The sequence below is a fragment of the Pseudomonas sp. CFII68 genome (genome assembly GCF_000416195.1).
Lineage (GTDB): Bacteria > Pseudomonadota > Gammaproteobacteria > Pseudomonadales > Pseudomonadaceae > Aquipseudomonas > Aquipseudomonas kilonensis.
On record NZ_ATLN01000123.1, the window covers coordinates 230,358 to 274,581 of the forward strand.

Sequence of the window (44,224 nt, forward strand, 5' to 3'; positions counted from 1 at the left end):
CACCACCGAAGGCCTGTCGATGATTTACGGCGGCGCCCATGTCGCGGCCGACCAGGAAATCCTCACCACCGTCCACGAACACTACGCCACCCACACCATTCTCGACCTGCGCACCCAACGGACGGAAACACGGGTGCGCAAGATCAAGCTGTTCGACAACGCCCACGACGCCAGCCATGAACAGATCCTCACGGCCATCGACCGCAACATCCGCCCCGAAACCCGGGTGCTGGGCATGACCTGGGTGCACTCGGGCAGCGGCGTGAAGCTGCCGATCGACAAGATCGGCGCCCTGGTGGACAAGCACAACCAGGGACGCAGCGATGAGCAGCGGATCATTTATGTGGTGGACGGCGTGCACGGTTTCGGCGTCGAAGACCTCAGCTTCCCCGCCATGAATTGCGACTTTTTCATCGCCGGCACCCACAAGTGGATGTTCGGCCCACGCGGCACGGGCCTGGTGTGCAGCCGCAGCGAAGAGCTCAAGTACGTCACGCCAATCATCCCGACCTTCTCCGAAGCCACGGCGTTTTCCACCACCATGACCCCAGGCGGTTATCACGCTTTCGAGCATCGCTGGGCGGCGGACGAGGCGTTCAAGTTGCACCTGCAATTGGGCAAGGCCGAGGTGCAGGCGCGCATCCATGCCCTCAATAGCTATTTGAAAAAACAGCTGCTGGCACAGCCGCAGATCGAACTGGTCACCCCGCTGAGCCCAGACCTGTCCGCCGGTTTCACCTTCTTCCGGGTCAAGGACCGCGACAGCGACGAGGTCGCCGCTTACCTGATGAAGAACCGCGTGATCGCCGATGCCGTGCATCGCGATGCGGGGCCGGTGGTCCGCACCGCGCCGGGGCTGCTCAACACCGAAGCCGAGATCGATCGCTTCATGGGCTTGCTGGGCAAGACACTCTGAACCTGACTTATCGAGAGAGATGGATGAACAGTTTTTTGTTGAAGCTATTCCCGGCACTGGCCGTCGCCGCCCTGCTGCCCTCCGGCGCCCAGGCGTCTCAAGCGGGCCAGGTCTTTCGCGACTGCAAGGACTGCCCGGAAATGGTCGTGCTACCCACCGGTACCTTCCAGATGGGCACCCCGGAAGACGAAGTAGGCCGCGAGCCCGACGAAGGCCCGATGCACCCGGTGACGTTCGCCAAACCGCTGGCGATCAGTCGCTTCCAGGTGCTCAAGGGCGAATGGTTCGCCTACCTGCGCGACACCGGCTACACAATGCCCGACGGCGATGAGCGCCCCGGCCGGGCCTGCAAGGCCGGCATCCCCGACTACCAGGGCAGCGACCCACGCAAGCAATACACCGACCGGCACCCGGCGGTGTGCATGGACTTCGCCGAGGCCAATGCCTACGTGGCGTGGTTGTCGAAAAAGACCGGCAAGCAATACCGATTGGTCAGCGAATCCCTGCGCGAGTACGCAGCACGCGGCGGCAGCACCGGGCCGTTCCCCTTCCCGTTCGACGAGGGCAAGGAATACAGCATCGCCCAGCACGCCAACACCTACGGCGCGGCCGACGGCTACAACTTCACCGCCCCGGCCGGCAGCTTCGCACCCAACGCCTTCGGCGTGTATGACATGCACGGCAACATCTACGAATGGACCGCCGATTGCTACAACGAAAACTACGTGGGCGCCCCGAGCGACGGCAGCGCCTGGCTGACCGGCAAGTGCGAATTCAAACGCATCCGCGGCAACGACTGGGGCGAGGCGCCAGTGTTCTCCCGCTCCGGCAACCGCAACGCACTGGTGCCAGGCGACCGCGGCGACTGGATCGGTTTTCGGGTGGCGCGGGATATGTAGGCGCCCCCTGTGAGAGCAAAGCTTGCTCGCGAAGAGGCCGGCACATCCACCCTCTTCATCGACTGTAACCCCGCCTTCGCGAGCAAGCCCGCTCCCACATTGGATCTTCAGCAGCCACAAACTCCGTGTACACCCGGAGTCCTTCTGTGCGAGCTTGCTCGCGATGAGGCCGGCACATCCAACATCTTCATCGACTGTAACCGCGCCTTCGCGAGCAGGCTCGCTCCCACATTGGATCTCCAGCAGCCACAATATCCGTGTGCACCCGGAGTCCTTCTCTGGGAGCGAGCTTGCTCGCGATGAGGCCAGCACATCCAACATCGTCGTTGACTGTAACCGCGCCTTCGCGAGCAGGCTCGCTCCCACATTGGATCTCCAGCAGCCACAATATCCGTGTGCACCCGGAGTCCTTCTGTGGTGGAGCTTGCTCGCGAAGAGGCAGGCACATCCACCCTCTTCATTGACTGTAACGCCGCCTTCGCGAGCAAGCCCGCTCCCACAGAAAAAACGCGATACCACTAAGAACCAGGTCGGCTATCAGGCCGCCTCGTTTCGGACGTTGATCTCGGGCGCCCCGTTAACCACGCTGGCCGAACGCAGGCATTGCGCAGTGGGCACCTCGGCATGGATGCCGAGGTAGCCGCGCTGGGCCATGGATGGCCCTTCGCGGCGGCCCACGGAGCAATGCCGGAGTGAGGGCATGCCGAGCCTAAGCGAGGCACCAAGTGGTGGGGCAGAAGCGCTTTGGTTACTTTCGCGCTTTTCGAAAGTGACTCGCCGTAAGGGCGAAACCATAAGCCGCCGTTACCGCAGCAACGGATATACACCCCCCCCCCATCCCAAAAAAACCCAAAAAAAACGGCGCGTCCCATTTCTGAAGAAGCACCGTTTTTGAGTGACCAACACTACCCACAAGGCGGGTCTCTTTCATTCCCGCAAGAATCAGAACTCCGGGGTGTACTTCACCGAGAACATCAAGTTCCGCGGATCACCGAAGTTATTGTTGCCATCGAGCTGGTTGTAAGCGGACGTTATGTACGTCTTGTCAAACAGGTTGTTGGCATTGAGCGCCAAAGCAATTTCCGGCGTCAGCTGGTAGCCAATACGAGCATTCCACACGGTATAACCCGGTATGTCGGTCTTTTCTTGGTAAACCAGTGTGTGGCTTTGGGTGGTAAAGCCCAGGCCAGCGCTGACGCGGCTCCAATCGCCGGTCAGTTGGTAGTTACCCCACACCCGCAGCATGTGTTTCGGCGTCCAGCTACTGAAGACAACACCTTCCTTCCCCGGCTCCTCCAGGTACTTGGTGGTGTTGTAGGTGTAGCCCGCGAACAACTGCAGATTGTCTACCACTTCACCACTGATTTCGGCATCGAAACCTTGACTGCGCACTTTCCCCGAGGCTGCCGAGCAGTACCCGCCCTCACATACCATCCCTCCGGCGGTGTCTTCGATAGCACGGTTCTCGTGATCGTAACGGAAGATGGCCAGGGAGGTATTGACCCGACCGTCCATCAGCTCACCCTTGAGGCCGACTTCGTAGTTGGTGCCAACGATGGGCTTGAGCACCGAACCGCTGGTATCGACCTCGGTCTGGGGCTGGAACACATCAGTGTAGCTGGCGTACACCGCCCACTCACGGCTCAGGTCATAGATGATACCGCCGTAGGGCGTGACCACTCCGGTTTCAGTTCCGGTGCTTGCCGTGTATGGGGTAATACCGGCTGAGTCTTCGGTTCTCGATTTGTAGCTGAAGTCATACCAGCTGACCCGGGAACCCAGCACCAGCGTCAGATCATCGATAGGCTTCACGCGCCAGGTGCCATACACACCCTTCTGGCGGATATCGTATTTGCTGAGGGTGCCCCGCCCGCCCGCAGCGATCAGACTCTCGTAGCTGATGTCCGGCCGGTCATTGTTCAGGTCGAAGATGGAGTCGCTGGTGGCGTTGAATGTACGGGCGAATTTATCATCCGTCTCCAACTGCGAGAAGTTGCCGCCGAGCATGACTTCCTGCTCCATCGACAAGGCTTCGAACTTGCCGGTCAGGTTCATGTCCAGACCAGACTTCGTGGACTGGAAATCAGTCACGAAGTCGGCATATTGCACGCCACTGCCATCAGGCAAGAGACCACCCCCCCTTTGCACTCGCTGGTTTTTCGCCTGGTTGTCTTCGGTCATGTACACGGCACCCACCTTGAACGCCCAGTCCTCGTTGAACCGATGCTCCAGGTCGGTGTAGTAGGTGGTGACATCGATTTCCGAACGGTTCCAGCGCGCACCCGTGTAGGTCGAACGCGACACGTCCGGCATCGAACCGTTGGCGTAGCGTGGCAGGCCACGGATGTTGCCGCGCGATTCGCCATTCGATTGGCTGACCGCGAAACCCAGGGTGGTGTCTTCGCTCAGGTCGACGTCCAACGCACCGTACAGCGAGTGGGTCTTGTTCCACGCATAGTCGACAAACGAGTTGCTCTGGTCTTCATCGATGACGACGCGGCCGCGGATGTTGCCGGCCTGGTTCAGTGGGCCGCCAGCGTCCAATTGCAGACCGTAGTGATCCCAGGAACCGGCCTTGCCGGTCAGGGTAACGGTCGGTGCATGCTGGCCACGCTTGCGCACCAGGTTGACGGCGCCACCGGGGCTGCCAGTGCCTTGCAGCAGGCCGGCCGCGCCGCGCATGATTTCCAGGCGGTCGAAGAAGATCAGGTCCTGGGTCGCCCAGTTGCCCAGCGAATAGTTGTTACGCAGGATCGGCACACCATCGTATTGCCAATCGTCGATCTGGAAACCGCGTGACGACAGGATCATGCCTTGGCCGACGCCCTGCAGGCCGACGATGCCGGTGGTCTGGTTGACGGCGTCCTTGAGGCTGACCAGGTTCTGGTCATCCATCTGCTTGCGCGTCATCACGGTGATCGACTGGGGAATTTCCTTGAGGGTGTGAGTCCCCTTGCCAATGGTCACGGCGTTACTGGTGTATGAGTTGCTGCCTTCGGTGGTCGCGTCCACCGACGCTGCACTGATGGTGGTCGCACCCAGCTCAAGGCCTCCCGTGGCAGGGCCGCGCATCAGCATCAGGGTATTGCCCTCGAGGCTGTAGCCCACGCCTGTGCCCTTGAGCAATTCGGCGATGGCCGCCTGCGGGCTCATTGTGCCGCTGACGCGGGTGCTTTTCAGCCCGGCCATGTCGCCAGCGTTGTAGATCACTTGCTGGTTGGTCTGCTGACCGAACGCTTGCAGTGCCTGCGGCAGCGGTTGCGCAGGAATGTTGATGCTGACGTCTTCTGCCATCACCTGAGCGCTGAGGGGCAGTACGCAGACCAACCCCAGACCGGCCAACCCCCGCCGCGAACGCAGGCCGCGGGACATGACGAGTGCCTTGAAGAGAGGTTTCAACTCATGAATGGATGACATCGTGCTCTCTATTATTGGTCGAAGTAAAAGTCCATGGGGCCTAAGGGCCCGCCGCTCGCCAGCACCTGTGAACCCGAACGGTCGATTGCCTCAGGGCAATGTGTCAGTGCGTGGCCGACCCGATTTGCCCACATACCTAAGTAAGACGCAGCGTCTGCCAAAACCGGAATGACTTTACTTATCATTCGCGAAAAAGATAAAAAAAGGCCGGCTCTGTTAGGCGCCGGCCTTTTTAATCCTGGATTCCATGAACACAGCCAATACCAGGGTTGCGAACACAACGGTGGCGAGGGAGCTTGCTCCCGCTGGGCCGGTCCGACGCTTCGGGCGAAGCGGCCCCAAGATTTTGCGGTCGCTGCGCAACCGAGCGGGAGCAAGCTCCCTCGCCACAATAATGTGTGTCAGGCAGCTCCTCGCTAAATCCTCTTCCCATCCAATCGTTCTACAGGTGGGCGCGCTCCAACCCGGCGTGCCGCCGTCCTCCAGCCCATGCGGTGAATGCCCCGCGATGGCGTTCGCCCTTTTCATCTAGCAGGAAACCTCCATGAGCCAACCAAAACGCGGGGTGATCAATGAATTGTTCACCCTGCTCAAACCCTTCCGGCTGATTGTCATCGGCGCCATCCTGCTGGGCATGGTCGGTGGCCTCAGCGTGACCGTGCTGCTGGCGACCATCAACAAGGTGCTGCATGCCGAAAGCGGGCTGAGCCACACCGTGGTGGGGGTGTTCGCCGGGTTGTGCCTGCTGGCCCTGGTCAGTTCCATCTGTTCCGACATCGGCACCAACTACGTCGGCCAGAAGATCATCGCCAAGCTGCGCAAGGAGCTGGGGGAAAAAGTCCTGTCGGCGCCCATCCAGCAGATCGAACGCTACCGCAGCCATCGCCTGATCCCGGTGCTGACCCACGACGTCGACACCATCAGCGACTTCGCCTTCGCCTTCGCCCCGCTCGCCATTTCCCTGACCGTCACCCTCGGTTGCATGGGTTACCTGGCGATGCTGTCGTGGCCGATGTTCCTGATGATGGTCGTGGCAATCATCATCGGCACCGTGGTGCAGTACATCGCCCGCGGTCGTGGGATCAAGGGCTTCATGGAGGCTCGCGATTCCGAGGACGAATTGCAGAAGCACTACAACGCCATCGCCGAAGGCGCCAAGGAGCTGCGCATCCATCGCCCCCGTCGGCACCGCATGTTCGTCTCGGGCATCGAGCACACCGCCAACAAGATCTGCGACACGCAGATCCGCTCGGTGAACATTTTCGTGATCGCCAAGACCTTCGGCTCGATGCTGTTCTTCGTGGTGATCGGCCTGGCCCTGGCCCTGCAGTCGCTGTGGCCGAGCGCCGACAAAGCGGTGATGAGCGGTTTCGTGCTGGTGTTGCTGTACATGAAAGGCCCGCTGGAACACCTGATCGGCACCCTGCCCATCGTCAGTCGTGCGCAGATCGCCTTCCGCCGCATCGCCGAATTGTCGGAACAGTTTTCATCCCCGGAACCGCACTTGCTACTCAACGACCAGGGCCAGCCGAAAACGCCGGTGCAGACGCTGGAACTGAGCAATGTGGCCTACAGCTTCCCGGCGGTGGAAGGCGCCACGCCGTTCCGCCTGGGGCCGGTGAACCTGAAGATCAACCAGGGCGACATCGTGTTCATCGTCGGTGAAAACGGCTGTGGCAAGACCACGCTGATCAAGCTGCTGTTGGGCCTCTACGCGCCGCAGCAAGGGGAAATCCGTCTCAACGACCACGCCGTGACGGCCGTGACCCGCGATGACTATCGCCAGTTGTTCACGACGATTTTTGCCGACTACTACCTGTTCGACGACATCGTCCAGGGCGACACCCATATCCCGGACGACGCCAACCAATACCTGCAACGCCTGGAGATCGCCCACAAGGTCAGCGTGCGCGACGGCGCCTTCACCACCACCGACCTGTCCACCGGCCAGCGCAAGCGCCTGGCGCTGGTCAATGCATGGCTGGAAGAGCGTCCGGTGCTGGTCTTCGACGAATGGGCCGCCGACCAGGACCCGACCTTCCGGCGGATTTTCTACACGGAGTTGCTGCCGGATCTCAAGCGCCTGGGCAAGACCATCATCGTGATTTCCCACGACGACCGTTACTTCGACGTGGCCGACCAATTGGTGCGCATGGAAGCCGGCCGCGTCATCACCGAACTGCAACCCGCGTAAATAATCACGATTCTCATTCTGGTTTTTCTGGGGTGGTGCGTCCTAATTAAGAATTGATCACAACTACACCCTATTAAAACTAAAACCTGCAAGAGTGAAACACATGCCAGCAACTCCGGGGATTCCACGTTTTACCAAGGCACTGATCATGCGCCGCCTGTTGCAACCAGGCTTCAGCGCCACCGCGTTCAGCCTGGCACTGGCCATGCCGTTCAGCGCGCAGGTCCAGGCACAGGAAGTCGATCTGAACATTGCGGCGCAGTCGCTGGCGAGTGCCCTGCAGGCGTTGAGCAATCAAACGAACATGCAAGTGCTCTACAGCGCCGATGATGTCCAGGGCCTGCGCAGCCAGCCGGTCAGTGGCCGGTTGTCGCCGGCGCAAGCGTTGTCGCAGATGCTGGTGGGGACCGGCGTCATGTTCACTATCCAGGGCAACACGGCCAGCGTGCGCGCCAGGACGGCGGGCGATTCGCTGGAACTGGGCGCCACCACCATCACCGGTAAATCTGCGGAATCGGCCTACGGCCCGGTGGACGGCTACGTCGCCACCCGCAGCGCCACCGGCACCAAGACCGACACACCGATCCTGGAGATCCCGCAGACCATCAACGTGGTCACCGCCGACCAGATCGCCGTCCAGGGCGCACGCAACCTGACCCAGGCCTTGCGCTACACGCCGGGCCTGGACACCAGCGGCTTCACCGACCGCAACACCATCGCCGATGAAATCACCAGCCGCGGGTTCGCGCCGACACAGCTGTACCTCGACGGTGCCTACCTGCCCTATGCCGGCAGCCTGGGCGGCGCGCCGCAAATCGATCCGTATACCCTGGAGCGCATCGAAGTGCTCAAAGGCCCCTCATCGGTGCTGTACGGACAGAACCAGCCCGGCGGCTTGATCAACATGGTCTCCAAGCGACCGACCACTGAACAGCGCAGCCAGATCAAACTGGGCGCGGGCAGCTACGACCGGGTCAACGGCGCGTTCGACACCAGCGGCCCAATCGACGATCAAAAGGAATTCAGCTACCGCGTCATCGGCGTGGCGAAAAAAGGCAACCAACAAGTCGATCACACCCACAGCGAACGCATGCTGCTGGCGCCAAGCCTGACCTGGGCACCCAACGAAGACACTTCGTTGACGGTGCTGGCGCAGATCCAGCGCGATGACGGCCTGGAGGACTATCAAGCCCTGCCGATGATCGGCTCCCTGAAGCGCGGCCCCAACGGCCAGCGGATCGACCGGGACTTTTTTTCCGGCGACACGCGGTGGAACGACTACAAGCGTGACCAGTTCGTTCTCGGCTACGACTTCAGCCACAACCTCACCGATGACCTGACGTTCCGCTCCACGGCTCGTTACACCGATGTGCGTGACCAGTATCGGGGCTTCTACCTGCGTGGTTTCGTTGGGAATGACCAGACCCAGGCCACTCGCAACAAACTCGACTGGCAGCAGCACAACACCGCCTACACCGTCGATAACAACCTGGAATACAAATTCAACACCGGCGCCCTCGAGCACACCACCCTGGCGGGCGTGGACTATCGCCATTTCAACCGTAAATACAAGGGTTACAACATCACAGGTGCGCCAATCGACCTGTACGGCAATAACAACAACTACGACACCAGCGACGTGACCCCGACGCTGGACACCCAATGGGACAACACCGTTCGCCAGACCGGCGTCTACCTGCAAGACCAGATCAAGCTGGACAAGTGGATCCTGACCGTGGGTGGCCGCCAGGACTGGGCCGAAGTGGATAACAAGGATTTGCTGGCAGACAATGTCGCTTCGCTGCGCGATAACAAGTTCACCGGCCGCATCGGCCTGACCTATGTCACCGATTTCGGCCTGGCGCCCTACATCAGCTACTCGGAATCCTTCCTGCCGACCACGGGCACGGACGCTAACAGCAATGTCTTCAAGCCGACCGAGGGTGAGCAATACGAAGTGGGCGTGAAGTACCAGCCGTTCGACAAAACCCTGATCACTGCCTCGGTGTTTCAGATCGAACAGAAGAACGTGAAGACTCAGGATTTGGACAACCCTGGGTACGAGTCTCAGACAGGTGAGATCCGCTCCCGCGGCGTTGAGCTGGAGGTCAAATCCGCGATCAACAATATTGATGTGATGGCTGCCGCGACCTACCTCGATTCGTTCTATACCAAGGATCAGTGGGGCTACCAGGACAACCGCAGCGAACAACAGGCTCCTGTCTCCGCCACCTTATGGGTTGACTACCACTTCATCCAAGCATCGCTCAATGGTCTGACCTTTGGCGCGGGGGTCCGCTATACCGGGCGTAAACCTGGCGACGCGGACAACTCGTTCGACGTCCCAGCCTACACCGTGTTCGACACCACCATCAGCTATGACATGGGCAAGGCCACCTCGAGCCTGCGTGGCGTCACCACCAGCCTGAACGTGCAGAACGTCTTCGACCGCGAATACGTGTCCAACTGCAACTACTCGTTCGGCTGCTACTACGGCCAGGAACGCGTGGCCTCGCTGGACGTGACCTACGATTTCTAAGCAACACCGCACACAAAAAAACCGGGCCTGGCCCGGTTTTTTTGTGCCTACCAATACGGTACATGGGCAATACCCTGTGGGAGCGAGCCTGCTCGCGATGCGGTGTTTCAGTCACTTCAGATGCCGGCTGCCCCACCGCTTTCGCGAGCAGGCTCGCTCCCACAAGGGATTTTGTTCAGCTCGCAGAAGGTGCGGCGCCACGAAACACTGTGGGAGCGAGCCTGCTCGCGATAGCGGCCTATCAGGCGCCGCAAGCCCCGGCTTTCAGCCACCCCCACCAAGCCGTATAGTTGCCCCATTCAAGCGCTCTACGAGATTGCCCATGACTCAGGAAACGCCCTACATCTTCGACGCCACCACCGCCGATTTCGACCAGTCGGTGATCGCGAACTCTTTCCACAAACCGGTACTGGTGGATTTCTGGGCCGAGTGGTGTGCGCCGTGCAAAGCCCTGATGCCGATGCTGCAAACCATTGCCGAGAGCTATCAAGGCGAACTGCTGCTGGCCAAGGTCAACTGCGACATCGAGCAAGACATTGTCGCCCGTTTCGGCATTCGCAGCCTGCCAACGGTGGTGTTGTTCAAGGACGGCCAACCCGTCGACGGCTTTGCCGGTGCCCAGCCGGAATCGGCCGTGCGAACCCTGCTCGAACCCCATGTGCAGATGCCGCCTCCGGCTGCGGCTGACCCATTCGAACAGGCCCAGGCGCTGTTCGACGACGGTCGTTTCGCCGACGCTGAAGCTGTGCTCACGGTGTTGCTGGGTGAGGACAACACCAACGCCAAGGCGCTGATCCTGTACGCCCGCTGCCTGACCGAACGCGGCGAACTGGACGAAGCGCAGACCGTGCTCAATGCGGTGAAAAGCGACGAACACAAGGCCGCCCTCGCCGGCGCCAAGGCGCAGATCCAGTTCCTCGGCCTGGCCAAGCACCTGCCGGACGCCGCCGACCTCAAGGCGCGCCTGGCGAAAGACCCGCAAGACGATGAAGCGGTGTACCAACTGGCGATCCAGCAACTGGCGCGCCAGCAGTACGAAGCGGCCCTCGATGCACTGCTCAAGCTGTTCATGCGTAACCGCAGCTACAGCGAAGGCCTGCCGCACAAGACCTTGCTGCAGGTGTTCGAACTGCTGGGCAACGATCATCCGCTGGTGACGACCTATCGCCGCAAGCTATTCGCGGCGCTGTATTGATTCCCCTGTAGGAGCTGTCGAGCGAAGCGAGGCTGCGATCTTTACCCAGACGCTTGAATCTCAAGCGAAAGATCAAAAGATCGCAGCCTCGCCTCGCTCGTCAGCTCCTACACGCTCCTACGCGGTTTCGTGCCAGCTGTAGAGCGGTGTGTCACCGCCGCTGATCACTTTTACATCCGGGCTATGGCGCAAGCGCACCAACAGGCGCTTGCCCGCCGAGGCGCTGCCGGTCAGGCCTTCGAGCTGTTCCAGCAGGTCCGGGCCGCTCAACTGCCCGGCCTTGCGCAGCAGTTCCTTGGCGATCTGCCACTGGGCATCGTCCTGACTCACTGGATTGGCCGCCGGTTTGGCCGCAGGCGCCACTGCGCTCTCGGACTTGGCCACTTGCAACTGCGCGCCGAGCTGCGCCCAGTCGCCCTCATCCATTTCGATCGACAAGTCCACCGGCCAATCGCCGACGGTTCCGCGTACCCGCAACATCACCGTGCTCCCGAATATTTCATGTACGCATGCTCCCATGGCCCTTGCGCGACGCCAAGCAGACGGTCAAACTCTCCGCACTTTCGTTATAAGATTACATAACCTTTTCGGAGACTCGTCATGCGTCGTCTGCTTCTCGCTTTGCCGTTCGCCCTGCTGCCATTGGCTGTCGCTCACGCGGCGGTCGAGCATGATCATGACCACGAGCATGGCAGCCTCAGCGCCCATGAACACGGCGTCGGCCGATTGAACGCGGCCCTGGACGGCCAGACCCTGGAGCTGGAACTGGAAAGCCCGGCGATGAACCTGGTGGGCTTCGAACACGCCGCCACCAGCGACGCCGACAAGGCCAAGGTCGCCGCCGTACGCGCGCAGTTGGACAAGCCACTGGCGTTGTTCAACCTGCCGGCCGCCGCCAAGTGCACCGTGGCCCAGCAGGAACTGGAAAGCCCGTTGTTTGGCGATGAGCCGGACCACGATCACGACCATGACGAAGACGCAGATGGCGAAGAGCACCACGGCGAGCACAGTGAGATCCATGCCCATTACCAGTTCACCTGCGCCGCCCCGGGTGCACTGAAGAACCTGGACCTGGCGACCCTGTTCAAAACCTTCCCGGCCACCCAGAAAATTCAGGTACAACTGATCAGCCCGAGCGGCCAGCAAGGTGTGGAAGTGACGGCAAAAGCGCCAGCCCTGAAATTCTGATCCACCGCAACACCCAATGTGGGAGCAAGCCTGGTGGGAGCAAAGCTTGCTCGCGATAGCGGTCCGACAGTCAACATCCAAGTTGAATGTAATGACCTCATCGCGAGCAAGCTCAGCTCCCACAGGTGTTCCACAGGTTCCACTATTTGAAGCGGCAAACATGACCCAAGCACTCATCGAACTCTCCGACCTGGGCTTCAGTTGGCCCGGGCATCCGCCGTTGCTGGATATCCCGGCGTTTCGCCTGGAGGCCGGTGAGACGCTGTTTCTCAAGGGCCCGAGCGGCAGTGGCAAGACCACCTTGCTGGGGCTGCTCGGCGGTGTGCAGACACCGGATCGCGGCAGCATCCGCCTGCTCGGCCAGGAACTCACCGAACTGGGCGCCGGCAGTCGCGACCGCTTTCGTGTGGACCACACCGGCTACATCTTCCAGCAATTCAACCTGCTGCCGTTTCTCTCGGTGCGCGAGAACGTCGAACTGCCCTGTCACTTTTCCAAGCTGCGCGCGCAACGGGCCATTCAGCGCCACGGCAGCGTCGATCAAGCCGCCGCCACCCTGCTGGCCCACCTGGGCTTGACCGCCCCGAACCTGCTGGAGCGGCGCGCCGACTCGTTGTCCATCGGCCAGCAACAACGGGTCGCCGCCGCCCGGGCGCTGATCGGCCAACCGGAACTGGTGATCGCCGACGAACCGACTTCGGCCCTGGACTACGACGCCCGGGAAAACTTCCTGCGGCTGTTGTTCGCCGAATGCCGCGAAGCCGGGTCGAGCCTGTTGTTCGTCAGCCACGACCAGAGCCTGGCGCCGCTGTTCGACCGCAACCTGTCGCTGGCCGATCTCAATCGCGCCGCCACGCCACTCGAGGTCTGAGATGTATTTGTTCCGTCTAGCCATGGCCAGCCTGGCGAACCGCCGCTTCACCGCGATCCTCACCGCGTTTGCCATCGCCCTTTCTGTTTGTTTGTTGCTGGCAGTGGAGCGGGTGCGTACCGAGGCGCGGGCCAGCTTCGCCAGCACCATCAGCGGCACCGACCTGATCGTCGGCGCCCGCTCAGGTTCTGTGAACCTGCTGCTGTACTCGGTGTTTCGCATCGGCAACGCTACCAACAACATCCGCTGGGACAGCTTCGAACACTTCGCCAGCAACCCGAAAGTGAAGTGGGCGATCCCCATGTCCCTCGGCGATTCCCACCGTGGTTATCGGGTGATGGGCACCACCGAGGCCTACTTCGAGCATTACCAGTACGGCCGCCAGCAACACCTGGCGCTGGGCGATGGCCGGGCTTTCGCCAGCGATCCGTTCGAAGTGGTGCTCGGTGCCGAAGTGGCCGAGGCGCTGCACTACAAGCTCGGCGACAAGCTGGTGCTGGCCCACGGTGTGGCAGTGGTCAGCCTGGTCAAGCACGACGACAAGCCCTTCACCGTGGTCGGGATTCTCAAGCGCACCGGCACCCCGGTGGACCGCACACTGCACATCAGCCTCGGCGGCATGGAGGCGATCCACATCGACTGGAAGAACGGTGTACCGGCCCAGGGCAATGGGCGCATCAGCGCCGACCAGGCCCGCAACATGGACCTCACGCCCCAAGCAATTACCGCCTTCATGCTCGGCCTCAACAGCAAGATTTCAACCTTTGCCTTGCAGCGCGAGATCAACGAGTTCCGTGGCGAACCGCTGCTGGCGATCCTGCCCGGCGTGGCGTTGCAGGAACTGTGGAGCCTGATGGGCACGGCGGAAAAAGCCTTGTTCGTGATCTCGCTGTTCGTGGTCCTGACCGGATTGATCGGCATGCTCACGGCGATCCTCACCAGCCTCAACGAACGCCGCCGGGAAATGGCGATCCTGCGTTCGGTGGGCGCGCGGCCGTGGCACATCGCAACGCTGCTGGTGCTCGAAGCCTTCGCCCTGGCGCTGGCCGGGGTCACCGCCGGGCTGGCGTTACTGTACATCGGCATCGCCGCCGCCCAGGGTTACGTGCAGTCGGCCTACGGCTTGTACCTGCCGCTGAGCTGGCCGAGCGAATATGAATGGACGCTGCTGGCTGGCATTCTGGTTGCCGCCCTGCTGATGGGCAGCGTGCCGGCCTGGCGCGCCTATCGCCAATCGTTGGCCGACGGCCTGTCGATTCGTCTATGAGGACCTTGAAGATGCCCCGCGCCCTGCTTGCGCTGTTGATGATGGTCGCCCTGCCGCTGTGGGCGGCCGAGCCGAGGGACCTGGCCTGGTCGGAAATGATCCCGCCGGACGCGCCGCCGGAAGTGCCGAACATGACGCCGCTGCACGACCTGTCGAAGATGAGCGATGCCCTGGCCGCCGAGTCCGCGCCAGCGGCCAAGCAGGACCTGCCCAACGCCCCGGTGGTCAAGACCCTCGACGGCCAGCAGATTCGCCTGCCGGGCTACATCGTGCCGCTGGAAGTCAGCGAGGAAGGCCGCACCACGGACTTCTTGCTGGTGCCGTATTTCGGCGCCTGCATCCACGTACCGCCACCGCCATCGAACCAGATCGTGCATGTGAAAAGTGAAGTCGGGGTCAAGCTCGACGAGTTGTACCAACCGTACTGGGTCGAAGGGCCGATGCAGGTCAAGCCGTCCACCAGTGAACTGGCCGATGCCGGGTATCAGATGGAGGCCGAGAAGATTTATGTGTATGAGCTGCCGGAGTGAACCTGGCTATTATTTGTTGCCTGTTAGATAGCTTTCGCGAGCAAGCCCGCTCCCACATTAGACCGAGTTTCTTCAGAAGGAATGCGGTCAAACTGTGGGAGCGGGCTTGCTCGCGAAAGGGCCCTCAAAATTGACTCATCATCATTTCATTGAGCTGAGTCAATTAAACACCCCCAGACTCATTGAGCTGTGTCAAAAGACCGGAGCAGACGGTTTCGTACCATGGGACATCAAATTTCGATGCCCTTTGGAGCCCTCATGAACAAGTCCTTGCTCAGCGCTTCCCTCGTTGCCCTCGCGCTCGCTGCCCCACTCGCCCAAGCCCACACAGCCGGCGACATCATCGTTCGCGCCGGTGCTATCACCGTCAACCCGGATGCCGACAGCTCCAGCGTCAAGGTCGACCGTGGCCCGCTGGCCGGCGCCGACTTGGGCGGCAAGGCGACCATGAGCAGCGACACGCAGCTGGGCTTGAACTTCGCCTACATGATCACCAACAACCTGGGGATCGAACTGCTGGCGGCCTCGCCGTTCGAGCACGACGTGAAAATCAAAGGCACCGCCCTGGGCGCGGCCAACAACAAGCTCGGCACCCTCAAGCACCTGCCGCCGACCCTGAGCCTGGTCTACTACCCGCTCGACGCCAAGTCGACGTTCCAGCCTTATGTCGGCGCCGGCATCAACTACACCTGGATCTACGACGAACACGTCGGCAGCGAAGCCAGCGCCAACGGCTTCAGCAATTTCCGCGCGAGCAACAGTTGGGGCATGGCGTGGCAAGTGGGCGCTGACTACATGTTGACCGACAACATTATGATCAACGGCCAGATCCGCTACATCGACATCGACACCACCGCGTATGTGGACAACAACGCCGTGGCCAGCGGCACCCGGGCCAAAGTGAACGTCGATGTGGACCCATGGATCTACATGGTGGGGTTGGGCTACAAGTTCTAAGCCTGCGCAATTGCAAGATGACAACACCCTGTGGCGAGGGGATTTAGCGAAACGTCGCACCGCCCCGCTGACCGTAGGAGCTGTCGAGTGAAGCGAGGCTGCGATCTTGTCCCAGACAATTTAGTCGCGAGCGAAAGATCAAAAGATCGCAGCCTTCGGCAGCTCCTACAGAGCCCAACGGGGCGGTGCGACGTTTCGCTAAATCCCCTCGCCACAATGGGTCAGACCATCCTTGAGTGGCCCTCTGATCAAAGCAGCTCTCATCAAACCAAACGATAATTCCTCTTATTCAAACTGCCCCGCCCTGTTAGACTTTGCGCCCTCGTTTTCACTCATCTCCCAGGACGCCCGATGCCGTCGTTGCCTCTTCGTTTATGTGCGCTGTTCATGGCCCTGGGCCTGAGCGCCTGCGATGATGCCCCGCGTTTTACCCAGGCCGAACCGGGTGAAGCCCGTTCCGGTGGCGCTGCGACGGTACGCAAGACGGATCAGAACGCCTTTTCCCTGCCCTCGGCCAACCTGCCGCCCTCACGGCGCGTGGATTTCAGCGTCGGCAACAGTTTTTTCCGCAGCCCCTGGGTGATCGCTCCCTCGACCACCACCGCCCGCGACGGCCTCGGGCCTTTGTTCAACACCAACGCCTGCCAGAACTGCCACATCAAGGACGGTCGCGGCCACCCGCCCGCGCCGGACGCGAGCACTGCGGTATCGATGCTGGTGCGCCTGTCGATTCCCGACGCGCCGCCTTACGCCAAGGTCATCGAGCAATTGGGAGTCGTGCCGGAACCGGTTTACGGAGGGCAGTTGCAGGACATGTCCGTGCCCGGCGTCGCCCCCGAAGGCAAGGTGCGGGTTGATTACACATCGGTCCCGGTGCGTTTCAAGGACGGTACCGTCGTGGAACTGCGCAAGCCGAACCTGCAGATCACCCAACTGGCCTATGGGCCGATGCACCCGGACACGCGATTTTCCGCCCGCGTCGCCCCGCCGATGATCGGCCTGGGACTGCTCGAAGCCATCCCTGACGAAGCCATCCTGGCAAACGCCGAGGCCCAGGCCCGGGAGAAAAATGGCATTGCCGGGCGTCCCAACCAGGTCTGGGACGATGCCCAGCAAAAAACCGTCCTGGGACGCTTCGGCTGGAAGGCCGGGCAGCCCAACCTCAACCAACAGAATGTCCACGCGTTCTCCGGTGACATGGGCCTGACAACAAGCCTGCGGCCCTTTGACGACTGCACCCAGACCCAGCTCGATTGCCAGCGCGCCCCCAGCGGTAATGGCCCGGACGGCGAACCGGAAGTCAGCGACAACATCCTGCGACTGGTGCTGTTCTATAGCCGCAACCTCGCCGTACCGGCCCGTCGCGAGGTGAATTCACCCCAGGTGCTGACGGGCAAGAATCTGTTTTTCCAGGCCGGTTGCCAGTCCTGCCACACACCGAAATACACCACCGCCGCCAACGCCGCCGAACCAGAGTTGGCGAACCAGGTCATCCGCCCTTACACCGACCTGCTGTTACACGACATGGGCGAAGGCCTGGCGGACAACCGCAGCGAATTCAAGGCCAGCGGCCGTGACTGGCGAACCCCGCCGCTGTGGGGCATAGGCCTGACCGAAACCGTCAACGGCCACACCCAGTTCCTGCATGACGGTCGGGCCCGCAACCTGCTCGAAGCCGTGCTGTGGCATGGCGGCGAAGCACAAGCGGCGCAGCGACAGGTCTTATCGTTCAATGTCGAACAGCGCGCTGCGTTGCTGGCCTTCCTGAATTCCCTTTAAACACCTTTTCCAGAAGTGGGAGCACAACATGTTCCGTCCCAAGCTGTTGTTCACCAGCCTCGCCGCCATCGCCCTTGGCGCCTGTTCGCCCCAGGATCCGCAAGCCGTTACCTCGGCCGCCATCGCCAAGCAAGTGATCCTGCCGACCTACAGCCGCTGGGTCGATGCCGACCGGCAACTGGCGACCAGCGCCCTGGCGTTCTGCCAAGGCAAGGAAAACCTGGACACCGCCCGCGCCGATTTCCTCAAGGCGCAAAAAGCCTGGGCCGAGCTGCAACCGCTGCTGATCGGCCCACTGGCCGAGGGCAACCGCGCCTGGCAGGTGCAGTTCTGGCCGGACAAGAAAAACCTGGTGGGCCGTCAGGTCGAGCAACTGGTCAATAGCCAGCCACAGATCGACGCCGCCGGCCTCGCCAAGTCCAGCGTCGTGGTCCAGGGCCTCTCGGCCTACGAATACCTGCTGTTCGACGCCAGGATCGACATGGCCGACAGTGCGCAAAAAGCCAAGTACTGCCCGCTGCTCACCGCCATCGGCGAACGCCAGAAGCAACTGGCCGAAGAGATCCTGTCGGGCTGGAACACCAACGACGGCATGCTCGCCCAGATGAGCAAATTCCCCAACCAGCGCTACGCCGATTCCCACGAGGCCATCGCTGACCTGCTGCGTGTCCAAGTCACCGCCCTGGACACGCTGAAGAAAAAGCTCGGCACACCGATGGGCCGCCAGAGCAAAGGCGTGCCCCAACCGTTCCAGGCCGATGCCTGGCGCAGCCAGTCGTCGTTGCAAGGCCTGGAGGCCAGCCTGAGCGCGGCCAGGACCGTCTGGGCGGGCGTGGACAACAAGGGCCTGCGCGGCTTGCTGCCAAGCGACCAGAAGCCACTGGCCGACAAGATCGATGCCGCCTACGATGCCTCGTTGAAATTGTTCGCCAGCAGCCAGCGCTCGCTGACCGAAATGCTCAACGACGATGCCGGGCGCCAGCAACTCAACGATTTGTATGACAGCCTCAACGTCGTCCATCGCCTGCACGAAGGCGAATTGGCCAAGGCGCTGGGCATTCAACTGGGCTTCAATGCCAACGACGGTGACTGATCATGTTTCGACGTCAGGTTCTGGCACTGGGCAGCTTGCTGCTCGGCGCCGTCACCCTGGGCGGCTGGACGCTGTTCAAGCAAAAGGACAAGCACCCACTCTTGCTTTCGGCACGGGACGATGGCGACGGCAAGCACTACGCCGTCGGCTATCGGCTGGACGGCACGCGGGTGTTCGCCACCCAGGTCGGCCAGCGTTGCCATGACATCATCAATCATCCGACACTGCCGATTGCGCTGTTCGTCGCCCGTCGTCCAGGTACCGAAAGCTACCTGATCGACCTGCGCGACGGGACGCTGCTGCAAACCATCACTTCGTTGCCGAACCGGCATTTCTACGGCCACGCGGTGATCCACAAAAGCGGCGAATGGCTGTACGCCACCGAGAACGACACCACCGACCCGGGGCGCGGCCTGTTGGGCGTGTACCGTTTCGAAGGCGAACGACTGGTGCACAGCGGCGAGATGTCCACCCATGGCATCGGCCCTCACCAGGTGTCATGGATGCCCGACGGCGAAACGCTGGTGGTCGCCAACGGCGGCATTCGCACCGAGGCCGAAAGCCGGGTCGAAATGAACCTCGACGCCATGGAGCCGAGCCTGGTGCTGATGCAGCGCGATGGCACCCTGCTGAGCAAGGAAACCCTCGCCCAATCGATGAACAGCGTGCGCCACCTGGGCATCGCCAGCGACGGCACCATCGTCTCCGGGCAGCAGTTCATGGGCGCTGCCCACGAATCGTCGCAACTGCTGGCGATCAAGCGGCCGGGGCAGCCGTTCCAGGCGTTCCCGGTGCCCGAAGAGCAATTGCAGGCCATGGGGCACTACACCGCCAGCGTCGCCGTGCACAGCGACCTGCGCCTGGTGGCCCTGACCGCCCCCCGTGGCAATCGCTTCTTCATCTGGGACCTGGACAGTGGCGAAGTACGCCTGGATGCGCCGCTGCCGGACTGTGCCGGCGTGGGCGCGGTGGCCGACGGGTTTGTCGTGACGTCGGGCCAAGGGCGTTGCCGTTATTACGATTGCCGACAGACACAACTGGTTGCAAAGCCTCTGGATCTGCCGGCAGGGCTCTGGGACAACCATTTGCATCTGGCCTGAGCCAGGGAGCGAAGCCCCTCGGGGCCGAGCGCCCTGATTTTTCGGAAAAATCCCACGCACCTCCAGCCCGCCAGCATCTGGAATAGCCCGCACACTCAGGGTAATGTGCCCGCCTATCTGTATTTTCTCTCAGCTCTTTTCCAAGGAAGTGGAACATGCTGCGACGCCGCATGCTGATCATGTTGGGTGTTGTCCTGCTGGTGGTGCTGTTGCTCGCCGGCTACAAGGCCTTCTCCGTCTACCAGCAGATCCAGATGTTTTCTGCCCCCAAACCACCGGTCAGCGTGGCCGTGGCCACGGCCGCCCGGCAACCCTGGCAGGCTCGCCTGCCCACCGTTGGCAGCCTCAAGGCGCTGCAAGGCGTGGACCTGAGCCTGGAAATCGCCGGGACCGTGCAGAAGCTGCAGTTCCAGTCCGGGCAGAAGGTCAAGGCTGGCCAGCCGCTCCTGCAACTGGACAGCGAAGTCGAAAGCGCCCTGCTGGAAACCGCCGAGGCCGACCTTGGCCTGTCGCAACTGGATTTTGGTCGCGGCCGACAACTGGTGGGCAGCCAGGCGATCTCCAAGGGCGAGTTCGACCGGCTCTCGGCGCAACTGAAAAAGAACCAGGCCACGGTCAATCAGCTCAAGGCTTCGCTGGCCAAGAAACACATCCTGGCGCCGTTCAGCGGCACCATCGGCATTCGCCAGGTGGATGTCGGCGACTACCTGGCCAGCGGCACGGTGATCGCCACCCTGCAGGACCTCAGCAGCCTTTACGTGGACTTCTACGTCCCTGAACAAACCGTGCCCAGGCTCGCCGTTGCCCAGCCGGTCAACGTCAGCGTCTCGGCCTACCCCGGGCAGAACTTCGTCGCCACCATCAGCGCGATCAACCCCAAGGTCGAAGACAGCACCCGCAACGTATTGGTACGTGCCACCCTGGCCAACCCCGACGGCAAGCTGCTGCCAGGCATGTTCGCCAACCTGGAGGTGATCCTGCCAGATGTGGCCGCCGGAATCGTCGTGCCGGAAAGCGCCGTGACCTACACGCTCTACGGCAACTCCATGTACGTGGTGACCCAAAAGAAAGGCGCCGACGGCAATGTCGAGAAAGGCGACAAGGGCCAGCCGGTCCTGATCGCCGAACGGCGTTTCGTAGAAACCGGCGAGCGCCGCGACGGGCAGGTATTGGTTACCAAAGGCGTGCAGAGCGGCGAGCAAGTCGTGACCGCCGGCCAGCTCAAGCTCGATAACGGTACGCCGATCGCCATCAGCGACGACAAGACCCTGACCGAACAGAACAGCCCGCCGCGCGCGGACTGATCAAGGAACCCCCATGGCTTTTACCGATCCGTTCATCCGCCGTCCGGTGCTCGCCACCGTGGTCAGCCTGTTGATCGTGCTGCTGGGCTTCCAGGCCTGGAGCAAGTTGCCCCTGCGTCAGTATCCACAAATGGAGAACGCCCTGATCACGGTGACCACCGCCTACCCCGGGGCCAATGCCGAGACCATCCAGGGCTACATCACCCAGCCGATGCAGCAGAGCCTGGCCAGTGCCGAGGGCATCGACTACATGACCTCGGTCAGCCGCCAGAATTTCTCGGTGATTTCGGTCTATGCCCGCATCGGCTCCAACAGCGACCGGCTCTTTACCGAACTGCTGGCCAAGGCCAACGAGGTCAAGAACCAACTGCCCCAGGACGCCGAGGACCCGGTCCTCAGCCGCGAAGCCGCCGATGCCTCGGCACTGATGTACATCAGCTTCTTCAGCAAGGAACTGAACAACCCGCAGATCACCGACTACCTGTCACGGGTGATCCAGCCCAAACTGGCGACCCTGCCAGGCATGGCTGAGGCGGAGATCCTCGGCAACCAGGTCTTCGCCATGCGCCTGTGGCTGGACCCGGTCAAGCTCGCCGGTTTCGGCCTGACTGCCGCCGACGTGACCAACGCCGTGCGCCAGCACAACTTCCTCTCCGCTGCCGGTGAAGTGAAAGGCGAATACGTCGTCACCAGCATCAACGCCAACACCGAACTCAAGTCCGCCGAGGCCTTCGGCGCGATCCCGCTCAAGACCGACGGCGACAGCCGCGTGTTGCTGCGGGACGTGGCTCGCGTGGAAATGGGCGCAGAGAACTACGACACCATCAGCTCCTTTGGTGGCACGCCCTCGGTGTACATCGGGATCAAGGCCACGCCCGGTGCGAACCCGCTGGATGTGATCAAGGAAGTGCGCAAGATCATGCCGGACATGGAGGCCCAGCTCCCGACCAACCTCAAGGCCGAGATCGCCTACGACGCCACCCTGTTCATCCAGGCCTCCATCGACGAAGTGGTGAAAACCCTGTTCGAGGCGGTGCTGATCGTCATTGTCGTGGTGTTCCTGTTCCTCGGTGCCCTGCGTTCGGTGGTCATCCCGGTGGTGACCATCCCGCTGTCGATGATCGGCGTGATGTTCTTCATGCAGTTGATGGGCTACTCGATGAACCTCCTGACCCTGCTGGCCATGGTGCTCGCCATCGGTCTGGTGGTGGACGACGCCATTGTGGTGGTGGAAAACATTCACCGGCACATCGAGGAAGGCAAGACCCCGTTCGATGCGGCGATAGAAGGTGCCCGGGAAATCGCCATGCCGGTGGTCTCGATGACCATCACCCTGGCGGCGGTGTACGCACCGATCGGCCTGCTCGAGGGCCTGACGGGCGCTTTGTTCAAGGAGTTCGCATTGACCCTGGCCGGGGCTGTGGTGATCTCCGGAATCGTCGCCCTGACCTTGTCCCCGATGATGTGCGCCCTGCTCCTGCGCCACGATGAGAACCCCTCGGGGCTGGCCCATCGGCTGGACATGGTGTTCGAACGCTTGAAGCGCCGCTACCAGCGCATGCTCCATGGCACGCTCAATACCCGGCCGGTGGTCCTGGTGTTCGCCGTGATCGTGCTGCTGCTGATCCCGGTACTGGTCATGTTCAGCAAGTCCGAACTGGCTCCCGACGAAGACCAGGGCATCATCTTCATGATGGCCACCGCTCCGCAACCCACCAACCTCGACTACCTGAACACGTACACCGATCACTTCATTACCATCTTCAAGGAGTTCCCGGAGTACTACTCCTCGTTCCAGATCAACGGCTACAACGGCGTGCAGTCGGGCATTGGCGGCTTCCTGCTCAAGCCCTGGAACGAACGCAGCCGCACCCAGATGGAAATCCTGCCAGAGGTCCAGGCCAAGCTGGAAAGCGTGCCTGGCTTGCAGATCTTCGGTTTCAACCTGCCCTCGCTGCCGGGCACCGGCGAAGGCTTGCCATTTGCGTTCGTCATCAACTCACCGAAGGATTATGCGACGCTGCTGGAGGTTGCCGACCGGGTCAAAAAGCGCGCATTGGAATCCGGCAAGTTCGCCTTCATGGACATTGACCTGGCGTTCGACAAGCCCGAAGTCGTGGTGGATATCGATCGCGCCAAGGCCGCCCAGATGGGCGTTTCGATGCAGGACCTGGGCGGTACCCTGGCGACACTGCTGGGTGAAGCCGAGATCAACCGCTTCACCCTCGAGGGACGCAGCTACAAGGTCATTGCCCAGGTCGAACGTCCCTTCCGGGACAACCCGGACTGGTTGAACAACTACTACGTAAAAAATGCCAAGGGTGAATCGCTACCGCTATCGACCCTGATCAAGGTCAGCGACCGGGCGCGACCACGACAACTGAACCAGTTCCAGCAGCTCAATGCGGTGACGATCTCGGGCTTCCCTATCGTGAGCATGGGCGAGGCCATCGAGACCGTCCGCCAGATCGCCCGCGAGGAAGCGCCGGTGGGGTTCGCCTTCGATTATGCAGGGGCTTCGCGCCAGTTCGTACAGGAAGGCAGTGCGTTGTGGGTGACCTTTGCCCTGGCCCTGGCGATCATCTTCCTGGTGCTGGCCGCGCAGTTCGAAAGCTTCCGGGACCCGCTGGTGATCCTGGTGACCGTGCCACTGTCCATTTGCGGAGCCTTGATCCCGCTGTTCCTCGGCTGGTCGAGCATGAACATCTATACCCAGGTGGGCCTGGTGACGCTGATTGGCCTGATCAGCAAGCACGGGATCCTGATTGTCGAGTTCGCCAACCAGCTGCGCAGGGAACAGAACCTGACACCGCGCGAAGCGGTGGAACAAGCCGCGTCGATTCGTCTGCGGCCAGTGCTGATGACCACTGCGGCGATGGTGTTCGGCATGGTGCCGCTCATCTTCGCCACAGGCGCCGGGGCGGTGAGCCGCTTCGACATCGGCATGGTGATCGCAACCGGGATGTCGATTGGCACCTTGTTCACGTTGTTCGTGCTGCCTTGCGTCTACACGCTGCTGGCCAAGCCGGACAAGGCCTGAAATAGACACCTGTGGCGAGGGATAGTGTGGGAGCAAGGCTTGCCCGCGATGAAGGCGGTGCGGTCTTCCAGGAATCGGGGCGGCCGTTTCGCGAGCAAGCTTTGCTCCCACAATCCAACGGGGATAGATCCCCTCGCCACAATGGTTGATTTGACAGTCCACCAAAATAATAAAGGCCTCGCACAAGGGAGACCTTTATCTTGGTTTCAGGGCTTTAACTTTGCGGCCTCATCCCCTGGGACAGGCTGAACATGAACAGCAGCAGATCATCGTTCGGTTGGATCGCCTCGCTGGTCTTTGCCACGCGGGGCAAAGGACAATGCGCATCAGCATTCGAAGCACTGAGGATCTGCGAGCGCGGCTGTTCCCACACAGCCACCGCCATCGATGCAACTGCCAGGGCTCCGACTAAAAACAAACCTCTAGCAATTTCTAGTTTCATCGCTATAAACCTTTGATAGCGCTGCCAAACGCCGCCTCATAAAAGTAGACGAGTTTTTTCCAATCAACATCGCTGAACGACGAATGGCGCCGCAGCTGTTTCATGTCATGGGAGGCCGCCCACCGGGCAGTCAGGCGCCGGCGACACTTCTCCAGAGGCTCCATGAATGATCGGCCCCACTTTATGAAACGGGATGTCATGTCTTTGTGAAAACAACGTCACGTAAATGCCCTATTGTTTAAAAGACTTTCCATACCTACGCTTAGCCCCTTGGGTTCAGTTCCACCTCGAAATGGCAACCGTTGGGCTCCATCGTACTGAGGCTCACTGTCCAGCCCTGGTTCTCGCAAATACGCTGCACCAGGGACAACCCCAATCCCAATCCCTCGCCGCGTTTTTCACTGCCGCGCACGAACGGCTCGAACATCGCCTCGCGCTTCTCCTCGGGAATGCCTACGCCACTGTCCTCGACCACGAAACCGGTGGCGGTCAGCGAAAGGCGGATGAACCCCTGATCGGTGTAGTGCAGGGCGTTGCGTAGCAAATTGCCCATCACGGCAGTCAGGAACGTGGCGTTATACAGGGTGTCGACGGTTTGCCCGGGATCGAAGATCAGCGTCAGGCCTTTGGATTCGATGGGCACGCGCCACACGCCGAGGAGGTTCTCGGCCACCAGCCCCAGGGGCAGCCGAGGCGACATGCCGTTGTCTTCGCGTTCGGCCCTGGCGAGCATCAGGAAGGTCTGCACCAACTCGCGCATCTCTTCACTGGCTCGATTGATGCGCTCGACCTGGGTACGTCCGCGCGGGTCCAGTGCCGGATTTCCCAGCAACAACTCACAGGAGGTCGCCAGGACCATCAACGGTGTGCGCAACTCGTGGCTCACGTCGCTGGTAAACAAACGCTCGCGGGTCAAGGCCTGGCGCAAGCGCCCCAATGTGGCGTCGAATGCCACGGCCAGTTCACCCACTTCATCGGCGGCATAATCCGGGGCCAGCGGAGGAGCCAGACCCAGGAGCTGGTCGCGATGGCGCACTTGCCGGGCCAGGCGGACCACTGGCGCCATCACCCGGCGTGCCAGGACCCAGCCCAAAAATACCGCCAGTGCCAGGCTGAGCACAAAGCCCACCAACACCACGGCGAACAGTACCCGCTCGCGCTCCTCGAAGTCACTCTGGTCCTGCAGCAACACGTAGTGCCGCCCATCAACGATCTCGACCATGGCGTGATAGGACAACTGCCCGCGAAACACCTCGTGGAAACCACGCTCCAGATGGCGCAGGTCCTTGGGCAACTCGAAGTCACCTGGGCCGCCGCTGAAATAAAACAGTTGGTCGGGTTCCGGCCGGTGGTTCCAGTCCGAGACACTGTCCATCAGCAGCAAGCGTTGCAGATCGCCGCCAAGCCCGGCGGAAATCAGTTTCTCTTCCACCAGATGGACCGTCGCCACGATGCCCATGGCGAATGCGCCAGCCACCAATGCGCTCATCAGCGCAAAGGCGATGATGATCCGTTGGGCAAGGCTCTGCTTAAACTCCATCGCGGCCCTCGGCCAGGCGATAGCCGACGCCGTGTACGGTGTGCAGCAACGGTTTGTCGAACGGTTTGTCGATCACCTGGCGCAATTGATGGACGTGACTGCGCAGGCTGTCGCTGTCCGGGCAATCATCGCCCCACAACGCCTCTTCAAGGATTTCGCGGCGCAACACGTGAGGGCTTTTCTGCATCAATACCGCCAGCAGCTTGAGGCCTACGGGGTTGAGCTTGAGCAGCTTGCCTTCACGCGTCACCTCCAGGGTATCGAGGTCATAGCTCAGATCGCCGACCTGCAAGGCTCGGCGGCCACCGCCCTGGGCCCGACGCATCACGGCTTCGATCCGCGCGGCCAGTTCTGACAGGGCAAACGGTTTGATCAGGTAGTCATCGGCCCCGGACTTGAAGCCCTGCAGACGATCGTCCAACTGATCCCGGGCGGTGAGCATGATCACCGGCGTATCGCGCCGGGCGTCTTCGCGCAGGCGCTGGCACAAGGTATAGCCGTCGATGCCCGGCAGCATGATGTCGAGCACGATCAGATCGTAGTGTTCGGTCGCGGCCAGGTGCAATCCTGACAAACCGTCCTGGGCACAATCGACGGTGTAGCCCTTGAGCTCCAGGTAATCGGCCAGGTTGGCCAGGATGTCGCGGTTGTCTTCGACCAATAGAATTCGCATGGGCACCTCTGCGTACACAGTTAACGGCCATCTTGGCCCGCGCAGCTTACGGCCAAGTCTGGCTCACGGCTAGGGTTGTATCCGCTGTGACAGCACATGCTTATGTGGGAGCGGGCTTGCTCGCGAATGCGGTGGCCCAGCCGCCATCAATGTTGAATGTACCGACGCTTTCGCGAGCAAGCCCGCTCCCACATAAGTCGAGTGAGCCAAGGAACAGGACTGCGCGGGCATTGACGAGTTTTTCACCCAACATTCACGCCGCCCCGACGCAGCGCAGACCAGACTGTGCGACACCGCTTTATGCCCTCCCCCCATCAAAGGTAATGCCATGGTCCCCACCGCCATCCGCCCCGCTTCCAGGCCCCTGAAATTCTGGGTTGTCCTGGGCCTGCCTGCCGTTGTCGCAGCGACGCTGGCGTTGCTGGAATTGACCACGCTGGACATGGACGTGGCCAAGCTGTTTTACGACCCGATGGCGGGTGGATTCATCGGCCGGCACAGCTTTTTCCTGGAAGACATCCTGCACGATCGAGCCAAAGAGGTGGTCATCGTGTTCTCCGTGCTGGCGGTCCTGGGATTCATCAGCTCGTTCTTCATCGCCCGGCTCAAACCGTTCAAGCGCGAGCTCGGTTGCCTGGTGCTGTCCCTGACACTGGCGACGTCCTTCGTCACCCCGATGAAAGCGGTGACGGCGGTGCAATGCCCCTGGAGCCTGAAGGAGTTCGGTGGCAAGGAAACCTATAGCGAACTGCTGAGCCCACGCCCGGCCACGGACAAACCCGGTCGATGCTGGCCCGGCGGTCACGCCGCTACGGGGTTCACGTTGTTTGCACTATTCTTCGTCCTGCGCGACCGCCGCCCGCGCCTGGCCCGCCAGGCCTTGGTACTCACCTTTACGCTGGGCACGGTGTTTTCCCTGGGGCGGATGATGCAAGGGGCGCACTTCTTTTCCCACAATGTGTGGACAGCGGTGTTCTGTTGGCTGATTTGCCTGGGGTGTTACTACTACATTCTGTACCGACCGGCCGTCATGACTGATCGCGCAGCGTTGAGCCAGCCCGCCAACGCCTGAAAGCGCCTTGGACAAACCCTGTGGGAGCAAAGCTTGCTCGCGATTACGATGGCAGCTTCAGCATCCTGGCAAGCTGACCTACCGCAATCGCGAGCAAGCTTTGCTCCCACAGAGGTAGCTGGGTCCAGCTCAATGCTGGGGCAAACCCAAGGCAATAAAAAACCCCGCTTGCTTTCGCAGGCGGGGTTTTTCGCTACAGGGGTAAGGCTGGCTTACATCATGCCGCCCATGCCACCCATGCCGCCCATGTCTGGCATACCGCCGCCAGCTGGAGCGTCTTCCTTGATTTCAGCGATCATCGCCTCGGTGGTGATCATCAGGCTGGCAATCGACGAAGCCGCTTGCAGAGCCGAACGAGTCACTTTGGCCGGGTCCAGGATACCCATTTCGATCATGTCGCCGTATTCGCCGGTAGCAGCGTTGTAACCGTAGTTACCCGAACCCTGCTTGACCTTGTCGACCACAACGCTTGGCTCGTCGCCGGAGTTGGCAACGATCTGGCGCAGCGGCGCTTCTACAGCGCGACGCAGCAACTGGATGCCAACGTTCTGGTCATCGTTGTCGCCTTTGAGCTCGGAGATAGCCTGCAGAGCGCGAACCAGTGCCACGCCGCCGCCAGGTACCACGCCTTCTTCAACGGCTGCGCGGGTCGCGTGCAGGGCGTCTTCAACGCGGGCTTTCTTCTCTTTCATTTCAACTTCGGAACCGGCGCCAACCTTGATCACTGCAACGCCGCCGGACAGCTTGGCCAGGCGCTCTTGCAGTTTTTCACGGTCGTAGTCGGACGAAGTGTCGGCCACTTGCTGACGGATCTGCAGAACGCGAGCCTGGATGTCAGCCTCAACGCCGGCACCGTCGATCACGGTGGTGTTTTCCTTGGACAGGATCACGCGCTTGGCGTTACCCAGGTGCTCCAGGGTGGTGCTTTCCAGGCTCAGGCCGATCTCTTCGGAGATAACGGTACCGCCGGTCAGTACGGCGATGTCCTGCAGCATGGCCTTGCGACGATCGCCGAAGCCTGGAGCCTTGACGGCTGCGACTTTAACGATACCGCGCATGTTGTTCACGACCAGGGTCGCCAGGGCTTCGCCTTCAACGTCTTCAGCCACGATCAGCAGTGGGCGGCCGGCTTTGGCAACGGCTTCCAGCACTGGCAGCATTTCGCGGATGTTGGAGATCTTCTTGTCGACCAGCAGGATCAGTGGACCGTCCAGCTCGGCAGTCATGGTCTCTGGCTTGTTGACGAAGTACGGGGACAGGTAGCCACGGTCGAACTGCATGCCTTCTACAACCGACAGTTCGTTTTCCAGGCCCGAGCCTTCTTCAACGGTGATCACGCCTTCTTTACCGACTTTTTCCATGGCTTCGGCAATGATGTCGCCGATGGAGTTGTCGGAGTTGGCGGAGATGGTGCCGACCTGAGCGATTGCCTTGGTGTCAGCGCATGGCTTGGACAGGGCCTTGAGCTCTTTGACAATGGCGATGGTCGCCTTGTCGATGCCGCGCTTGAGGTCCATCGGGTTCATGCCGGCAGCGACGGCTTTCAGGCCTTCGTTGACGATCGATTGAGCCAGGACGGTAGCGGTGGTGGTGCCATCGCCGGCGTCATCGTTGGCACGGGAGGCAACGTCTTTGACCAGTTGCGCGCCCATGTTTTCGAAGCGGTCTTTGAGCTCGATTTCTTTGGCTACGGAAACGCCGTCCTTGGTGATGGTCGGAGCGCCGAAGCTCTTCTCGATGATCACGTTACGGCCTTTCGGGCCCAGGGTCGCTTTTACTGCGTCAGCCAGGACGTTGACACCGGCGAGCATTTTCTTGCGGGCGGAATCGCCGAATTTAACTTCTTTAGCAGCCATGATCGATATTCCTTAAATACTTTGTAGTAACGGGAAAATGGGCGGGGGAATCAGCCTTCGAGAACAGCGAGGATTTCGGTCTCGCTCATTACCAGCAGGTCTTCGCCGTCGACTTTCACTGTGTTGCTGCCGGAGTAAGGGCCGAACACAACCTTGTCACCCACTTTCACGGCCAGCGCACGTACTTCACCGTTTTCCAGTGCCTTGCCTGGGCCTACAGCGAGAACTTCACCGTGGTTGGCTTTTTCAGCAGCCGAACCTGGCAGGACGATACCGCCAGCGGTTTTCTTCTCTTCTTCGCTGCGACGGATGACGACGCGGTCATGCAGAGGACGAAGCTTCATTGTCGATCTCTCCTAATTTTTGGTTTTCATCGGCCGGTGTAGTCCCGGCGGGTTTAACAAAGCCGGCGGAGCCGGGTGCGGTTCGTCAGTCGAACCGCGGAAGTCTGTCCGGTGTCACCACCGGAAACCTTGCGGTGACCGTTACATAAGGGCGCACAAGTGGATTACAAGGGTGTGAGCAGAATTTTTTTTACTTTGCGCAGCCAAAACGAGCACGGCGCCCGAAGGCGCCGTGCTGATGGTTTTACTTGGAATCGCGGTGTTCGAATTCGCCTTCGATCACGTTGGGCTCGCGGCCCACAGGCTCGCGCGGCGCCGGACCGCCACGGGGTTGGAGGTCATCGGCGAAGGCGCGTTGACGCATCGCCTGCTCTTCGGCGCGCTGGCGCATTTTATTGGCCAGCAGCCTCCGGGTGAACGGCAACAGCATGACCAGGCCCAGCACGTCGCTGATAAAGCCGGGCAGGATCAACAGACCGCCACCCAGGGCCAGCATCAGGCCTTCGAGCATGGTCTGGGCGGGCAGCTCGCCACGGTTCAGGCTTTCACGGGCCCGCAATGCCGTGGCGAGGCCGGCAATGCGCAGCACGAACACGCCGAGCATCGAGCCGAGAATGACCAGCAGCAGGGCCGGGAAAAACCCGATCGCACCGCTGACCTTGACGAATACGAACAGCTCCAACACCGGGAACAGCAGAAAGAGCAACAAAAAAGGGCGCATCAAATGGTTCCTCAACGCAAGAATGCCTTGCTATGAAAACCTAAATGACGTCGCCCTTTCGTGAATTCAAGCGTCGACTTCCGCATTTTTTGGCCATTGCTCGGCGTGAGCCAGATAAACCAAGGCTTCGCGCACTTGTGTCGGCGTGTTGCAAGGCGTCGCAAACGCCAGCCAGTGCAGGCCCTGACCAATGCGCAAGTGCATGCCCTCGCTGTCGATGCCCGCCAGTTGTGCCGGTTCGCTTTTCGGCAGGCCGGTCAATTCCACGTAATGGGCGATGGCCTTGGCGTGATCGGCATTCATGTGCTCGACCATGCTGGCTTCGGCTTTGCCGGCGAAGGGATTGGCCAGGGTGAGCTGGTCGATCCAGTGGATGGCGCCAAAGCCGCCAATGTAGCGATGGCGCACCGGCTCGAGCACCCAGAAATCGAAATCATGGGCCTTGTGGTAGTTCTGCGAGTCAGGGAAATAGCGGTAGTAACGCTCGGCGGCAGCCTCGATGGCGCCACTGTCTTCGAGTTTGCGGGCCTCGGCCAGGTAGGTCAGGCGCCCCACGGCCTGCACATCCTCGGCACCGCGCTCGCCCACCAGCATCGAACACTTGGGGTCTTTTTGCAGGTTATGAGTGTGCTGGGCGATACGGCTGATCAGGATCAGTGGCCGGCCTTGTTCGTCCAGGCAATAGGGCACCACGGAGCCGAACGGAAAGCCGGGCATGGATTTGGAATGAGTGGCGAGCACTCCACGGTATTCCTTGAGCAGCAGTTCCCGGGCATGCTTGGCAGCTTCAACGCTCAACTTATGACTCCTTTTATGAAAACCGTCTAGAAAACGGTCAGGTGACTGGAGTAATGTTCCGGTACGCCTATGGGACAGTTCTCGTGTGCAGCCGGGCTACACCGTCGCCAATCGAGAGACCTCCCAAAAGGCCCCCTCCACCGCTGCGCCATCTGGACATGAGCATGCAACTCACTGACAAAGTAATCATTATCACCGGCGGTTGCCAGGGCCTGGGCCGCTCCATGGCCGAGTATCTCGCGGGCAAAGGTGCGAAGCTCGCCCTGGTGGACCTCAACCAGGAAAAACTCGACCAGACGGTTGCCGCGTGTATAGCCAAGGGCGTCGAAGCCCGGGCGTACCTGTGCAACGTTGCCAATGAGGAGCAGGTCAGCGACATGGTCGCCCGGGTCGCCGAGGACTTCGGCGCGATCCACGGCCTGATCAACAACGCCGGGATCCTGCGTGACGGCCTGCTGCTCAAGGTCAAGGATGGCGAAATGACCAAGATGAGCCTGGCCCAGTGGCAGGCCGTGATCGACGTCAACCTCACCGGTGTATTCCTGTGCACCCGTGAAGTGGCGGCGAAAATGGTCGAGCTGAAGAACAGCGGCGCCATCATCAATATCTCGTCGATCTCCCGCGCCGGCAATGTCGGCCAGACCAACTACTCGGCCGCCAAGGCCGGTGTGGCCGCCGCCACTGTGACCTGGGCCAAGGAACTGGCGCGCTACGGCATCCGTGTCGCCGGCATCGCACCGGGCTTCATCGAAACCGAGATGACCCTGGGCATGAAGCCCGAGGCCCTGGAAAAAATGACCTCGGGGATTCCGCTCAAGCGCATGGGCAAGCCTGAGGAGATTGCGCATTCGGCGGCGTATATCTTCGAGAACGACTATTACACCGGTCGGATCCTGGAGATGGATGGCGGGTTGCGGATCTAAACCCACCGCCTAACAAAATGTGGGAGCAAGCCTGTGGGGGGCAAAGCCTGTGGGAGCATAGCTTGCTCGCGATGACGGCGTCACACCCAACATCTCTGTTGGCTTTAAAACCGCTATCGCGAGCAAGCTATGCTCCCACAGGGTTTGCTCCTATAGGGTTTGCTCCTACAGGCTTGCTCCCCACATAGATCGCAGTTCAGCCGATCAATCGTCGCTGACAGTGATGTTCGGCATCGCCGGCATGGCCGCTTCCTGCAACACGATCCGCGCGCCCACGTGGCGGGCCAGTTCCTGATAGACCATGGCGATCTGGCTGTCCGGTTCGGCGATGACCGTCGGCTTGCCGCCGTCGGCCTGTTCGCGGATCAGCATCGACAGCGGCAGCGAAGCCAGCAATTCGACACCGTACTGGGTCGCCAGTTTTTCCCCGCCACCTTCGCCGAACAGGTGCTCGGCATGTCCGCAATTGGAGCAGATGTGCACGGCCATGTTTTCCACCACACCCAGCACCGGGATGTTGACCTTGCGGAACATTTCCACACCCTTGCGTGCGTCCAGCAAGGCCAGGTCTTGAGGCGTGGTGACGATCACCGCACCGGCCACCGGGACTTTCTGCGCCAGGGTCAGCTGGATATCGCCGGTGCCCGGAGGCATGTCGATCACCAGGTAATCCAGGTCGCCCCAGGCGGTTTGCGTAACCAGTTGCAACAGGGCACCGGAAACCATCGGCCCACGCCAGACCATCGGCGTGTTGTCGTCGGTCAGGAAGGCCATGGACATGACTTCCACGCCATGGGACTGGATCGGCACGAACCACTTCTGGTCCTTGACCTGCGGTCGGGTGCCCTCGGCAACACCGAACATGATGCCCTGGCTCGGGCCGTAGATGTCTGCATCGAGAATCCCGACCTTCGCCCCTTCACGGGCCAGGGCCAGGGCCAGGTTGGCCGCGGTGGTGGACTTGCCCACGCCGCCCTTGCCCGAGGCCACGGCGATCACATTCTTGACGTTCGCCAGCCCCGGCACCTGCGCCTGGGCCTTGTGGGCGGCGATCACGCTGGTGATGTCGACTTTGGCGGCGCTCACCCCGTCCAGGGCCTCGATCGCCATTTGCAGCATCTGCGCCCAGCCGCTCTTGAACAGGTCGGCGGCGTAGCCGATTTCCAGCTGGACGCTGACGCGATCGCCCTGGATGTCGATGGCGCGCACGCATCCGGCGCTGACCGGGTCCTGGTTCAGATAAGGGTCGGTGTACTGGCGAAGGACGGCTTCCACCGCTGCGCGATTGACGGCGCTCATGGGCAACTCCGATAGCAAGACTTGAAAACAGGCCGCTATCCTACGCCGCGCATGCTGTTGTGGCGACCCGATTAAGGGCGACGAATGCGCTTGTGGCGAGGGAGCTTGCTCCCGCTGTGTGGGAGCAAGGCTTGCCCGCGATGCAGGCGATGCGGTCTTTCAGGAATCGAGGCGCCTGTTTCGCGAGCAAGCTTTGCTCCCACAATCCCCTCCCCACAGGTTGTGCCTATGCTGCTCCCAGCAATACATCCCGAAACAGCCCCGAAGGGTGAAAAAAAGCCGCCAGCGCTTTATAGTGGCCGACCTCCGTTTCATCAAGTAGCCGAGCCCCATGTCCGAGCCACGCAAGATCCTCGTCACCAGCGCCCTGCCCTATGCCAATGGTTCGATTCACCTCGGCCATATGCTGGAGTACATCCAGACCGATATGTGGGTGCGCTTCCAGAAGCATCGCGGCAACCAATGCATCTATGTCTGCGCCGACGACGCCCACGGTTCGGCCATCATGCTGCGCGCGGAAAAGGAAGGCATCACCCCGGAAGAACTGATCGCCAACGTCCAGGCTGAGCACAGCGCCGACTTTGCCGAGTTCCTGGTGGACTTCGACAACTTCCACTCCACTCACGCCGAAGAAAACCGTGAGCTGTCGAGCCAGATCTACCTGAAACTGCGTGACGCCGGGCACATCGCCACCCGTTCGATCACCCAGTATTTCGACCCGGAAAAGAAAATGTTCCTGGCCGACCGCTTCATCAAGGGCACCTGCCCGAAATGCGGCACTGAAGACCAGTACGGCGATAACTGCGAAAAATGCGGCGCCACCTACGCACCGACCGACCTGAAAGACCCGAAATCGGCGATTTCCGGGGCGACGCCGGTGCTCAAGGACTCCCAGCATTTCTTCTTCAAGCTGCCGGACTTCCAGCAGATGCTGCAAGCCTGGACCCGCAGCGGCACCCTGCAGGACGCCGTCGCCAACAAGATCGCCGAATGGCTCGATGCCGGCCTGCAGCAGTGGGACATTTCCCGCGATGCGCCGTACTTCGGCTTCGAGATCCCCGACGAGCCCGGCAAGTATTTCTACGTGTGGCTGGACGCTCCGATCGGCTACATGGCGAGTTTCAAGAACCTCTGCAACCGCACGCCGGAGTTGGACTTCGACGCGTTCTGGGGCAAGGACTCCACCGCCGAGCTGTATCACTTCATCGGCAAGGACATCGTCAACTTCCACGCACTGTTCTGGCCGGCAATGCTTGAAGGCGCCGGTTTCCGCAAGCCGACCGGCATCAATGTCCACGGCTACCTGACCGTCAACGGCCAGAAAATGTCCAAGTCCCGCGGCACCTTCATCAAGGCCCGGACCTACCTGGACCACCTGTCCCCGGAATACCTGCGTTACTACTACGCGGCCAAGCTCGGCCGCGGCGTCGACGACCTGGACCTGAACCTCGAAGACTTCGTGCAAAAGGTCAACTCCGACCTGGTGGGCAAGGTCGTCAACATTGCCAGCCGTTGCGCCGGGTTCATCCACAAGGGCAACGCCGGGGTCCTGGTCGCCGGCAATGCCGCGCCGGAACTGACCGACGCCTTCCTGGCGGCCGCGCCAAGCATCGCCGAAGCCTACGAGTCCCGCGACTTTGCCCGTGCCATGCGCGAAATCATGGCCTTGGCCGACCGCGCCAATGCCTGGATCGCCGACAAGGCGCCCTGGTCGCTGGCCAAGCAGGAAGGCAAACAGGACGAAGTCCAGGCGATCTGCGCCCTGGGCATCAACCTGTTCCGCCAACTGGTGATTTTCCTCAAGCCGGTACTGCCGCTGCTGGCCGCCGATGCCGAGGCGTTCCTCAACGTCGCGCCACTGACCTGGAACGATCACCAGACGCTGCTGAGCAACCATCAGTTGAACGCGTTCAAGCCGTTGATGACCCGTATCGACGCGACCAAGGTGCAAGCCATGACCGACGCCTCCAAGGAAGACCTGGCCGCCAGCCAGACCGACACCGGCGCACCTGCCGGCAACGGCGAACTGGCCAAGGACCCGCTGTCGCCGGAAATCGAATTCGACGCCTTTGCCGCCGTTGACCTGCGCGTGGCGCTGATCGTCAAGGCCGAGGCCGTCGAAGGCGCCGACAAGCTGCTGCGCCTGACCCTGGACATTGGCGACGAGCAACGCAACGTGTTCTCCGGCATCAAGAGTGCCTACCCGGACCCGGCCAAGCTCGAAGGCCGCTTGACGATGATGATCGCCAACCTCAAGCCGCGCAAAATGCGCTTTGGTATCTCCGAAGGCATGGTGATGGCGGCAGGCCCCGGCGGCGAGGAAATCTACCTGTTGAGCCCTGACAGCGGCGCCAAGCCGGGCCAGCGGATCAAGTAACGCGACCGCTTGCTGTACCGATCCCACAGCCGCCTTGCAGGTGGCTGTGGGATTTTCATATCTGGCCCACGCCCCCGGCGTGCCGGATAATGCCTAATCTTGTAACAGGTCCTTTGTCGCCAACACACCCATGACCGAAATCGTCCTCACGCTGTTCAGCGCTGCCCTGATCAACAACCTGGTGTTGCACTGGCCGCTGGGCGTCGATCCGCTGCTAGCGGCCAACGGTAGGGGGCAGGTACACGCCTTGGGCCTGGCGACGGCATGCCTGATGCTGATCGTCGGCACCCTGGGCCATCTGATCGATCATGGGCTGCTGGCACCGACCAACCTGGTCTCGCTGCGCCTGTTGGCCTGGCTGTCCTTGAGCGTGTTGCTGATCGGCCCCTTGCTGCGCCTGCTGGCACGCTGGCGGCCGGCAATGTCGTTCGAGGGGTTGTGGCCGCTGTTGCTGGGTAATGCCGGCATACTCGGGGTCACGCTGCTCAACGGCCAGGATGACCGAGGCCTGGGCCACGCCATCGCCCTGAGCCTGGGTGCCGGGCTGGGGTTCTGGCTGGTGCTGAGCCTGTTCGACGATCTGCGCCAGCGCACCTTCAATAATGATATTCCCCTGCCCTTTCGGGGCCTGCCGATTCAGTTGATCAGCGCCGGACTGATGGCAGTGGCCTTTCTCGGATTGCGTGGGCTGGTCAAAACATGAGCCTGATTCAACGTATCGACGCCCTGCTGCCGCAGACCCAATGCGGCAAGTGCGGCCATCCCGGGTGCAAACCCTACGCCGAAGGCATCGCCCAGGGCGAGCCGATCAACAAATGCCCGCCCGGGGGGCGCGAAACCATCGCCGCCCTGGCCGAGCTGATGAAAATACCGGTGTTGGAGCTGGACACCAGCCGCGGCGTGGCCCCGGCGCAAGTCGCCTTTATCCGTGAAGCCGAATGCATCGGTTGCACCAAGTGCATCCAGGCCTGTCCGGTGGACGCGATTGTCGGCGCCGCCAAGCTGATGCACACCGTCCTCATCGACGAATGCACAGGCTGCGATCTGTGCGTGGCGCCCTGCCCGGTCGATTGCATCGAAATGCGTCCTCTGCCGACGGCAAACGTGCTGCCGATCGTCGGCGGCCTGGCCTTCAGCACCGAAGAACAACAGGCGCGAACCGCCAAGCGCAATCATGCCCGGCGCCGCTTCGAACAACGCAATGTGCGCCTGCGCCGCGAAGAAGAGCAGCGCCAGGCCGAACGCCTGGCTCGAACCCAACGGGCGGCCCAGGCCCAGGCTCAAACCCAGGACCCGGCACTCGACCCCGTACAAGCCGCACTGGAGCGCGTACGCGCGCAAAAAGCCGCCACTGCCGATGCCGCCTTGAAAAAAGCCAAGGTCGACCTGGCCATGAGCCGGGCGCAGCTGAACAAATCCTTGAAAGCGTTCGGCCACCCGCCAACCTTCGAGCAGCAGTCGCAACTGATCGTGCTGCAACGCCAGTTCGAAGCGGCCGAACAGGCGCTGGGCCAACTGGAAAACGCCGCGCCCGCACCCGCGGCTGCGCCAGCCCCGGCACCGGCGCAAAACGCCGAGCTGAAGCGAGCCAAGATCCAACTGGCGATGCGCCGCGCCGAACTCAGCAAAGCCCGGGCAGCTACAGCATCGGCTGAACAACTGCTGGCATTGGAACAAGCGGTGAAGGATGCTGAACGCCAGGTGGACGCCCATGCCGCCTCTTGAGCCAGTGGACGAACGGCTGCGCCAAGCAATGACGCGGGTGTTGCTGGCAACGCTGCCCGGCGGGCTGGCGTTGCTGTGGTTCCATGGCTGGGGCGTGGCGCTCAACCTGCTGTTGTCCGGCCTCACTGCGCTGGCAGTCGAAGCGGCGGTGTTGCGTTTACGCCGCCGGCCATTCAAACCCGAGCTGAACGATGGCAGCGCGCTGGTCAGCGCCACGCTGCTGGCCTTGGCCTTGCCGGCCTATTGCCCCTGGTGGCTGACCGTCACGGCGGCCGCCTGCGCCTTGCTGTTGGGCAAGCACCTGTGGGGCGGCGTCGGCAGCAACCCGTTCAACCCGGCAATGCTCGGATACGCCCTGATACTGGTGGCGTTTCCGTCCCAGATGAGTCACTGGCCAGCGCTCCACGGCATGGGCCTGTCCGAAGGCTTGCAGCAGGTATTCGGCGCTCATCCGGCGCCCGATGCCTGGGCCGGGGCGACCGCACTGGACAGCCTGCGAATCAACACGAGCCTGACCGTCGATGAACTGTTCGCCAACGATCCGGCGTTCGGGCGTTTCGGTGGCCGGGGTGTCGAATGGGTCAACCTGGCCTTCCTGGCGGGCGGTCTGTTTCTGCTGCAGCAACGGGTGTTCAGTTGGCATGCACCGGTGGGCATGCTGCTGAGCCTGTCCGTCGTCAGCCTGCTGTGCTGGAACGGTTCGGGCTCCGACTCCCATGGCTCGCCACTGTTTCATCTGTTCAGCGGCGCAACCATGCTCGGCGCGTTTTTTATCGCGACCGAACCGGTCTCGGGTGCCAAGGTTCCTCTCGCCCGCCTGCTGTTTGGCGCGGGCATGGGATTGCTGGTCTATCTGATACGCACCTGGGGTGGCTACCCCGACGGCGTGGCGTTCGCGGTGTTGCTGATGAACCTCGGCGTGCCGGCGCTGGACCGGTTTGCCGAGGCGCGACAACGGCGGCCACTGACATGAACAACCCCGTCGGCGTGGCAATCCTGACCGTGTTGATCGGCCTCGGTATCGGTGCCACTTACCTCACGCACCTCGGCACCGCCGGGCGTATCGAGGCCCAGCAGCAAGCGCTGGCGAACAGGGCCTTGCTCGAGGTGCTGCCCACCGACCACTACGATAACCAGCCGTTGGCGCACCCCGTTGTCACAGCCTCGGTGCCCCTGGCCCATAGCACGCTGCTGGGTGGCTACCTGGCGACTCGCAGTGGCCAGCCCAGCGCCGTGCTGCTGCGTAGCCAGGCGCTGGGCTATGAAGGCAGCATCGAATTGCTGGTCGCCATCGATCCACAGGGCCGGTTGCTGGGCGTCAAGACCCTGCGCCAATCCGAGACACCCGGGTTGGGCGCGGCGATCGCCGGCTGGCCGAACGCCTGGTTGCAGACCTTCACGGGTAAATCACGCCAGGCACCTGATGACAGCGGCTGGGCCTTGAAAAAGGACCAGGGCCAGTTCGATCAACTGGCAGGCGCGACAGTGACGTCCCGAGCGGTCCTCCAGGCTGTTCACGATGCGCTGCGTTACTTCGACGAGCACAAGGCTCAGTTGACGGGGGTGGCGGCCAATGAATAAACCATGGGGACTGACACACGGCCTGCTGCTCGTTCCATTGATTGGCGCGAGCGATTCGCTGGTTGGCGCGCTGGGGTTATGGCTGGCCTGGGCCCTGGTTCTTTTCAGCCATGGCTTGGCAATGGGGCTTGTGCGGCAACACCTGGCAGCCTGTCAACGGCTGCTCGCCTCCATCATATTGGCCGCTACCCTGACCACCTGCATTGGCCTTGTCGTCCAGGCCTGGGCACTGGAATTGTATCGACCGTTGAGCCTTTACGTTGGCTGGATCGCCCTGAGTTGCGTAGCGCTGGAGCAGGAAGGCTTCTTCGTTGAAGCTCGCTGGCCCGAACGCCTCAGGCTGGCCGGGCTGTTTGGCCTCTTGATGATCAGCCTGGGCGCCGTGCGTGGGCTGATCGGCAGCGGCCTGCCCCTGGCCCTGCTCGCCCCCGGCGGGTTCATTCTGCTCGGACTGCTGTTGGCAGCCCGACAAGCCTGGACGGCCGCCAAACCCCATTCATCCGTTGAGGAAACGCCGCGCCCATGAATGCCGCAAAACGCCTGGAAATATTTCGTCGCCTTCACGAGGACAACCCGGAACCGAAAACCGAACTGGCCTATTCCTCGCCGTTCGAGTTGCTGATCGCGGTCATTCTGTCAGCCCAGTCCACCGACGTCGGCGTCAACAAAGCCACGGCCAAACTGTTCCCGGTGGCCAATACGCCGAAGGCGATCTACGCCCTGGGCGTCGAAGGACTGTCCGAATACATCAAGACCATCGGGCTGTTCAACAGCAAGGCCAAAAACGTGATCGAGACCTGCCGTCTGCTGATCGAGCGCCACGACAGTGAAGTCCCGCAGACGCGCGAAGCGCTGGAAGCCCTTCCGGGAGTCGGCCGCAAAACCGCCAACGTCGTGCTCAATACCGCGTTTCGGCAGTTGACCATGGCGGTCGACACCCACATTTTCCGCGTCAGCAACCGCACCGGGCTGGCCCCCGGCAAAAACGTGGTGGAGGTCGAGAAGAAATTGATGAAATTTGTTCCCAAGGAATTCCTGCTGGACTCCCATCACTGGCTCATCCTGCACGGCCGTTACGTTTGCCTGGCGCGCAAGCCCCGCTGCGGCAGCTGCCGAATCGAAGATTTATGCGAATACAAGCACAAGACCTCCGACGATTGAGGCGCTATTGCTTTTATCGATCCATCGATTGAAAAAATCTTTTTTACCCGCCCGTGGTTTATCGATATAAGGAGCGCCAATGGCAGTCTTAGCCTGGAGTCGAACCCATGAGTGCTGGCAAAGAACAACTGGATGTAGAAGACGAATTCATCGCCGTTGAGTCCGACGACGTCGAACCTGTGGTCGTGGAAGTGGCGAAAACCAACCTGAGCAAGCGCCGCACCATTGATAACCTGCTGGAAGAGCGCCGTCTGCAGAAGCAATTGGCCGATTATGACTTTGACCTCTGACACGTAAAAGCCTCCCTGATGGAGGCTTTTTACTGAGTACGCGTAACCCGAAAACTCACACCAAGCCATTGCGCTGCGCCAGTTCGATCAGGTCGACCAGCGAACGGGCATTGAGCTTCAATAACAGGCGCGTCTTGTAGGTACTGACGGTCTTGTTGCTCAAGAACATTCCATCGGCGATTTCCTTGTTGGTCTTTCCGCGCGCCAGTTGTTGCAAGACCATCATTTCCCGCCCCGATAATCGATCAACCATATCGGACTCACTGGCATTGCCCAGACTCGACCGCACCGTATGCAATGCCTGGTTGGGAAAGTAACTGTAACCGGACAGTACTGCCTTGATTGCACTCAGTAACTCAGTAAGATCCTGTTGCTTGCATACATACCCGGCTGCCCCTGTCTGCATACAGCGCATCGAAAAATGTCCCGGTGCCTGGGAAGTCAGCACCAACACTTTCATGGGCGAAGGAATGGTCGTCAGGCGGGCAATGACCTCCAACCCGTCCAGCTTCGGAATACCAATATCGAGAATGACGATATCGGGCATAAGTTCGCGAGCAAGTTGTAACGCATCGACGCCATTATCGGTTTCGGCAAGGACTTCATAACCGTGACGCTCCATCAGCAAACGTACAGCAAGACGAATGACGGGATGATCATCCACGATCAGCACTTTATTCATGAGCAAATCCAACTTCGCTGTTCGAATTTTTAGAGCACGCACAATAGCCTAGTCATTTCTACCTTGGCATGCTGCCCCCCCCTGAACGCTCGCACCGAGAGACAGAACCTACAAGCTATACAGAAAATTCCTACAATTCGCCCCGGAAAAAATGTGTCATGGATTTTTTTACAGAGAAGGAATGACCTTTCTTAACAATCCGGTAACCCTATGAACAATGCGCTCTTTCACCGCCACACCCACCCGTGGACAGCCCATTGAAAAGCTCTTCACTCATAGAAAGTAACTGAATTATTTGCTGTTAAAACTGCCACTCACTCACTTAAGGCAGGGAAATTCATATATAAAACTCACTCAGGCGCCCGATATCCAATATGGGCAGCCATTGCGACTGTGCCTATATTTCATTCGGCATGGACAACCACTTTTCAAGCCACTCACCGAGCACAAGTATTCCATGAGTATTAACCATGAACAAACCTTTGAAGACTATAACCAACCCCATGACCCTCATCGCCATATTCGCCACTTTATCCGAAACTTCCGCAGCGATTTCCCTGCCCTTTCTGGATGACCAGGATCGTGAATACTATCTGTGGTTCCTGATCAGCTTTCCTTTTTATCTATTGCTGCTTTTTTTCATAACGCTCAACTTCAATTATCGTTCCTTGTATTCACCTTCGGATTTTCGCAAGAACAAACACTTCATAAAGACCATGGATGATTCGCCCTGTCGACGCAAACGACAGCTACGTCGGGCGGACGACGTCAAGGAACTGCTGGTGATACGTCTTCATCGACGCAGGCGCGAACCAGACACCCTTTGTATCGTATGCAGCCAATCGAAACGTCCGATCGAAACCTGTCGATCAAGACAGTTGAAGCACGCCGGCATCGTCGTGTACGTCATCTACAGCAACACAGGCCTGGCAACGCACGGGCAGGATGAATGAGCGATCGAGGGCAGCGCCGCAGCAAAGGCCACACAAAAAAAGGGCAAAAAAAACGGCCTGCTCATGGCAGGCCGTTTTCATATCGCCAGGGTCAGAACAGCTTGCGACCCTTGTTCGCCGCGATGCGCATGCGCAGGGCGTTGAGCTTGATGAAGCCGGCCGCGTCAGCCTGGTTGTAGGCACCGCCGTCTTCTTCGAAGGTCGCGATGTTGGCATCGAACAGCGACTCGTCGGACTTGCGCCCGGTGACGATCACGTTGCCCTTGTACAGCTTCAGGCGTACCACGCCATTCACGTGAGCCTGGGAGGCGTCGATCATCTGTTGCAGCATCAGACGCTCTGGGCTCCACCAGTAGCCGGTGTAGATCAGGCTGGCGTACTTGGGCATCAACTCGTCTTTGAGGTGAGCCACTTCGCGGTCCAGGGTGATCGACTCGATCGCCCGGTGGGCGCGCAGCATGATGGTGCCGCCCGGGGTTTCGTAGCAGCCGCGGGACTTCATGCCCACATAGCGGTTTTCGACGATGTCCAGACGACCGATGCCGTGTTCGCCACCGATGCGGTTCAGGGTCGCCAGCACAGTGGCCGGGCTCATCTCAACGCCATCCAGTGCGACGATATCGCCGTTGCGATAGGTCAGTTCCAGGTATTGCGGGGTATCGGGAGCCTTCTCCGGGGAGACGGTCCAGCGCCACATGTCTTCTTCGTGCTCGGTCCAGGTGTCTTCCAGCACGCCGCCTTCATAGGAGATGTGCAGCAGGTTGGCATCCATCGAGTACGGGGATTTCTTCTTGCCATGGCGCTCGATCGGAATCGCGTGCTTCTCGGCGTAGTCCATCAATTTTTCACGGGACAGCAAGTCCCATTCGCGCCACGGGGCAATGACTTTCACGCCTGGCTTGAGGGCATAGGCGCCCAGTTCGAAACGCACCTGGTCGTTGCCCTTGCCGGTGGCGCCATGGGAAATGGCGTCGGCGCCGGTTTCGTTGGCGATTTCGATCAGGCGCTTGGCGATCAACGGACGGGCGATGGAGGTACCCAGCAGGTACTCGCCTTCGTAAACGGTGTTGGCGCGGAACATCGGGAACACGAAGTCGCGGACGAATTCTTCGCGCAGGTCATCGATGTAGATCTCTTTGACGCCCATGGCCTGGGCCTTGGCGCGTGCAGGCTCGACTTCTTCGCCCTGCCCCAGGTCAGCGGTGAAGGTCACCACTTCGCAGTTATAAGTGTCCTGCAGCCACTTGAGGATCACCGAAGTGTCCAGGCCGCCGGAATACGCCAGAACGACCTTGTTTACGTCCGCCATGCCATCACTCCACGGGTTGTACGGAAAGCCGGGAAGTCTAACGTCCAGCGCGGATAATTTACAGGGGCGCGACAGCTTATGACGACGAAGCGACAGATTATGTCGATTGCGCGACGATCCGGGCGGGATCAGGAAGTGCGCGCAGCCGCCGTAGCAGGCACCGCCGCCTTGGCCGGGGCAACCGGCGCC

Annotated in this window: 38 protein-coding genes and 2 pseudogenes (1 of these 40 running past the window's edge); 26 read left to right on the forward strand and 14 right to left on the reverse strand. The window is 61.1% G+C overall.

The window, feature by feature from the left end:
* Positions 1 to 916, forward strand: partial view of an aminotransferase class V-fold PLP-dependent enzyme gene (locus tag CFII68_RS03055; RefSeq protein WP_018613068.1) — the 3' portion only. 365 nt of this gene lie to the left of the window's left edge; the window shows 916 of its 1,281 coding nt (coding positions 366–1,281); its start codon lies off the left edge, out of view; the stop codon is at positions 914 to 916.
* Positions 917 to 939: 23 nt separating this feature from the next.
* The gene (locus tag CFII68_RS03050; protein WP_018613070.1) at positions 940 to 1,815 is read left to right on the forward strand and encodes a formylglycine-generating enzyme family protein; all 876 of its coding nucleotides are present in this window, start codon (positions 940 to 942) and stop codon (positions 1,813 to 1,815) included.
* Between the two features lie 537 nt (positions 1,816 to 2,352).
* Here CFII68_RS03050 and CFII68_RS27600 read toward each other — a convergent pair.
* Entirely contained in the window at positions 2,353 to 2,517 is a 165-nt protein-coding gene (locus CFII68_RS27600) for a hypothetical protein (RefSeq protein WP_156886112.1), read from the reverse strand.
* A 240-nt stretch (positions 2,518 to 2,757) separates the two neighbouring features.
* Positions 2,758 to 5,232 carry a TonB-dependent receptor gene (locus tag CFII68_RS03040; RefSeq protein ID WP_018613074.1) on the reverse strand — a complete coding sequence of 825 codons (2,475 nt, stop codon included), beginning with the start codon at positions 5,230 to 5,232 and terminating at the stop codon, positions 2,758 to 2,760.
* A 544-nt stretch (positions 5,233 to 5,776) separates the two neighbouring features.
* Here CFII68_RS03040 and CFII68_RS03030 point away from each other — a divergent pair.
* From CFII68_RS03030 to trxA, 3 genes are all read left to right on the forward strand, one after another.
* Complete coding sequence (locus CFII68_RS03030; protein ID WP_018613079.1) at positions 5,777 to 7,426, forward strand: cyclic peptide export ABC transporter; 1,650 nt, start codon at positions 5,777 to 5,779, stop codon at positions 7,424 to 7,426.
* Between the two features lie 103 nt (positions 7,427 to 7,529).
* Entirely contained in the window at positions 7,530 to 9,965 is a 2,436-nt protein-coding gene (locus CFII68_RS03025; RefSeq protein WP_018613081.1) for a TonB-dependent siderophore receptor, read from the forward strand.
* A 322-nt stretch (positions 9,966 to 10,287) separates the two neighbouring features.
* On the forward strand, positions 10,288 to 11,160 hold the full coding sequence (gene trxA, locus CFII68_RS03020; protein WP_018613082.1) for a thioredoxin: 873 nt from the start codon (positions 10,288 to 10,290) through the stop codon (positions 11,158 to 11,160).
* A 117-nt stretch (positions 11,161 to 11,277) separates the two neighbouring features.
* On the opposite strand, the gene CFII68_RS03015 is transcribed toward trxA, so the two are convergent.
* Positions 11,278 to 11,640, reverse strand: a complete 363-nt coding sequence (locus CFII68_RS03015; RefSeq protein WP_018613085.1) for a hypothetical protein — start codon at positions 11,638 to 11,640, stop codon at positions 11,278 to 11,280.
* 120 nt (positions 11,641 to 11,760) lie between these two features.
* Between CFII68_RS03015 and CFII68_RS03010 the strand changes: the two genes are divergently transcribed.
* The 10 genes from CFII68_RS03010 to CFII68_RS02965 all read left to right on the forward strand — a co-directional run bounded on the left by CFII68_RS03010 (position 11,761) and on the right by CFII68_RS02965 (position 24,289).
* The gene (locus CFII68_RS03010) at positions 11,761 to 12,348 is read left to right on the forward strand and encodes a DUF2796 domain-containing protein (protein WP_018613086.1); all 588 of its coding nucleotides are present in this window, start codon (positions 11,761 to 11,763) and stop codon (positions 12,346 to 12,348) included.
* Between the two features lie 160 nt (positions 12,349 to 12,508).
* Entirely contained in the window at positions 12,509 to 13,219 is a 711-nt protein-coding gene (locus tag CFII68_RS03005; protein WP_018613088.1) for an ABC transporter ATP-binding protein, read from the forward strand.
* A gap of 1 nt (position 13,220) precedes the next feature.
* Positions 13,221 to 14,486, forward strand: a complete 1,266-nt coding sequence (locus CFII68_RS03000; protein ID WP_018613090.1) for an ABC transporter permease — start codon at positions 13,221 to 13,223, stop codon at positions 14,484 to 14,486.
* Between the two features lie 11 nt (positions 14,487 to 14,497).
* Complete coding sequence (locus CFII68_RS02995) at positions 14,498 to 15,016, forward strand: DUF3299 domain-containing protein (protein WP_018613093.1); 519 nt, start codon at positions 14,498 to 14,500, stop codon at positions 15,014 to 15,016.
* 258 nt (positions 15,017 to 15,274) lie between these two features.
* Complete coding sequence (locus CFII68_RS02990; RefSeq protein ID WP_018613095.1) at positions 15,275 to 15,973, forward strand: OmpW family protein; 699 nt, start codon at positions 15,275 to 15,277, stop codon at positions 15,971 to 15,973.
* Positions 15,974 to 16,324: 351 nt separating this feature from the next.
* On the forward strand, positions 16,325 to 17,752 hold the full coding sequence (locus tag CFII68_RS02985) for a di-heme oxidoredictase family protein (protein WP_018613097.1): 1,428 nt from the start codon (positions 16,325 to 16,327) through the stop codon (positions 17,750 to 17,752).
* Positions 17,753 to 17,780: 28 nt separating this feature from the next.
* Entirely contained in the window at positions 17,781 to 18,845 is a 1,065-nt protein-coding gene (locus CFII68_RS02980) for an imelysin family protein (protein ID WP_018613099.1), read from the forward strand.
* 2 nt (positions 18,846 to 18,847) lie between these two features.
* Positions 18,848 to 19,945, forward strand: a complete 1,098-nt coding sequence (locus CFII68_RS02975) for a DUF1513 domain-containing protein (RefSeq protein WP_018613101.1) — start codon at positions 18,848 to 18,850, stop codon at positions 19,943 to 19,945.
* 155 nt (positions 19,946 to 20,100) lie between these two features.
* Positions 20,101 to 21,249, forward strand: a complete 1,149-nt coding sequence (locus CFII68_RS02970; RefSeq protein ID WP_018613103.1) for an efflux RND transporter periplasmic adaptor subunit — start codon at positions 20,101 to 20,103, stop codon at positions 21,247 to 21,249.
* A gap of 13 nt (positions 21,250 to 21,262) precedes the next feature.
* Positions 21,263 to 24,289, forward strand: coding sequence for a multidrug efflux RND transporter permease subunit (locus CFII68_RS02965; protein WP_018613105.1), 3,027 nt, complete (start codon positions 21,263 to 21,265; stop codon positions 24,287 to 24,289).
* A 214-nt stretch (positions 24,290 to 24,503) separates the two neighbouring features.
* On the opposite strand, the gene CFII68_RS0126235 is transcribed toward CFII68_RS02965, so the two are convergent.
* The 4 genes and pseudogenes from CFII68_RS0126235 to colR form a co-directional block, all read right to left on the reverse strand.
* Positions 24,504 to 24,731 (reverse strand): hypothetical protein, encoded by a 228-nt coding sequence (locus tag CFII68_RS0126235; protein ID WP_033062899.1) that lies wholly within the window; start codon positions 24,729 to 24,731, stop codon positions 24,504 to 24,506.
* Positions 24,732 to 24,733: 2 nt separating this feature from the next.
* Positions 24,734 to 24,886, reverse strand: a pseudogene (locus CFII68_RS28030) (lipopolysaccharide kinase InaA family protein); the annotation flags it as partial.
* A gap of 107 nt (positions 24,887 to 24,993) precedes the next feature.
* Positions 24,994 to 26,271 carry a HAMP domain-containing sensor histidine kinase gene (locus CFII68_RS02960; RefSeq protein WP_018613109.1) on the reverse strand — a complete coding sequence of 426 codons (1,278 nt, stop codon included), beginning with the start codon at positions 26,269 to 26,271 and terminating at the stop codon, positions 24,994 to 24,996.
* Entirely contained in the window at positions 26,261 to 26,944 is a 684-nt protein-coding gene (gene colR, locus CFII68_RS02955; protein WP_014339860.1) for a two-component system response regulator ColR, read from the reverse strand. Before colR ends, CFII68_RS02960 begins: the two co-directional genes overlap by 11 nt.
* Before the next feature lie 328 nt (positions 26,945 to 27,272).
* Here colR and CFII68_RS02950 point away from each other — a divergent pair, with 328 nt between their 5' ends.
* Complete coding sequence (locus tag CFII68_RS02950; RefSeq protein ID WP_018613112.1) at positions 27,273 to 28,016, forward strand: phosphatase PAP2 family protein; 744 nt, start codon at positions 27,273 to 27,275, stop codon at positions 28,014 to 28,016.
* Positions 28,017 to 28,228: 212 nt separating this feature from the next.
* On the opposite strand, the gene groL is transcribed toward CFII68_RS02950, so the two are convergent.
* The 4 genes from groL to CFII68_RS02930 all read right to left on the reverse strand — a co-directional run bounded on the left by groL (position 28,229) and on the right by CFII68_RS02930 (position 31,735).
* Entirely contained in the window at positions 28,229 to 29,872 is a 1,644-nt protein-coding gene (gene groL / locus CFII68_RS02945; protein ID WP_008032122.1) for a chaperonin GroEL, read from the reverse strand.
* A 50-nt stretch (positions 29,873 to 29,922) separates the two neighbouring features.
* Complete coding sequence (locus CFII68_RS02940) at positions 29,923 to 30,216, reverse strand: co-chaperone GroES (protein ID WP_018613119.1); 294 nt, start codon at positions 30,214 to 30,216, stop codon at positions 29,923 to 29,925.
* Positions 30,217 to 30,460: 244 nt separating this feature from the next.
* Positions 30,461 to 30,937, reverse strand: coding sequence for an FxsA family protein (locus CFII68_RS02935; RefSeq protein WP_014339863.1), 477 nt, complete (start codon positions 30,935 to 30,937; stop codon positions 30,461 to 30,463).
* A 66-nt stretch (positions 30,938 to 31,003) separates the two neighbouring features.
* A complete protein-coding gene (locus tag CFII68_RS02930) occupies positions 31,004 to 31,735 on the reverse strand; it encodes a HugZ family protein (RefSeq protein ID WP_018613122.1) in 732 nt (243 codons plus the stop codon).
* Between the two features lie 164 nt (positions 31,736 to 31,899).
* Between CFII68_RS02930 and CFII68_RS02925 the strand changes: the two genes are divergently transcribed.
* Positions 31,900 to 32,658 (forward strand): SDR family oxidoreductase, encoded by a 759-nt coding sequence (locus tag CFII68_RS02925; protein ID WP_018613125.1) that lies wholly within the window; start codon positions 31,900 to 31,902, stop codon positions 32,656 to 32,658.
* Between the two features lie 204 nt (positions 32,659 to 32,862).
* On the opposite strand, the gene apbC is transcribed toward CFII68_RS02925, so the two are convergent.
* Positions 32,863 to 33,957 (reverse strand): iron-sulfur cluster carrier protein ApbC, encoded by a 1,095-nt coding sequence (apbC, locus tag CFII68_RS02920; RefSeq protein ID WP_003204921.1) that lies wholly within the window; start codon positions 33,955 to 33,957, stop codon positions 32,863 to 32,865.
* A 331-nt stretch (positions 33,958 to 34,288) separates the two neighbouring features.
* On the opposite strand from apbC, the gene metG reads away from it, so the two are divergent.
* The 8 genes from metG (at position 34,289) to CFII68_RS02880 (ending at position 41,091) form a co-directional block, all read left to right on the forward strand.
* On the forward strand, positions 34,289 to 36,334 hold the full coding sequence (metG, locus tag CFII68_RS02915; protein WP_018613127.1) for a methionine--tRNA ligase: 2,046 nt from the start codon (positions 34,289 to 34,291) through the stop codon (positions 36,332 to 36,334).
* Between the two features lie 130 nt (positions 36,335 to 36,464).
* On the forward strand, positions 36,465 to 37,037 hold the full coding sequence (locus tag CFII68_RS02910; RefSeq protein WP_018613129.1) for an Rnf-Nqr domain containing protein: 573 nt from the start codon (positions 36,465 to 36,467) through the stop codon (positions 37,035 to 37,037).
* Positions 37,034 to 38,059: an electron transport complex subunit RsxB gene (gene rsxB / locus CFII68_RS02905; protein ID WP_018613131.1), complete on the forward strand. Its 1,026-nt coding sequence runs from the start codon at positions 37,034 to 37,036 to the stop codon at positions 38,057 to 38,059. Before CFII68_RS02910 ends, rsxB begins: the two co-directional genes overlap by 4 nt.
* Complete coding sequence (locus CFII68_RS02900; protein ID WP_018613133.1) at positions 38,046 to 39,032, forward strand: RnfABCDGE type electron transport complex subunit D; 987 nt, start codon at positions 38,046 to 38,048, stop codon at positions 39,030 to 39,032. The genes rsxB and CFII68_RS02900 overlap by 14 nt, the downstream gene beginning before the upstream one ends.
* Entirely contained in the window at positions 39,029 to 39,640 is a 612-nt protein-coding gene (locus CFII68_RS02895; protein WP_018613134.1) for an RnfABCDGE type electron transport complex subunit G, read from the forward strand. Before CFII68_RS02900 ends, CFII68_RS02895 begins: the two co-directional genes overlap by 4 nt.
* Positions 39,633 to 40,166: an Rnf-Nqr domain containing protein gene (locus CFII68_RS02890; RefSeq protein WP_018613137.1), complete on the forward strand. Its 534-nt coding sequence runs from the start codon at positions 39,633 to 39,635 to the stop codon at positions 40,164 to 40,166. The genes CFII68_RS02895 and CFII68_RS02890 overlap by 8 nt, the downstream gene beginning before the upstream one ends.
* Positions 40,163 to 40,801 carry an endonuclease III gene (gene nth / locus CFII68_RS02885; RefSeq protein ID WP_018613139.1) on the forward strand — a complete coding sequence of 213 codons (639 nt, stop codon included), beginning with the start codon at positions 40,163 to 40,165 and terminating at the stop codon, positions 40,799 to 40,801. The genes CFII68_RS02890 and nth overlap by 4 nt, the downstream gene beginning before the upstream one ends.
* Positions 40,802 to 40,908: 107 nt before the next feature.
* Positions 40,909 to 41,091 (forward strand): PA3496 family putative envelope integrity protein, encoded by a 183-nt coding sequence (locus tag CFII68_RS02880; RefSeq protein ID WP_014339874.1) that lies wholly within the window; start codon positions 40,909 to 40,911, stop codon positions 41,089 to 41,091.
* Between the two features lie 55 nt (positions 41,092 to 41,146).
* On the opposite strand, the gene CFII68_RS02875 is transcribed toward CFII68_RS02880, so the two are convergent.
* Entirely contained in the window at positions 41,147 to 41,773 is a 627-nt protein-coding gene (locus CFII68_RS02875; protein WP_018613141.1) for a response regulator transcription factor, read from the reverse strand.
* A gap of 470 nt (positions 41,774 to 42,243) precedes the next feature.
* Here CFII68_RS02875 and CFII68_RS27775 point away from each other — a divergent pair.
* Positions 42,244 to 42,501: pseudogene (locus tag CFII68_RS27775) on the forward strand (hypothetical protein); the annotation flags it as partial.
* 316 nt (positions 42,502 to 42,817) lie between these two features.
* On the opposite strand, the gene CFII68_RS02865 reads toward CFII68_RS27775, so the two are convergent.
* A complete protein-coding gene (locus CFII68_RS02865) occupies positions 42,818 to 44,035 on the reverse strand; it encodes an argininosuccinate synthase (RefSeq protein ID WP_003204943.1) in 1,218 nt (405 codons plus the stop codon).
* Positions 44,036 to 44,224: the final 189 nt, after the last annotated feature.

What these genes read in the sequence shown, in the direction of transcription:
- CFII68_RS03050 (WP_018613070.1), top strand. Translation starts at nt 940, where the DNA reads ATGAACAGTTTTTTGTTGAAGCTATTCCCGGCACTGGCCGTCGCCGCC.
- CFII68_RS27600 (WP_156886112.1), bottom strand. Translation starts at nt 2,517, where the DNA reads ATGCCCTCACTCCGGCATTGCTCCGTGGGCCGCCGCGAAGGGCCATCC.
- CFII68_RS03040 (WP_018613074.1), bottom strand. Translation starts at nt 5,232, where the DNA reads ATGTCATCCATTCATGAGTTGAAACCTCTCTTCAAGGCACTCGTCATG.
- CFII68_RS03030 (WP_018613079.1), top strand. Translation starts at nt 5,777, where the DNA reads ATGAGCCAACCAAAACGCGGGGTGATCAATGAATTGTTCACCCTGCTC.
- CFII68_RS03025 (WP_018613081.1), top strand. Translation starts at nt 7,530, where the DNA reads ATGCCAGCAACTCCGGGGATTCCACGTTTTACCAAGGCACTGATCATG.
- trxA (WP_018613082.1), top strand. Translation starts at nt 10,288, where the DNA reads ATGACTCAGGAAACGCCCTACATCTTCGACGCCACCACCGCCGATTTC.
- CFII68_RS03015 (WP_018613085.1), bottom strand. Translation starts at nt 11,640, where the DNA reads ATGTTGCGGGTACGCGGAACCGTCGGCGATTGGCCGGTGGACTTGTCG.
- CFII68_RS03010 (WP_018613086.1), top strand. Translation starts at nt 11,761, where the DNA reads ATGCGTCGTCTGCTTCTCGCTTTGCCGTTCGCCCTGCTGCCATTGGCT.
- CFII68_RS03005 (WP_018613088.1), top strand. Translation starts at nt 12,509, where the DNA reads ATGACCCAAGCACTCATCGAACTCTCCGACCTGGGCTTCAGTTGGCCC.
- CFII68_RS03000 (WP_018613090.1), top strand. Translation starts at nt 13,221, where the DNA reads ATGTATTTGTTCCGTCTAGCCATGGCCAGCCTGGCGAACCGCCGCTTC.
- CFII68_RS02995 (WP_018613093.1), top strand. Translation starts at nt 14,498, where the DNA reads ATGCCCCGCGCCCTGCTTGCGCTGTTGATGATGGTCGCCCTGCCGCTG.
- CFII68_RS02990 (WP_018613095.1), top strand. Translation starts at nt 15,275, where the DNA reads ATGAACAAGTCCTTGCTCAGCGCTTCCCTCGTTGCCCTCGCGCTCGCT.
- CFII68_RS02985 (WP_018613097.1), top strand. Translation starts at nt 16,325, where the DNA reads ATGCCGTCGTTGCCTCTTCGTTTATGTGCGCTGTTCATGGCCCTGGGC.
- CFII68_RS02980 (WP_018613099.1), top strand. Translation starts at nt 17,781, where the DNA reads ATGTTCCGTCCCAAGCTGTTGTTCACCAGCCTCGCCGCCATCGCCCTT.
- CFII68_RS02975 (WP_018613101.1), top strand. Translation starts at nt 18,848, where the DNA reads ATGTTTCGACGTCAGGTTCTGGCACTGGGCAGCTTGCTGCTCGGCGCC.
- CFII68_RS02970 (WP_018613103.1), top strand. Translation starts at nt 20,101, where the DNA reads ATGCTGCGACGCCGCATGCTGATCATGTTGGGTGTTGTCCTGCTGGTG.
- CFII68_RS02965 (WP_018613105.1), top strand. Translation starts at nt 21,263, where the DNA reads ATGGCTTTTACCGATCCGTTCATCCGCCGTCCGGTGCTCGCCACCGTG.
- CFII68_RS0126235 (WP_033062899.1), bottom strand. Translation starts at nt 24,731, where the DNA reads ATGAAACTAGAAATTGCTAGAGGTTTGTTTTTAGTCGGAGCCCTGGCA.
- CFII68_RS02960 (WP_018613109.1), bottom strand. Translation starts at nt 26,271, where the DNA reads ATGGAGTTTAAGCAGAGCCTTGCCCAACGGATCATCATCGCCTTTGCG.
- colR (WP_014339860.1), bottom strand. Translation starts at nt 26,944, where the DNA reads ATGCGAATTCTATTGGTCGAAGACAACCGCGACATCCTGGCCAACCTG.
- CFII68_RS02950 (WP_018613112.1), top strand. Translation starts at nt 27,273, where the DNA reads ATGGTCCCCACCGCCATCCGCCCCGCTTCCAGGCCCCTGAAATTCTGG.
- groL (WP_008032122.1), bottom strand. Translation starts at nt 29,872, where the DNA reads ATGGCTGCTAAAGAAGTTAAATTCGGCGATTCCGCCCGCAAGAAAATG.
- CFII68_RS02940 (WP_018613119.1), bottom strand. Translation starts at nt 30,216, where the DNA reads ATGAAGCTTCGTCCTCTGCATGACCGCGTCGTCATCCGTCGCAGCGAA.
- CFII68_RS02935 (WP_014339863.1), bottom strand. Translation starts at nt 30,937, where the DNA reads ATGCGCCCTTTTTTGTTGCTCTTTCTGCTGTTCCCGGTGTTGGAGCTG.
- CFII68_RS02925 (WP_018613125.1), top strand. Translation starts at nt 31,900, where the DNA reads ATGCAACTCACTGACAAAGTAATCATTATCACCGGCGGTTGCCAGGGC.
- apbC (WP_003204921.1), bottom strand. Translation starts at nt 33,957, where the DNA reads ATGAGCGCCGTCAATCGCGCAGCGGTGGAAGCCGTCCTTCGCCAGTAC.
- metG (WP_018613127.1), top strand. Translation starts at nt 34,289, where the DNA reads ATGTCCGAGCCACGCAAGATCCTCGTCACCAGCGCCCTGCCCTATGCC.
- CFII68_RS02910 (WP_018613129.1), top strand. Translation starts at nt 36,465, where the DNA reads ATGACCGAAATCGTCCTCACGCTGTTCAGCGCTGCCCTGATCAACAAC.
- rsxB (WP_018613131.1), top strand. Translation starts at nt 37,034, where the DNA reads ATGAGCCTGATTCAACGTATCGACGCCCTGCTGCCGCAGACCCAATGC.
- CFII68_RS02900 (WP_018613133.1), top strand. Translation starts at nt 38,046, where the DNA reads ATGCCGCCTCTTGAGCCAGTGGACGAACGGCTGCGCCAAGCAATGACG.
- CFII68_RS02895 (WP_018613134.1), top strand. Translation starts at nt 39,029, where the DNA reads ATGAACAACCCCGTCGGCGTGGCAATCCTGACCGTGTTGATCGGCCTC.
- CFII68_RS02890 (WP_018613137.1), top strand. Translation starts at nt 39,633, where the DNA reads ATGAATAAACCATGGGGACTGACACACGGCCTGCTGCTCGTTCCATTG.
- nth (WP_018613139.1), top strand. Translation starts at nt 40,163, where the DNA reads ATGAATGCCGCAAAACGCCTGGAAATATTTCGTCGCCTTCACGAGGAC.
- CFII68_RS02880 (WP_014339874.1), top strand. Translation starts at nt 40,909, where the DNA reads ATGAGTGCTGGCAAAGAACAACTGGATGTAGAAGACGAATTCATCGCC.
- CFII68_RS02875 (WP_018613141.1), bottom strand. Translation starts at nt 41,773, where the DNA reads ATGAATAAAGTGCTGATCGTGGATGATCATCCCGTCATTCGTCTTGCT.
- CFII68_RS02865 (WP_003204943.1), bottom strand. Translation starts at nt 44,035, where the DNA reads ATGGCGGACGTAAACAAGGTCGTTCTGGCGTATTCCGGCGGCCTGGAC.